Source organism: Streptomyces sp. NPDC014676 (assembly GCF_043084105.1).
Lineage (GTDB): Bacteria > Actinomycetota > Actinomycetes > Streptomycetales > Streptomycetaceae > Streptomyces.
Window position 1 is genome coordinate 178038 of record NZ_JBIBZI010000001.1, and the last position, 56080, is coordinate 234117.

Annotated in this window: 49 protein-coding genes and 4 tRNA genes (2 of these 53 only partly in view); 20 read left to right on the plus strand and 33 right to left on the minus strand. The window is 70.9% G+C overall.

Translation table 11 applies throughout. The features are described 5' to 3' along the window. On the plus strand, positions 1–94 hold the 3' portion of the coding sequence (locus tag ACF1DX_RS00845) for a class F sortase (RefSeq protein ID WP_391789112.1). The gene continues 512 nt to the left of window position 1, outside the view; the window shows 94 of its 606 coding nt (coding positions 513–606); its start codon lies off the left edge, out of view; the stop codon is at positions 92–94. A gap of 161 nt (positions 95–255) precedes the next feature. On the opposite strand, the gene ACF1DX_RS00850 is transcribed toward ACF1DX_RS00845, so the two are convergent. Further along, the gene (locus ACF1DX_RS00850) at positions 256–693 is read right to left on the minus strand and encodes a MarR family winged helix-turn-helix transcriptional regulator (protein WP_391789113.1); all 438 of its coding nucleotides are present in this window, start codon (positions 691–693) and stop codon (positions 256–258) included. A gap of 69 nt (positions 694–762) precedes the next feature. Between ACF1DX_RS00850 and ACF1DX_RS00855 the strand changes: the two genes are divergently transcribed. Together ACF1DX_RS00855 and ACF1DX_RS00860 are read left to right on the plus strand one after the other, a co-directional pair. Continuing rightward, positions 763–1710, plus strand: coding sequence for an NAD-dependent epimerase/dehydratase family protein (locus ACF1DX_RS00855; protein WP_391789114.1), 948 nt, complete (start codon positions 763–765; stop codon positions 1708–1710). 224 nt (positions 1711–1934) lie between these two features. Then, complete coding sequence (locus ACF1DX_RS00860; protein WP_391789115.1) at positions 1935–2960, plus strand: glycoside hydrolase family 6 protein; 1026 nt, start codon at positions 1935–1937, stop codon at positions 2958–2960. 90 nt (positions 2961–3050) lie between these two features. Here ACF1DX_RS00860 and ACF1DX_RS00865 read toward each other — a convergent pair whose 3' ends face one another. The 3 genes from ACF1DX_RS00865 to ACF1DX_RS00875 all read right to left on the minus strand — a co-directional run bounded on the left by ACF1DX_RS00865 (position 3051) and on the right by ACF1DX_RS00875 (position 7533). Then, on the minus strand, positions 3051–4991 hold the full coding sequence (locus tag ACF1DX_RS00865) for a galactose oxidase-like domain-containing protein (RefSeq protein WP_391789116.1): 1941 nt from the start codon (positions 4989–4991) through the stop codon (positions 3051–3053). Continuing rightward, complete coding sequence (locus ACF1DX_RS00870; RefSeq protein ID WP_391789117.1) at positions 4988–6991, minus strand: glycosyltransferase family 2 protein; 2004 nt, start codon at positions 6989–6991, stop codon at positions 4988–4990. The genes ACF1DX_RS00865 and ACF1DX_RS00870 overlap by 4 nt, the downstream gene beginning before the upstream one ends. 468 nt (positions 6992–7459) lie before the next feature. Then, positions 7460–7533, minus strand: a tRNA-Lys gene (locus tag ACF1DX_RS00875). A 192-nt stretch (positions 7534–7725) separates the two neighbouring features. On the opposite strand from ACF1DX_RS00875, the gene ACF1DX_RS00880 reads away from it, so the two are divergent. The 3 genes from ACF1DX_RS00880 to ACF1DX_RS00890 all read left to right on the plus strand — a co-directional run bounded on the left by ACF1DX_RS00880 (position 7726) and on the right by ACF1DX_RS00890 (position 11015). After that, positions 7726–9033 carry a peptidoglycan-binding protein gene (locus ACF1DX_RS00880; RefSeq protein WP_391789118.1) on the plus strand — a complete coding sequence of 436 codons (1308 nt, stop codon included), beginning with the start codon at positions 7726–7728 and terminating at the stop codon, positions 9031–9033. A 66-nt stretch (positions 9034–9099) separates the two neighbouring features. Then, positions 9100–10284 (plus strand): SPFH domain-containing protein, encoded by a 1185-nt coding sequence (locus tag ACF1DX_RS00885; RefSeq protein WP_391789119.1) that lies wholly within the window; start codon positions 9100–9102, stop codon positions 10282–10284. Between the two features lie 125 nt (positions 10285–10409). After that, positions 10410–11015, plus strand: coding sequence for a lytic polysaccharide monooxygenase (locus tag ACF1DX_RS00890; RefSeq protein WP_391789120.1), 606 nt, complete (start codon positions 10410–10412; stop codon positions 11013–11015). Between the two features lie 50 nt (positions 11016–11065). Here ACF1DX_RS00890 and ACF1DX_RS00895 read toward each other — a convergent pair. The 6 genes from ACF1DX_RS00895 to ehuB all read right to left on the minus strand — a co-directional run bounded on the left by ACF1DX_RS00895 (position 11066) and on the right by ehuB (position 15224). After that, a tRNA-Lys gene (locus tag ACF1DX_RS00895) sits at positions 11066–11139 on the minus strand. A gap of 90 nt (positions 11140–11229) precedes the next feature. Then, positions 11230–11988 carry an IclR family transcriptional regulator gene (locus ACF1DX_RS00900; protein ID WP_391789121.1) on the minus strand — a complete coding sequence of 253 codons (759 nt, stop codon included), beginning with the start codon at positions 11986–11988 and terminating at the stop codon, positions 11230–11232. A 195-nt stretch (positions 11989–12183) separates the two neighbouring features. After that, positions 12184–12975 carry an ectoine/hydroxyectoine ABC transporter ATP-binding protein EhuA gene (gene ehuA / locus ACF1DX_RS00905; RefSeq protein WP_391789122.1) on the minus strand — a complete coding sequence of 264 codons (792 nt, stop codon included), beginning with the start codon at positions 12973–12975 and terminating at the stop codon, positions 12184–12186. Further along, on the minus strand, positions 12965–13615 hold the full coding sequence (gene ehuD, locus ACF1DX_RS00910) for an ectoine/hydroxyectoine ABC transporter permease subunit EhuD (protein WP_391789123.1): 651 nt from the start codon (positions 13613–13615) through the stop codon (positions 12965–12967). Before ehuD ends, ehuA begins: the two co-directional genes overlap by 11 nt. Beyond that, on the minus strand, positions 13612–14313 hold the full coding sequence (gene ehuC / locus ACF1DX_RS00915; RefSeq protein ID WP_391789124.1) for an ectoine/hydroxyectoine ABC transporter permease subunit EhuC: 702 nt from the start codon (positions 14311–14313) through the stop codon (positions 13612–13614). The genes ehuD and ehuC overlap by 4 nt, the downstream gene beginning before the upstream one ends. Beyond that, the gene (ehuB, locus tag ACF1DX_RS00920) at positions 14310–15224 is read right to left on the minus strand and encodes an ectoine/hydroxyectoine ABC transporter substrate-binding protein EhuB (RefSeq protein WP_391789125.1); all 915 of its coding nucleotides are present in this window, start codon (positions 15222–15224) and stop codon (positions 14310–14312) included. The genes ehuC and ehuB overlap by 4 nt, the downstream gene beginning before the upstream one ends. A 465-nt stretch (positions 15225–15689) precedes the next feature. Between ehuB and ACF1DX_RS00925 the strand changes: the two genes are divergently transcribed. From ACF1DX_RS00925 to ACF1DX_RS00935, 3 genes are all read left to right on the plus strand, one after another. After that, on the plus strand, positions 15690–16421 hold the full coding sequence (locus ACF1DX_RS00925) for a decarboxylase (RefSeq protein ID WP_391789126.1): 732 nt from the start codon (positions 15690–15692) through the stop codon (positions 16419–16421). A gap of 100 nt (positions 16422–16521) precedes the next feature. Then, the gene (locus ACF1DX_RS00930) at positions 16522–17316 is read left to right on the plus strand and encodes a hypothetical protein (RefSeq protein ID WP_391789127.1); all 795 of its coding nucleotides are present in this window, start codon (positions 16522–16524) and stop codon (positions 17314–17316) included. Between the two features lie 347 nt (positions 17317–17663). Next, positions 17664–18764 carry an LLM class flavin-dependent oxidoreductase gene (locus tag ACF1DX_RS00935; protein WP_391789128.1) on the plus strand — a complete coding sequence of 367 codons (1101 nt, stop codon included), beginning with the start codon at positions 17664–17666 and terminating at the stop codon, positions 18762–18764. On the opposite strand, the gene ACF1DX_RS00940 is transcribed toward ACF1DX_RS00935, so the two are convergent. Then, on the minus strand, positions 18740–20599 hold the full coding sequence (locus ACF1DX_RS00940; RefSeq protein ID WP_391789129.1) for a putative bifunctional diguanylate cyclase/phosphodiesterase: 1860 nt from the start codon (positions 20597–20599) through the stop codon (positions 18740–18742). The two genes, ACF1DX_RS00935 and ACF1DX_RS00940, sit on opposite strands and share 25 nt — an antisense overlap. Before the next feature lie 485 nt (positions 20600–21084). On the opposite strand from ACF1DX_RS00940, the gene ACF1DX_RS00945 reads away from it, so the two are divergent. Next, positions 21085–22302, plus strand: coding sequence for a M6 family metalloprotease domain-containing protein (locus ACF1DX_RS00945; RefSeq protein WP_391789130.1), 1218 nt, complete (start codon positions 21085–21087; stop codon positions 22300–22302). Between the two features lie 46 nt (positions 22303–22348). On the opposite strand, the gene ACF1DX_RS00950 is transcribed toward ACF1DX_RS00945, so the two are convergent. The 4 genes from ACF1DX_RS00950 to ACF1DX_RS00965 all read right to left on the minus strand — a co-directional run bounded on the left by ACF1DX_RS00950 (position 22349) and on the right by ACF1DX_RS00965 (position 24227). Then, positions 22349–22422: transfer RNA gene (locus tag ACF1DX_RS00950), tRNA-Lys, on the minus strand. Beyond that, on the minus strand, positions 22413–22988 hold the full coding sequence (locus tag ACF1DX_RS00955) for a bifunctional DNA primase/polymerase (RefSeq protein WP_391789131.1): 576 nt from the start codon (positions 22986–22988) through the stop codon (positions 22413–22415). The genes ACF1DX_RS00950 and ACF1DX_RS00955 overlap by 10 nt, the downstream gene beginning before the upstream one ends. Before the next feature lie 175 nt (positions 22989–23163). Beyond that, complete coding sequence (locus tag ACF1DX_RS00960; RefSeq protein WP_391789132.1) at positions 23164–23535, minus strand: hypothetical protein; 372 nt, start codon at positions 23533–23535, stop codon at positions 23164–23166. 266 nt (positions 23536–23801) lie between these two features. After that, positions 23802–24227, minus strand: coding sequence for a hypothetical protein (locus ACF1DX_RS00965; RefSeq protein ID WP_391789133.1), 426 nt, complete (start codon positions 24225–24227; stop codon positions 23802–23804). A gap of 769 nt (positions 24228–24996) precedes the next feature. Here ACF1DX_RS00965 and ACF1DX_RS00970 point away from each other — a divergent pair. Beyond that, complete coding sequence (locus ACF1DX_RS00970) at positions 24997–25512, plus strand: hypothetical protein (protein WP_391789134.1); 516 nt, start codon at positions 24997–24999, stop codon at positions 25510–25512. 12 nt (positions 25513–25524) lie between these two features. After that, the gene (locus ACF1DX_RS00975; RefSeq protein ID WP_391789135.1) at positions 25525–26541 is read left to right on the plus strand and encodes a hypothetical protein; all 1017 of its coding nucleotides are present in this window, start codon (positions 25525–25527) and stop codon (positions 26539–26541) included. Between the two features lie 158 nt (positions 26542–26699). On the opposite strand, the gene ACF1DX_RS00980 is transcribed toward ACF1DX_RS00975, so the two are convergent. The 7 genes from ACF1DX_RS00980 to ACF1DX_RS01010 all read right to left on the minus strand — a co-directional run bounded on the left by ACF1DX_RS00980 (position 26700) and on the right by ACF1DX_RS01010 (position 35699). Continuing rightward, positions 26700–27389, minus strand: a complete 690-nt coding sequence (locus ACF1DX_RS00980) for a hypothetical protein (protein WP_391789136.1) — start codon at positions 27387–27389, stop codon at positions 26700–26702. After that, entirely contained in the window at positions 27386–27811 is a 426-nt protein-coding gene (locus ACF1DX_RS00985; RefSeq protein ID WP_391789137.1) for a hypothetical protein, read from the minus strand. The genes ACF1DX_RS00980 and ACF1DX_RS00985 overlap by 4 nt, the downstream gene beginning before the upstream one ends. A 7-nt stretch (positions 27812–27818) precedes the next feature. Next, on the minus strand, positions 27819–30194 hold the full coding sequence (locus ACF1DX_RS00990) for a glycoside hydrolase domain-containing protein (RefSeq protein WP_391789138.1): 2376 nt from the start codon (positions 30192–30194) through the stop codon (positions 27819–27821). A gap of 493 nt (positions 30195–30687) precedes the next feature. Continuing rightward, complete coding sequence (locus ACF1DX_RS00995) at positions 30688–32055, minus strand: AAA family ATPase (protein ID WP_391789139.1); 1368 nt, start codon at positions 32053–32055, stop codon at positions 30688–30690. Continuing rightward, entirely contained in the window at positions 32052–33656 is a 1605-nt protein-coding gene (locus ACF1DX_RS01000) for a hypothetical protein (RefSeq protein WP_391789140.1), read from the minus strand. The genes ACF1DX_RS00995 and ACF1DX_RS01000 overlap by 4 nt, the downstream gene beginning before the upstream one ends. Beyond that, on the minus strand, positions 33647–34789 hold the full coding sequence (locus tag ACF1DX_RS01005) for a hypothetical protein (protein WP_391789711.1): 1143 nt from the start codon (positions 34787–34789) through the stop codon (positions 33647–33649). The genes ACF1DX_RS01000 and ACF1DX_RS01005 overlap by 10 nt, the downstream gene beginning before the upstream one ends. Next, positions 34740–35699: a phosphatase PAP2 family protein gene (locus tag ACF1DX_RS01010; protein ID WP_391789141.1), complete on the minus strand. Its 960-nt coding sequence runs from the start codon at positions 35697–35699 to the stop codon at positions 34740–34742. The genes ACF1DX_RS01005 and ACF1DX_RS01010 overlap by 50 nt, the downstream gene beginning before the upstream one ends. A 188-nt stretch (positions 35700–35887) precedes the next feature. Between ACF1DX_RS01010 and ACF1DX_RS01015 the strand changes: the two genes are divergently transcribed. Beyond that, positions 35888–36487 carry a histidine phosphatase family protein gene (locus tag ACF1DX_RS01015; protein ID WP_391789142.1) on the plus strand — a complete coding sequence of 200 codons (600 nt, stop codon included), beginning with the start codon at positions 35888–35890 and terminating at the stop codon, positions 36485–36487. A 201-nt stretch (positions 36488–36688) separates the two neighbouring features. On the opposite strand, the gene ACF1DX_RS01020 is transcribed toward ACF1DX_RS01015, so the two are convergent. Beyond that, entirely contained in the window at positions 36689–38137 is a 1449-nt protein-coding gene (locus tag ACF1DX_RS01020) for a hypothetical protein (RefSeq protein WP_391789143.1), read from the minus strand. A gap of 256 nt (positions 38138–38393) precedes the next feature. On the opposite strand from ACF1DX_RS01020, the gene ACF1DX_RS01025 reads away from it, so the two are divergent. Both ACF1DX_RS01025 and ACF1DX_RS01030 read left to right on the plus strand, forming a co-directional pair. Next, the gene (locus ACF1DX_RS01025) at positions 38394–38807 is read left to right on the plus strand and encodes a hypothetical protein (protein ID WP_391789144.1); all 414 of its coding nucleotides are present in this window, start codon (positions 38394–38396) and stop codon (positions 38805–38807) included. 126 nt (positions 38808–38933) lie between these two features. Next, the gene (locus ACF1DX_RS01030; RefSeq protein WP_391789145.1) at positions 38934–39803 is read left to right on the plus strand and encodes a spermidine synthase; all 870 of its coding nucleotides are present in this window, start codon (positions 38934–38936) and stop codon (positions 39801–39803) included. 146 nt (positions 39804–39949) lie between these two features. Here ACF1DX_RS01030 and ACF1DX_RS01035 read toward each other — a convergent pair whose 3' ends face one another. Further along, on the minus strand, positions 39950–40507 hold the full coding sequence (locus tag ACF1DX_RS01035; RefSeq protein WP_391789146.1) for a hypothetical protein: 558 nt from the start codon (positions 40505–40507) through the stop codon (positions 39950–39952). 110 nt (positions 40508–40617) lie between these two features. Between ACF1DX_RS01035 and ACF1DX_RS01040 the strand changes: the two genes are divergently transcribed. The 3 genes from ACF1DX_RS01040 to ACF1DX_RS01050 all read left to right on the plus strand — a co-directional run bounded on the left by ACF1DX_RS01040 (position 40618) and on the right by ACF1DX_RS01050 (position 44317). After that, on the plus strand, positions 40618–41346 hold the full coding sequence (locus tag ACF1DX_RS01040; RefSeq protein ID WP_391789147.1) for a response regulator transcription factor: 729 nt from the start codon (positions 40618–40620) through the stop codon (positions 41344–41346). Beyond that, the gene (locus ACF1DX_RS01045; protein WP_391789148.1) at positions 41343–42755 is read left to right on the plus strand and encodes a sensor histidine kinase; all 1413 of its coding nucleotides are present in this window, start codon (positions 41343–41345) and stop codon (positions 42753–42755) included. The genes ACF1DX_RS01040 and ACF1DX_RS01045 overlap by 4 nt, the downstream gene beginning before the upstream one ends. 107 nt (positions 42756–42862) lie before the next feature. Then, the gene (locus ACF1DX_RS01050) at positions 42863–44317 is read left to right on the plus strand and encodes a cellulose binding domain-containing protein (protein WP_391789149.1); all 1455 of its coding nucleotides are present in this window, start codon (positions 42863–42865) and stop codon (positions 44315–44317) included. Between the two features lie 76 nt (positions 44318–44393). On the opposite strand, the gene ACF1DX_RS01055 is transcribed toward ACF1DX_RS01050, so the two are convergent. The 4 genes from ACF1DX_RS01055 to ACF1DX_RS01070 all read right to left on the minus strand — a co-directional run bounded on the left by ACF1DX_RS01055 (position 44394) and on the right by ACF1DX_RS01070 (position 49245). After that, positions 44394–45833, minus strand: coding sequence for a GH1 family beta-glucosidase (locus ACF1DX_RS01055; RefSeq protein ID WP_391789150.1), 1440 nt, complete (start codon positions 45831–45833; stop codon positions 44394–44396). A gap of 113 nt (positions 45834–45946) precedes the next feature. Beyond that, positions 45947–46852, minus strand: coding sequence for a carbohydrate ABC transporter permease (locus ACF1DX_RS01060; RefSeq protein ID WP_391789151.1), 906 nt, complete (start codon positions 46850–46852; stop codon positions 45947–45949). Between the two features lie 12 nt (positions 46853–46864). Then, positions 46865–47881: a carbohydrate ABC transporter permease gene (locus ACF1DX_RS01065; RefSeq protein ID WP_391789712.1), complete on the minus strand. Its 1017-nt coding sequence runs from the start codon at positions 47879–47881 to the stop codon at positions 46865–46867. A 5-nt stretch (positions 47882–47886) separates the two neighbouring features. Continuing rightward, on the minus strand, positions 47887–49245 hold the full coding sequence (locus tag ACF1DX_RS01070) for an ABC transporter substrate-binding protein (RefSeq protein ID WP_391789152.1): 1359 nt from the start codon (positions 49243–49245) through the stop codon (positions 47887–47889). A gap of 344 nt (positions 49246–49589) precedes the next feature. Here ACF1DX_RS01070 and ACF1DX_RS01075 point away from each other — a divergent pair, with 344 nt between their 5' ends. Further along, the gene (locus ACF1DX_RS01075; protein ID WP_391789153.1) at positions 49590–50645 is read left to right on the plus strand and encodes a LacI family DNA-binding transcriptional regulator; all 1056 of its coding nucleotides are present in this window, start codon (positions 49590–49592) and stop codon (positions 50643–50645) included. A 4-nt stretch (positions 50646–50649) separates the two neighbouring features. Here the strand turns inward: ACF1DX_RS01075 and ACF1DX_RS01080 are convergent, their stop codons facing one another. The 4 genes from ACF1DX_RS01080 to ACF1DX_RS01095 all read right to left on the minus strand — a co-directional run bounded on the left by ACF1DX_RS01080 (position 50650) and on the right by ACF1DX_RS01095 (position 53839). Further along, positions 50650–51480 carry a DUF6461 domain-containing protein gene (locus ACF1DX_RS01080; RefSeq protein ID WP_391789154.1) on the minus strand — a complete coding sequence of 277 codons (831 nt, stop codon included), beginning with the start codon at positions 51478–51480 and terminating at the stop codon, positions 50650–50652. Between the two features lie 134 nt (positions 51481–51614). Beyond that, a tRNA-His gene (locus ACF1DX_RS01085) sits at positions 51615–51687 on the minus strand. Between the two features lie 118 nt (positions 51688–51805). Beyond that, positions 51806–52408, minus strand: coding sequence for an oligoribonuclease (orn, locus tag ACF1DX_RS01090; RefSeq protein ID WP_391789155.1), 603 nt, complete (start codon positions 52406–52408; stop codon positions 51806–51808). Positions 52409–52612: 204 nt separating this feature from the next. Beyond that, positions 52613–53839 (minus strand): helix-turn-helix domain-containing protein, encoded by a 1227-nt coding sequence (locus ACF1DX_RS01095; RefSeq protein ID WP_391789156.1) that lies wholly within the window; start codon positions 53837–53839, stop codon positions 52613–52615. A gap of 776 nt (positions 53840–54615) precedes the next feature. On the opposite strand from ACF1DX_RS01095, the gene ACF1DX_RS01100 reads away from it, so the two are divergent. Continuing rightward, positions 54616–55143, plus strand: coding sequence for a universal stress protein (locus ACF1DX_RS01100; protein WP_391789157.1), 528 nt, complete (start codon positions 54616–54618; stop codon positions 55141–55143). 237 nt (positions 55144–55380) lie between these two features. On the opposite strand, the gene glmS is transcribed toward ACF1DX_RS01100, so the two are convergent. Next, a protein-coding gene (gene glmS, locus ACF1DX_RS01105; RefSeq protein WP_391789158.1) for a glutamine--fructose-6-phosphate transaminase (isomerizing) crosses the window boundary here: on the minus strand, positions 55381–56080 show its 3' portion. The gene runs 1118 nt beyond the window's last position; the window shows 700 of its 1818 coding nt (coding positions 1119–1818); its start codon lies beyond the right edge, outside the window; it ends in the stop codon at positions 55381–55383.

The following is a 56080-nucleotide window of genomic DNA, read 5'->3' on the forward strand; positions in this document are numbered from 1 at the left end:
GGCCGAACTCCGGCTGGTCGCCCGCGCCGACGGCACCCGCACGGCCGGTGTGCTCGTCTCGGCGTACCTGACCGGAACGACGACGGCACCCTGAGCCCCGTACGCACCCGCCTCCACCGCGCTCCTTTGCCGGCGGTGGAGAGGAACACCCGCGCCGGTCCCGCTTCCCTGCCGCGACCAGGCTTCCTCGAAGTGACCTGAGCGGCGGTGAGCGGCCGCCGGGACCCCTGTCGTACGCGACCCGCGAAGCCCGGCTCAGGCCTCCAGCAGGGCCCGCAACGTGCGGCGGAACCGCCCGGCCTCGTCCGGGCCGACCGCCGCGAGGAAAGCGCTCTCGGTCTCCTCGTACGCCTTCCGCGCGGCGTCGTAGGTGCGCACCCCCTCCTCGGTGAGCTCGACCACGTTCCTGCGCCGGTCCGCCGGATCCGGCCGGCGCGTGACGACGCCCTTGCGTTCGAGCACGTCGAGCAGCGCCACCATCGTGGTGCGGTCGATGCCGAGCGTCTGCGCCACCTGTAGCTGCGACGTCGGTTCGCGGTGGGCCAGCACGCGCAACGCCCCGAAGTCCTTGCTGTCGATCCCCAGCGGTTCGAGCGCCGCGTCCGTCAGCGCCGTGAACTTCGAGGTGGCGTGCTTGAGGAGATACCCCAGGACGTCGTGCGGGTCGGCGGAGGTGCTCGCTTCGGTGGACATGCGGCCATCTTACGCTTAGGCTGATCGTCAGTAACGCTGACAATCAGCTCCACATCGAAAGGTGTCGTCATGATCCTTGTCACCGGAGGGGCCGGCTTCATCGGCACCCACACCGTCCGCGCGCTCACCGAAGCGGGTGAGGAGTGCGTCCTCCTCCAGCGCCGCGGCCCGCAGGTGCCGCCCTCTCTCGCGGACCTGCCCGTGCACGTCGTCCAGGGCGACGTCGCCGACCTCGACACCCTGCTCGCCGTCGGGCGGAAGTACCCGATCACCGGGATCGTGCACCTCGCCGTCGCCCTGCCCTGGCCGGTGACGGGCGACGACCCGATCGGCGCGGCCGGACGGGCACTCGACGCGTTCCTCAACATCGGCCGCGCCGCACAGGCCTGGGGGGTGCGCCGCGTCGTGACCGCGAGCACCATCGGCGTCTACGGCGGCACCGCGTCCGCGGGCGCGCTCACCGAGGACATGCCTCTCTCCCTGGCGTACTCCCACGTCATCCCGACGTTCAAGAAGATCACCGAACTGCTCGCCGGCCACCTGTCGGACGTGACCGGCGTGAGCGTCGTCAACGCGCGCATCTCCGGCACCTGGGGGCCGGGCGGACACCTGCCCGACCCGTTCTTCGCCGCCCCGTCGCTCGCACACGCCGCGGCGCGGCTGACCGAGCCCGACCTGACGGGGCTCATGGCACCGCCGCACGCCGAGGACGCGCTCGACCTGCTCTACGTCAAGGACACCGGTCGCGCGCTCGCCCTCCTGCAACTCGCCGACGAGCTGCGCCACTCGACGTACAACGTCGCCTCCGGCCGGGCCACCAGCAACGCCGACGTCGTCACCGCGCTCGAGTCCGTCGAGCCCGGCTTCCGGTGGGAGCTGCCCTCGGGCACGGCGCGGCCCGTGAGCTGGCTCGACATCACACGGCTGCGCGAGGACACCGGATTCGAGCCCCGGTACGACACCGCCGCCGCTGCCGCCGACTACCTCGCCTGGCTCCGTGCCGGAAACGAGCGGTGACACCCGGGCGGCCGGGCCCAAGGGGTGGACGACGCCACGTTCCCGCCCGGTGATCACCGCAGGTGACGCCTGCCGACGGGTCGCGCCGCACCGCCGGGCGCGCCCGTGCCACCGGGCTGTAACAGCCTGCGGACAAGCTCCGGTTCGGCCTCGTGGGTGTCGCGGGACGTATGTCAGGATTGGGGCTCGGAGCACATGGAACAAGTGCACCCAAGGGGGGCTTGATGTACGGCAGCAGGGGGGTCGGGGCGTTCACCGGGGGGCGGGCGTCCGCGGTGGTGCTGGGGGCGGCGCTACTGATGACCGGGTGTTCGTCCTCGGACGACAAGGGGGGTGCGGACGCCGGCGCGGGGATCACCCAGCAGCCGAAGGAGTACGCCCCGTTCTGGGTCAACCCGGACGGTACCGCCGCACGGCAGGTCGCCCGACTGGCCGAGGACGGCAAGAAGGCGGAGGCCGACCGGATCCGCAAGATCGCCCAGCAGCCCGTCGCCGAGTGGATCAACCCGGAGAACCCCGAGGAACAGGCCCGCGGCTTCACCGAGGGCGCGGAGAAGGCGGGCCGCACCGCGCTGCTGGTCCTCTACAACATCCCGCACCGCGACTGCGGCCAGTACTCGCAGGGCGGCGCCGCCGACGGCGACGCCTACCGCGACTTCGTCGACAGCGTCGCCAAGGGCATCGGGGACCGTCCGGCGACCGTGATCCTCGAACCCGACGCGGTACTGCACCTGGTGGACGGCTGCACCCCGGACGAGTTCCACGAGGAGCGCTACGACCTCCTCAAGGGCGCCGTCGCCAAGCTGAAGGGCCTGAAGAACACCAAGGTCTACCTGGACGCGGGCAACGCCGGCTGGGGCGAACCCGACCAGATCCACGAGCCGCTCAAGTGGGCCGGAATCGACCGGGCCGACGGCTTCTCGGTGAACGTCTCCAACTACTACTCCACCGAGGAGTCCATCGCCTACGGCAAGCGGCTCTCCGCCAAGATCGGCGGCAAGCACTTCGTCATCGACACCAGCCGCAACGGCAACGGCCCCTACACCGAGGGCGCCGCGGACGAACGCTGGTGCAACCCGCCCGGCCGCGCCCTCGGCGAGACCCCGACGACGAAGACGGCCGACCCCCTGGTCGACGCCTACCTGTGGGTGAAGCGGCCGGGGGAGTCGGACGGCGAGTGCAAGGGCGGCCCGAAGGCCGGCGAGTGGTGGCCCGAGTACGCCCTGAAACTGGCCGAAGGGGCCGAGTGACGGCGGGTTCCCCGTGCCCGAGGGGCACGGGGAACCCTGCGGCCGGCCACGACGGGCCCGCGGACGAAGCGACGGCCGGGCCGCGCGGCGCTACGGCACGCGCACCCACTGCGCCTTGCTGGGCACACCCGCCCCGTCGTTGACGAACAGCATGTACCACCCCGACTGGACCAGGTTCTTGTTCTCGGGCACCGAAACGGTGATCTTGTCGCCGTCCGCCTTGAAGTCCAGTGCGATGGACCGCTGGTCCACGTCCGTGACGTGCGTGGACGCGCTCGGCCGGATCAGCCGCACGCTCTTGACCGACGCCGCGTCCGCGGAGGTGAACGTGCCGGACCCGCCGCGCTCGATGGTCTTCGGCCCGCCCGACAGATCGGGCTGCTCGTCGTCCCCGTACAGGTACGGCGGCGTGTAGATCTCGATGCGCTGCTCGAACTCGCCCGGCTTGGTGTTGGCCTTGTCGGCGTAGAGCGAGTCGGAGCCGAAGACCATCACGCGGCCGTCGGGCAGCAGGATCGAGCCCGAGTGGTAGTTGCGGCCCACCAGCGGGTCGGCGACCCGCTGGAACGTGTTCTTCTCCGTGTCGTAGATCCGCGCTTCGAGGATGTTGGAGTCGCCGCGGCCCCGGTAGTCCTCCGAGCCGCCGGTGACCAGCACCTCGTCGTTCGGCAGGACCGACGCCTGCGGATAGCGGGTGCCCTTGTCCAGTGACGGTCCGTCGACGAACTCCGGGTCGTCGGCCTTGAGGTCGACGATGCGGGTCTTCTCGCTGGAGAGCTGGGACTCGCCGACCCCGCCGCCGCCGATCACCATGTACTTCTCGTCCTGCGCGGGCGGCAGCAGCACCGTGCCGGACGTCTCCATCATGTCCGGGTCGCTCAGTCCGGGGATCTTCTCGAACTTGTTGGTCTCCACGTCCCAGACGCCCGGGTCGCGGCCCACGTCGTCCGGTCCGTAGCCGGCGTTCGAACCCGAGTAGAAGACCTTGCCGTTCTGCATCAGGAACAGTGCCGGGTAGGTCGGGAACTGGCGGACCTTGTCGGTGTAGGTCCACTCCTTGGTCTCGGGGTCGTAGATCTCGTTCTTGCCCGGGACGAGCTGGCCGATGTCGTCGAGGCCGGAGACGCTGAGGATCTTCCCGTCGCTCAGGGTGGTGAGCGTCGGGTACCAGCGGGCCTCCTTCATCGGGTCGACCTTGATGTACTTCTCGGCGACCGGGTCGAACTCGAAGGCGTCCCGGATGCCCTGGAAGTCCTTCTTGTCCAGGGCGAGTTTCTCGGCGATGCCGTACGTGTTGCGCGCGTCGGCGCCGGTCAGGCCCTGCACCTTGTAGTTGTCCTGGGTGCCGGTCTCGTACTTGGCGCCTTCCTTCTGCGCCTCGACGTAGATGCGGCCGACGCCCGGGGTGTTGCCCAGGAACGCGCCGGTGGCCGGGTCGAACTTCTTCTCGGCGCGCGGGACGAGCACCGGGTCCTTCGAGACGAAGGTCTTGCCGTTCTCCTTGCCGGTGAACTTCGTGCCGGCGGGCAGGGTGATCGGCTTGTCCGGGTTCTCGTTGTGGACGAGCATCAGGCCGCCGGCCTTCTTCACGTCACCCTTGAGCTTCTCGTACCGCTTGGTGCCGCCCGCGATCAGCAGGTTGCCGTTGGCGAGCTGGGTGTGGCCGGTGCAGAACAGGTCGGTGGGCGTCGGCACCTTCTTGATGGTCCCCTTGACGGGGTCCCAGATCCGGGTGTCGTACTTCTTCGCGTCGAAGTTGTCCTGGTTGTTGCCCGAACCGGCGACGAGCAGCACCTTGCCGGTGCGCAGCAGCGCCGCGTGGATGGTGTTCTGCCGGTACTCCTCGGGGAACTCGACGATCTCCCACTTGCCGTTCGCGGCCTTGTACTCGGGCTGGTCGATCTTGTACTGGTGGTATTTCTCGGTGCTGAAGCGGTACAGCCACGGCCCGTTCATCCCGGCCAGCGCCAGCACCACCGCCGTGCCTATCGCGATCCGACGGGCCCGACGGCGGCCTGCACGGTCCTTCATTCCTTACGTCCCCCAAGTCCACCAAGGGCGATCTGCATGGTCTGGTCGTTCTCGGGGGCCGCGCCCCCGGTGCCCGCGGCGGGCCCGCCGTGCGAGGCGGCCCACTGGGGCCGGTCCTGCGGGGCGTGCTGCTGCTGGGGCATCTGCGGCGGCGGGGGTTCCTGTCCGGTGTCCCGCTGCCCGCCCCCGGCGTGGGCGCCGGGCTTCTTCCGGTCCTGCCGCATGCCGTGCCGCCAGGCGAACATCGGCGCGGCGGTGATCAGCAGGGCGAAGGTCGCCCAGATCACCATCGCCGGGTGCGAGTGCCCGTAGACGAAGCCCGCGGCGATGGAACCGGCGAAGATCAGGATGAAGTACCAGTGGTACCGGAAGGTGCCGAACCAGGTGTCCGGGCTGGCCGAGTCACCCTTGGGGGTGACCACGAACTTGCTCTTCTTGCGCAGGACGGAGTCGATCAGCGCCTTCGCGTACAGCGGCGCCGACAGCGCGGACATCACCATGCCGGCCACACCGCCGGAGCCCTCCGGCTCGTGCGGCGAGACGTTGTGCCGGCGGTTCCAGACGTAGAGGCCGATCTGCAGGGCGGAGGCGTTGCCGTAGAGCATCAGCCAGACCGTGGGGTCGATGTTCACACCCGAGGCGCCCAGGCCCAGGAACAGCGCACAGCTGATCGCCGCCAGGATCCAGTTCAGGGCCGACATCGGATAGAAGATGATCATCATCGTGTAGTTGAAGAGCTTGCTCGGCGGGAGCGAGTAGAAGCCCTTCCAGTACTGCCCGATGATCGTCTCGTACGTGCCGCGCGACCAGCGCATCTGCTGGGTGAAGAAGTCGGTCCAGGCGTTGGGGCCCTCACCGACCGCGAGCACGTCCGGGGTGTAGACCGAGCGCCACTTCCTCCCCGTCGCCGGGTTCTTGTGGCGGTGCATCTCGAAGCCGGTCGCCATGTCCTCGGTGATCGAGTCGTACAGACCGCCGATCTGCTTGAGCGCCTTGATGCGCACGGCGTTGGAGGTGCCCACGAACATCGGCGAGCCGTAGCGGTTGCCGGCGCGCTGGATCAGCGCGTGGAAGAGGAACTGCTGGGACTCGGCGGCCTTGGTGACGAAGTTGTCGTAGTTGCCGTACACCTGCGGGCCGATGACGAAGCCGACGTCCGGGTCGCGGAAGAAGCCGAGCATCCGCTCCAGGTAGTTCGGCAGCGGCACGTGGTCGGTGTCGACCGAGGCGAAGTAGTCGTAGTCGTCGCCGTGCGCGTCCAGCCAGGCGTTGTAGTTGCCGTGCTTGGTCTTCGCGCGGTGCGCGCCCTTGGGCTGGTTCCACTTCGCGACGCCCTTGCGGGAGAAGTGGTGCACGCCCAGGCGCGCGCAGACCTCCTTCACCTCCGGGTCGTCGCCCTCGTCGAGCAGCCAGACGTGCATCAGGCCCCGGTGGCGGATCTTCACGGCCGCCTCCAGGGTCTTCGTCACCATCTCCAGCGGCTCCTTGCCGGGCACGAAGGAGGTGAGGAAGGCGACCCGGGTGCCGGTCTCGGGCACCACCGGGATCGGGTCGCGGGCGACCAGCGTGGCGTGCGCGTTCGACAGCACGTTCATGCAGCGGAAGAACTCGATCAGACCGATCGAGACGAGCATGACGATGTCGAGGGCGGGCAGCCACTCGAACTCCACGTAGTCCCGCTCGGTCCAGTGCGAGGGCTGGAGCAGCCAGAACAGCAGCACCAGCGACAGCACCGGGGCGGCGGCCAGCATCAGCGCGATCCGGATGCGGTGCGGCTCCTGCGAGATCAGCGAGCGGTACTGCACCTTGTACGGTCTGTTCGGATCGGGCTGGGTGAGGGGGCCCGAGAGCCGGCTGTAGTGCTCGTAGTCGTATCTCGGCAGCGTCTTCTTGATCCGGCGGAACGCGCCCGTGTTCCAGTTCCGGTGGCCGGGCACCCTGAGCTGGGTGGTCTGGGACGGGTCGTCGTCCCTCTGGGCGCCCGTCGGCGTCGACGTCATGAGTCATCCCCCCAACACACGGCGGTCGCCGCGTGCTTTCGTCGCTTCCTTACGTGCGGTCCGGTCCCCCTCGACCGTCACAGACGTATCAGTGGCAGACCGCTGTCACCACGTCACCCACACCTTATAGACACGGCACAGCGCTGTTCCGGTTGCATGATGCCCCCCTCGGCACCGCTTCATGAAGCGGGATCCCTCACCCCGCATCACCAGCAACCGGTTTCTTGCCCCTCAATCACCGCGAACCCGCGGTAACTTGAAGAACCCAGGTTCTACGGTGCCCATCATGATCGCAAGATGCGAAACATGGTGTTCACCGGTCATACGGGATCATTGTGAACGGTGAGGGAGCGCCGTGGGGCCGATGGTGCATACGTGCGCCGAGTGGGTTGCGTTCAACGGCCGCGAGGGTATATCCGGCCAAAAACCGACGGGCCCCTCGTCTGCACGAGGAGCCCGTCGGGTCGGTGCGCCGCCAGGGACTCGAACCCCGGACCCGCTGATTAAGAGTCAGCTGCTCTAACCAACTGAGCTAGCGGCGCGCGCTGACGGCATAACTCTACAGGACCCCGGCGGGTGCTCCCGACCGCCGGCCGTCCGGCCGCCTCCGGCGGGGTCCGTCCGGCCGGCCGTACATCATTCGGACCGTCAGCATGCGCGTGCGGAGGACAGTTGCGAAACTGGCCGTCGTGCACGGACGTGACGAAATCGACCGGAAGTGTGAGGGGAATCGCATGGAGTCTCCGGTATTCGAGGAAATCGATCCGGCGGACGACTGCGACTGCCCCGGCTGCGGGCACTGGCGACGCGTTCTGCCGCATTCCCGGACCGGCCGCTTTCCCGGCCATCCGGCGGCGGCGCACCGGACCGCTCTCGTCGTGGCCGTCGCGGCGTCGGCCGCGGTGGCCGCGCCCGCGGTCGCCGCCCCCCAGGCCCAGCGGTCCGCCGGTCCGGACGTTCCCGCAGGTGACGAGCCGGGCACCCCGCAGGGGAGGCGGGCCCCGCTGCACGGTCCCGGCGGTCAGGCGGCCCGGCCCGCGAGCCCCGCACACCCCGCGCGGGTGTCCGCGATCACCCGCGCGGACATCGTCGAGCGGGCCCGGAACTGGGTCACCCGGAAGGTCCCGTACGGTGTGAACTCCTACTCGTCCGACGGTTACCGGCAGGACTGTTCGGGTTATGTCTCGATGGCCTGGCGGCTTCCCGGGAACGAATGGACCGGCAGCCTCGGGAAATACGCCGAGAGAATCACCAAGGACGAACTCCGGCCGGGCGACATCCTGCTGTTCCACAATGCGGCCGACCCGTACGGCGGATCACATGTGGTCCTTTTCGGCGGCTGGACGAACATCACCCGATCCCAGTACGTCGCCTATGAACAGACAGCGCCGCACACCCGCCGGAAGACCATCCCGTACGCCTACTGGAACAACTCCGCGCGTTATGTCCCGTACCGCTACAAGGGAGTGACCGACGGCGCGGCGGGGGTGGGGGCGTCCCTCCCGGCGGGCCGGATCCCGTTCCCCGGAGCGGCGTATTTCGGCCCCGGCGCGGAGAACGCGTACGTCGCCGAGCTCGGCCGGATGCTCGTCGCCCGCGGTGCCGGGCGCTTCTACTCCGCTCCCTCCGGACCGCGCTGGACGGACGCGGACCGCAGGGCGACCCGGGCGTTCCAGGAGGCCCAGGGGTGGCGGGGCGCGGCGGCGGACGGGCTGCCGGGGCCGCTGACCTGGGAGCTGCTGGTGACCGGCGCGGGCCGGGACGTACCAAACGGAGGTTCCGCTTCCGGCTCGCACGGGGTGCCGGGCTATCCGGGCCGGGCGTCGTTCCGGCCGGGCGCCGTCAACGACCACGTCACGCGGCTCGGGAGGCAACTGGTGAGGAAGGGGTTCGGCCGGTACTACACGAAGGGACCGGGCCCGCGCTGGGGCGAGGCCGACCGACGCAATGTGGAGGCCTTCCAGCGGGCGCAGGGCTGGCGGGGCGGGGCGGCGGACGGCTTTCCGGGCCCGGAGACCTGGCGGCGGCTCTTCCTCTCATGACGTCCCTTCACGGCATCCCTGGAAGTGACCGATGTGACGCATCTGGCGCGGAGGCTGGCGGCACGCATGACCACGACGACATCCCCGATCCCCGAGAACATCCCCGAGCCCGGGGGACCGGCGGACGCCGGTCCCCCGGACAGTCCTCCGGACGGCTCGGCGGCCGTCCGGCCGGTCCGGCTGATCCGTACCGAGTCCACCACCGAGATCCCCGTCCACCTGTTGTTCCGCGACGCCCCCGAGCCGGCGCCGGTGCGGCTGCGTCCGGCGGTCGTCGCCCGCCGGGCGGACGCGGACGGGAAGGCTCCGCGGAGTCAGGGCCAGGGCGCGGGCCCGGGACGGCGGGCCCGGCCGGCCGTCCCGCGGGTCGACCCCGAGCTGGTGGAGCGGCCCGCGCGGGTGCTGCCCGGCCTCGTGGGTGTGCTCGCCGGGGTGTGCGGGGCGGCCGGCTGTGCGGTCACCTCGTGGTGGGCGGGAGTGCTGCCGCCGCTGGTGGCCCAGGCGCTCGGACCGGCGGCGCACGCCGGCGCGGCGGGGCTGGGCCCCGCGCAGTGGGCGGCGTACGCGGGGGCCGGGGCGCTCGGCCTGTTCGGGTTCGGCGGGCTGGCCCGCGGGCGGACCGGGCGGGCCTGGGTGCTCGACCTGTTCGGCCGCTACCGGGGGACCGTCCGGCGGACCGGGCTGATGTGGATCAACCCGCTGCTGCTGCGCCGCCGGGTCGACGTGCGGCTGCGGCACTGGCGCGGTGAGCCGCTGCGGGCGGCCGACCGCAGCGGGGTCGCGCTGCGGGTGGCCCTCCTGGTGGTGTGGCGGGTGCGGGACACCGCGCGGGCGACGCTGGGCGTCGAGGACCACGAGGCGTACCTGCGCGCCTGCGTCGAGGCGGCGCTGGTGCGGGTGCCGGTGGCGGCGCCGGGCGCGGGCCAGGGGGCGGTGGAGGCGGCGCAGGACGCGCTGACCCGGCTGGTGGCGGCGGACACCGCACCGGTGGGGCTGGAGGTGTTCGCGGTGCGGCCGGTCCGGGTGGAGTACGCGCCCGAGGTGGCCGCCGCGATGCACCGGCGCCGGATCGCCGCGCTGGACGCCCAGCACCGGGCGAGCGTGCTCGGCTCGGTCGTGGACTCGGTGGAGGACACGGTGACCCGGCTGACCATGCGGGGGCTGGTGGAGCTGGACGACTACGAACGCAAGGTGCTGGTGAAGGACCTGACGGTGGCGTTCTGCGCGGGACGGGGGGAGGCGGGGCCGTGAACGGCGGGGGAACGGACCCTGCGATTGGTATGGACATGTTCAATCCGCGCCCATAATCTCAGACTTGGTCTAGACCTACCTGCACGGCTCACGGAAACTCCCCCACGTTCACCAGGAGCAGCAGCATGCGCACAAGGACCAAGACGTACGCAGCCGCGGTGGGGCTGGCCACGACCGGAGCACTCCTGCTCTCCTCCGGTGGTGCCAGCGGACACGGCTACACCGACCTGCCGGTCAGCCGGCAGAAGCTCTGCCAGAACGGCTCGGTGGCCAACTGCGGATCCATCCAGTGGGAGCCGCAGAGCGTCGAGGGCCCGAAGGGCTTCCCCGCCTCGGGCCCCGCCGACGGGCAGCTCTGTTCCGCGGGCAACACGCGGTTCGCCCAGCTCGACAGCCCGAAGACCCCCTCGGGCGGCGCCTGGCCCACGACCCGGGTGTCCGGCGGCCAGAACTACACCTTCCGGTGGCAGTTCACGGCGATGCACGCCACCACCGACTTCACGTACTACGTCACCAAGCCGGGCTGGAACCAGAACCACAACCTGTCCCGGTCCGACCTCAACCTCACGCCGTTCCTCACCGTGCCCTACAACGGCCAGCGTCCGCCGCAGACCCTCTCGCACAGCGGCCGGCTGCCGTCCGGGCTCAGCGGACACCACGTGATCCTCGCGGTGTGGACGGTCCACGACACGGGCAACGCGTTCTACGCCTGCTCGGACGTCACGTTCTGATCCCCGGGCACGCCAAAGGGCCTCTCGCTCCCACGAGAGGCCCTTCTCGGTGCGCCGCCAGGGACTCGAACCCCGGACCCGCTGATTAAGAGTCAGCTGCTCTAACCAACTGAGCTAGCGGCGCATGACTCCCGCCGTCCGCTTTCGCGGGCGGCGACGAGAAAAATACTACCTGGTCCCCGAGGGTGCTCCGGACCACCGCCGCCCGGGCGCGCTAGATCGTCAGCGACAGCAGCACCGGCGCCGCGTTCCGGTTGAGGGTCTCGGCGGCCTGGCGCAGGCGGTGGGCGTGCGCGAGGGGCAGGGACAGCGACAGGCAGCCCACCGAGGAGCCGGCCGTGATCGGGACGGCCGCGCAGACCGTGCCGACCGCGTACTCCTGGAGGTCGAGGACGGGCACGGTGGGCGGCTGCGCCGCCAGCCGGGAGAGCAGCAGCGTGTCACTGGTGATGGTGCGCGAGGTGAGCCGGGCCATCCGGTGCCGGGCGAGGTGGTCGCGCCGGGCGTCGTGGTCGAGCTGGGTGAGCAGGCTCTTGCCCATCGCGGTGGCGTGCGCGGAGTGACGGAAGTCCACCCACTCGTTGACCTTCGGGGTGGTGGGGCCGTCGGCGTACTGGGTGACCTTGACCTCGCCGTCGACGTACCGGCTGAGGTAGACGGCGGCGCCCACCCGGTCGCGGAGCCGGTCCAGGGTGCGCTGGAGCTTCTCGCGCAGCGCCTCCTCGTGTCCCTCGGCGGCGCCCAGGCGGGCGAAGGCCGCTCCGGTGACGTACCCGCCGTCGGCGATCTGCTCGACGTAGGCCTCTCGGCGCAGCATCCGCAGGAGCGTGGTCAGCCGCTCCGTGCCGAGGCCGGTCTCGCGGGCGATGTCGGTGTCGGTGACTCCTGTGGTGTGCCGCGCCACCGTCTCCAGGACACGCAGCGCGTCCTGGACCGAGTGGTACGACGCGGTCGGCTCGTGCCTCAGCGCCACGGTTTCCCCCTGCGCTCGCGTATGGGGCCGCAATCCGGTCAGCGAATCCCCTCCACGATAGCCGCCGAACGGCCTCGGGGAAGCGGGTGTTGACAAGATCGCGGCCCCCTCATCTGCGGCGCCGGCCCCCTGGCACATGCCAGGGGGATGACCCAGGGCGCGGACCTCGGGTATTGCCCCGCTCACGGCCCGTGATCACAGCACCGCGCTGAGGAATTCCCGTGTCCGGCCGTGCTCCGGCTCGCTGAAGATCTTCTCCGGCGCGCCCGCCTCGATGATCCGGCCCTGGTCGAACATCAGCACCTGGTCGGAGATGTCCCGGGCGAAGTTCATCTCGTGGGTCACGCAGAGCATGGTGATGTCGGTGGAGCGGGCGATGTCCCGCAGCACGTCCAGGACGCCCGCGACCAGCTCCGGGTCGAGTGCCGAGGTCACCTCGTCCAGCAGCAGCACCTGCGGCCGCATCGCCAGCGCCCGCGCGATCGCCACCCGCTGCTGCTGGCCGCCGGACAGTTGGGCGGGGTGCTTGTCGAGGTGGTCGGTCAGCCCGACCATCTCCAGCAGCTCCCGCGCCCGCTCCTCGGCCGCGTCCTTGGACATGCCGAGCACGGTGACCGGGGCCTCGGTGATGTTCCGCAGCACCGTCATGTTCGGGAACAGGTTGAACTGCTGGAACACCATCCCGATCTTCTTGCGGACCTCGCGGACCTGCTTCTCCGGCGCCGGGAAGAGCCGCTCCCCGTCGACGGTGATCGTGCCCTCGTCGGGCTTCAGCAGCGTCATCAGCAGCCGCAGGATCGTGGTCTTGCCCGAACCGGACGGACCGATCAGCGTGACGTGCTTGCCGGCGTCCACGGAGAAGTCCAGGTGGTCCAGGACCGTGTGGTCCCCGAACCGCTTGGTGACCCGCTCCAGCCGGATCAGCTCACCGCTGCCCACCGTGCTCTCGGGCTTCTTGCCGAACGGGGTGTGGGTGTCAGTGGACAAGGCGTCGCTCCAGGGCTCGCAGGGCAAGGGAGGCCAGGTAGGAGATGACGACGAAGGCGAAGCCGATCACCGTCAGGGGCTCGGTGAACTGGAAGTTCTGCTGCGAGAACAGCCGCGCCTCACCGAGCATCTCCAGCACGGTGATGGCCATCAGCAGCGGCGTGTCCTTCAGCATCGAGATGACGTAGTTGCCGAGCGCGGGCACCACCCGGCGCACGGCCTGCGGCAGGATCACCGCGGTCCACGTCCGGCGCAGCGGCAGGTTCAGCGCCGTCGCCGCCTCCCACTGGCCCACCGGCACGGCCTCGATACCCGCCCGGTAGACCTGCATCGTGTACGTCGAGTAGTGCAGCCCGATGGCGAAGACACCGGTGGTCAGCGCCGAGAAGGTCATGCCCCACTCGGGCAGCACGTAGAACAGGAAGAAGAGCTGCACCAGCAGCGGGGTGTTGCGGACGAACTCCGTCACCGCACCGACCGGCCAGGTCACCCAGCGCGTCGGCACCCGCGTCAGCAGCGCCCACACCAGGCCCAGCGCGAACGAGATCAGCGAACCCAGGACCAGGATCTGCAGGGTGACCAGCAGACCGTCCCAGAAGTGCGGCATGAAGTCGGAGACCGCGCTCCAGTCCCACGTCACGAGACACCACTTCCCTCGGGCACGCGCACGGCGGCGGTCGTCTTCCGCGGCGTCCTGCCGGCCCCCGCCTTCAGCTTCTTCTCCAGACCGCGCATCAGACGGGTCAGCAGGAAGGCGATCGCGAAGTAGATCAGCAGGACGTACGTGTAGATCTCCGCGCTCTCCTGCAGCGCCAGCCGCACCAGGTTGGCGCTGAACGCCAGGTCGCCCATGCCCATGATCGACACCAGGGCGGTGCCCTTGAGAAGCTCGATCAACAGGTTGGAGAAGGGCGGGATCATCTCCGGCACCGCCTGCGGCAGCAGGATCAGCCTCATCCGCTGCCAGGGCGTGAAGCTGAGCGCGATACCGCCCTCACGCTGGGCCGGGTCGACCGCGGCGAGGGCGCCGCGCACGATCTCCGAGCCGTACGCCCCGTAGGTCAGGCCGAGTGCCAGCGTGCCCGCCCACAGCGGTACGAGCTGCCAGCCGAAGGCCGGGGGCAGCACGAAGAACACCCAGAAGATCACCACAAGGGCCGAGGTCCCGCGGAACACCTCGGTGTAGAAGCCGGCGAGGAAGCGGACGATCCACAGCCGGTGGGTGCGCGCGACTCCCACGACGAAGGAGACCGCCGTCGCCAGCAGCGCGCTGAGCACGAGCAGTTGGACGGTGACCCAGACACCGTCGAGCACGCGTTCCCAGAGTCCCGATGTCATCCGCCGCAGAGCTCCTTCGCGGTCATGTCCGTCATCTCGTCCTCGGTGAAACCGAAGGGCTTGAGGATCCGGAGGAGCTCGCCGCTGTCCTTCAGCTTGCGCAGTTCGGCGTTGAAGGCGTCCCGCAGGCCGGTCTCGTTCGGCCGGAAGGCGAAACCGCCGCCGTCGACGTGCGGCTTCCCGCCGACGATCGGCTTGAAGGGCTCCGTCACCTCGGCCTTGGCCGACTTCTTCACCACTTCGCGGGTGGTGAGGGCGGTCCCGGCGAAGACGTCGGCGCGTCCGGCCTCGACGGCGTTCAGGCCGGCGACCTGATCGGGGACGATCAGGATGTCGCTCTCCTCGTACCCGGCCTCGACGGCGTACGCGATCTCCGCGTACCCGGTGCCGGTGGCGAACTTCGCCTTCTTCTCGACGACGTCCCGGTAGTCGCGCAGGCCCATCGGGTTGCCCTTGCGCACGATGAACGAGTCGAGCATCTGGTAGTCGGGGTCGGAGAAGATGACCTGCTGACAGCGGTCGGGGTTGATGTACATCCCGGCGGCCACGACGTCGAACTGCTGCGAGTTCAGCCCGGGTATGAGCGAGCCGAACTCGGTGGGCACCGGCTGCACCCGGTCCACGCCGAGCCGTTGGAAGACGACCTTGGCCAGCTCCGGCGCCTCACCGGTCAGATCGCCGTTCCTGTCGATGTAACCGAACGGGATCTCGCCGGCGATGCCCAGCCGGACGACGCCCGCCGCCTTGAGCCGGTCGAGCAGGTCACCACCGCCCGTGGCCGCCGCCGTGGGCACGCGGGAGCAGCCCGCGGCCCCCAGCGCGCCGAGCGCCGCGACCCCCGCGAGCAGCGACCGGCGTGAGGGCCCGGAGGCATCCCGGAATCGTCTCAGTGGTTGTAGTGGTGGAGCCATGGCGGCGCGGCTACCCGAAGCGATGCGAGTTATTCCGGCCGGTTTCGGCCCCGCTCGGCGGCCGGACGGTCTTGACCGGCGCGGGACGATGGGGGACGCGGCAGTCAGGTTCCCCGGGATCTCCCTGGTCGGGCGCGGGACCGGCCGCACGGCCCACCCTCCGGCGACCGGGCGCCGCTCACCCGCGGAGCCGTCCGGAAATCCCTTACGCCCCCCGCGGCCCGCGAGCCCCTCCGGGAAGAATCCGGGCGCCGGCCGGTCACGGGAGCCCGGGCCGGCCCGCGACGCCGTCCCACGGCTCGAAGCCGGACCGCGCACACCACTCATCTCGGCCAACCAGGTGGCCATGAGGGGCGGCGTTGCGCCGATGGGGTACCCGGACGGTGGGACCGCGTCGGCGCGCTCCGGGACCGTACCGCCGGATGTGCCGGACGTGCCGGAAGAGAAGCAGCAGGAAGGCTGGACATGACCGCACTGGGATTCCTCTACCCGGGCCACTCCGCAGAGGACGACTATCCGCGTATCGAGCAGTTGCTGGGCAGCGACATCCGGGTGGACCTGGTGCACACCGACATCGGTGAGGACGCGCACCGGGTGGACGCGCTGCGGGAGATGGGCTCGCCCGAGCGGCTGGCGGCGGGCCTGCAGCAGTTGCGTCTCTCGGGCGCCGAGGCGGTGGTGTGGGCCTGCACCAGCGGCGGTTTCGTGCACGGCTGGGAGGGCGCCCACGAGCAGGTGCGGGGCCTCGCCCTGGCGGCGGGGATGCCGGCGTCGTCGACGTCGTTCGCCTTCACGCACGCGACGCGGGAGGTCGGGGCGCGGCGGGTCGCCGTCGGCGCGACCTACCCGGACGACGTGGCCGTGCTCTTCGCGGACTTCCTGCGGGCCGGCGGCGTGGAGGTGACCGGGGTGCGAAGCTCCGGGAGCGTCACGGCGGCGGAGGTCGGCACCTGGGGCGAGGAGGAGCTGTTCGCGCTGGCCCGCGCGGCCGACACCCCGGACGCGGACGCGCTGCTGCTGCCGGACACGGCCCTGCACACGGTGGCGCACATCCCCGCCCTGGAGAAGGAGCTGGGCAAGCCGGTCCTGACCGCCAACCAGGTCACGGTCTGGGAGGCCCTGAGGCTGGCGGACCGCAGGGTGAACGCCCCGGAACTGGGCGCGCTGTTCACCCGGGAGCCGATCGTCCAGGTCTGAGGGCGCTTCGGTACAACCTTGATCGACTCGCGGCGGTCCCACTCCCGTGAGCCCTGTGTCGCGTCTGGGCGCGGGGTGCCGGAACCAGGGAGTGAACACCATGAGAGCCACCGTCGTCCGCCGTACCGTCCTGACCGTTTCCGCGGCCGCCCTCGCCCTTCTGGCCACCGCGTGTGGCGGCGGTGACGAGAAGGGCGGGGGCGAGGCGGCGAAGAGCGACGCCGCGTCGAGCGCTCCGGCGGCCAAGGCGCTGACCGCCGCCGAATTGGAGAAGCTCGTGATCGCCTCGGCCGACCTCAAGGACCACAAGGTCGTCGAGCCGGGCAAGGACGACGTCTCCGACCCCGGCACCCTCTCGGTCGAGCGGGCCGAGTGCGAGCCCGTCGCCCAGGCGCTGTCGTCCGTGCCGCTGGGCAAGCCGGCGGCGGGTGCCCAGCGGCTCGTCACCCAGGAGTCCGAGGCGGCGAAGAAGGGCATGCCGGACCTCGCGGAGCTGACGGAGAAGGAGGCCGAGGAGGCGATGCTCGACTCCCTCGACATCACCAAGACGATGACCTCCCTCCGGTCCTACGACGCCGACGGTGCGGAACAGGCCCTCTCCGCGCTGCGGGAGGCCGGCAAGAAGTGCGCCGGGGGCTTCAGCATGTCGGTCGACGGTGAGAAGCAGCAGGTCACCAAGATCACCGAGGAGAAGCTCGCGGCCGGCGAGGACGCGGTCGCCTGGACGGTGGGCACCAAGCTGGACGACACCTCCGCCGAGACGAAGGTCGTCGTCTTCCGTCAGGGCACCACGCTCGCCGCGTTCTCGTCCTTCAACATCGCGGCGATCACCCGGGGCGAGGCGTTCGAGCAGCCGACCGCCGTCATCGAGGCGCAGGAGGCCAAGCTCGGCTGATCCGGGCCCCGCCGCGGACCGGGGTGGCGCTTCCGTCCCGGCCCGCGGGGGCGGCGCCGTGCGGCGGACACGGAAGAACCCCGGTCCCGCTTCCGCGGGCCGGGGTTCTGTTCGAGCGCCGGGCAGGCCTTGCACCTGCATCTCCCCACAGGAAGTGGGGCGTCTTTCCTTGGACCACCAACGCGTGTCCACTGTCGGGGGCGACCCCCTCAGCGAGCAAGATGATCGTATCGCATGATCGTCGGGCGCGCACCTCGCCGGGTGCCGGGAAAGGGGAGGGAATAACCGGGGACCGTCTCCTGTTACGTCGCGCAGCGAACGTCACACCCCACAGGAGGCACCCCACCATGGCCGCAGACGCCGCAGAGGAGATCCGGGGCACCGCCCACGGCACCGCACCCGTCCCGCTCTCCGTGCTGGACCTGGTGACCGTCGGCGCGGGCCGGACCGCCACCGACGCGCTGCGGACCAGCGTGGACATCGCCCGCCTCGCCGAGTCCCGCGGCTTCCACCGCTACTGGGTCGCCGAGCACCACTCCATGCCCGGGGTGGCCTCCTCCTCGCCCGCCGTGATCCTGGCGCACCTCGCCGCGCACACCGAGCGCATCCGCCTGGGCTCCGGCGGGGTGATGCTGCCCAACCACGCGCCGCTGGTCATCGCCGAGCAGTTCGGCACGCTCGAAGCCATGGCGCCGGGGCGGATCGACCTCGGCCTCGGCCGCGCTCCCGGCACCGACGGCGCCACCGCGGCCGCCCTGCGCCGCTCCGACCGGCTGAACGAGGGCGCCGACGACTTCCCCCAGCAGCTCGCCGAGCTCACCCGCTTCCTCGACGACGACTTCCCCGACGGCCACCCCTACCGCCGCATCCACGCCGTCCCCGGCCCGGTGCAGGCGACGTCACCCGGCGGCGTGCAGTCCCCGCACCGCCCGCCGATCTGGCTGCTCGGCTCCTCCGGCTTCAGCGCCCGGCTGGCCGGCATGCTCGGCCTGCCCTTCGCCTTCGCCCACCACTTCTCGGCCCAGAACACCGTCCCCGCGCTGGACCTGTACCGCGAGACCTTCCGCCCGAGCGAGGTCCTCGACGCGCCGTACGCCCTCATCGGCGTCTCCGCGCTCGCCACGGACGACGAGAAGGAGGCCCGCCGCCAGGTGCTGGCCGCCGCGCTCAACATGGTCCGGCTGCGCACCGGCCGCCCCGGCCTCGTCCCCACCCCCGAGGAGGCGGAGGCGTACGACTTCAGCCCGATGGAGCGCGAGTTCGTCGACTCCTGGAACGCCAACGTCGTCCACGGCACCCCCGACGAGGTCCGCACCGGCCTGGACGACCTGCAGAAGCGCACCGGCGCCGACGAGCTGATGATCACCGCCAACGCCCACGGCGGCGACGTACGCCTGCGCTCCTACGAACTGATCGCCGATGCCTACGGATTGCCCACGCCCGCCTGAACCCCGGGCGTGCCCAGCAGCTCGGAGATACGGTCCGGCGACACCGGACGGGAGTACAGCCAGCCCTGACCGGTGTCGCATCCGATCCGGCGCAGCCGCGTCGCCTGCGCCGACGTCTCCACGCACTCCGCGGTGACCGTCAGGCCGAGCCGGTGGGCGAGCTGCACCATCGCCTCGACGATGACCTCGTCCGCCGGGTTCGGCGGGGCGGCGGCGCGCTCCTCGTACTGGAAGCCCCGGACGAAGGAGCCGTCCAGCTTCAGCACCGACACCGGCAGCCGGCTGAGGTAGGCCAGGTTCGAGTAGCCGGTGCCGAAGTCGTCGATGGCGATGCGCACGCCCATGTCGCTGAGCGCCTTCAGGGCCTGGATCGGCCGACCGGACGACCCCATCACCGCCGACTCGGTCAGCTCCAGTTGCAGCAGCTCCGGCGCGAGGCCCGTCTCCTCCAGGGTGTCGGCGACGTCCGCCACCAGGTCGGAGTCCCACACCTGGCGGACCGCCACGTTCACGCTGACGAAGATCGGCGGCTCGTCCGGGTGCTCCACCTGCCAGTCGCGGGCCTGCCGGCAGGCGGTGCGCAGCACCCAGCGGCCCAGCGGCACGATCGAGCCGTCCTCCTCCGCCAGTGAGATGAACCGATTCGGCGTCAGCGTGCCGAACCGCGGATGGTTCCAGCGGATCAGCGCCTCCACGCCGTGCACCCGGTCGTCCTCCATGCCCACCAGCGGCTGGTACTCCAGCGCGAACTCCCCCCGGTCGATGGCGGGGCGCAGCGTGGAGGCGAGGGCCTGGCGGGTCACGCGGGAGGCGTTGCGCTCCGGGTCGAAGAGCGTCCAGCGGGCCTTGCCGTCGGCCTTCGCCCAGTACAGCGTGGTGTCGGCGGCCTGCATCAGCGCGGTGGGCGTGGTCCCGGCGGCATGCCGCTCGACCACCCCGATCGACGCCGACACCGACAGCCTGCGCCCGGAGAGGTCGAAGGGCGCCTGGATCGCGTCGAGCAGCGACTCGGCGAGGTCGGCGAGCTGCTCGGTGCCGGTGGAGTCCTCCACCAGCAGCGCGAACTCGTCCCCGCCGAGCCGGGCGACCAGCGGCGTGCCGGTCCTGGCCGCGTCCTTCGCGCAGTGCCTGAGCCGCTCGGCGACGGCGGCAAGGAGCTGGTCGCCGACGCGGTGGCCCAGGGTGTCGTTGATCGCCTTGAACCCGTCCAGGTCGAGGTAGCACAGCCCGATCCGGCCGGTGCCGCCCTCCTCGTACGACTCCGCCTCCAGCGCGGCCGTCAGCCGTTCGAAGAACAGGGTGCGGTTGGGCAGCCGGGTCACCGGGTCGTGCATCCGCAGGTGCCGCAACTGCGCCTGGAGCTCGTGGTGGTCGCCGATGTCGGCGACCGACAGCAGTACGCCCCCGTCGTCGGCGGGCAGCGGGGCGACCGTCACCCGCACCCACAGCGCGTGCCCCTCCGGGTGCTTCAGCCGGCGGGTGCAGCGCAGCCGGGAGCGCTGTCCGCGCAGCAGCTCCCGGTAGGCGTGCCAGGTGCGGGCGTCGGAGGCCAGGTCCACCAGATCGGCGGCGACGGCACCGGGCAGGGTCTCCGGATCGCGGCCCAGCAGGGTGGCGAGGGCCGCGTTGGCGCCGGTCACCATGCCCTCACGGTCGACGACGGCCATGGCGAGCGGCGCGGCCGTGAAGACGGAGCGGTACGACGGGGACGGTGGGGGCGACGGGGACGGTGGGGGCGGGGACTCCGTACGCGGAGACGTGGTGATCTCACTCTCCGTGACCGTCGGCCGGTTGAGTTCCGCCGCGGGCGCCGGCCCTTCGGACGTTCCGCTCACCGCTCGCTCCCGCAGTGCACTCGATCGCTGTCCGTGCAGAAAGTCTCAGAGTCTCAGGAAAGTGTGCCGATCATAAGGGCCCACGCCGGGGCCTTCCAGTCACTGTCCGGTCTCCAGGGCGGATCCGCATCCCTGACCGACCGTTTTCGCCCACCGGCGGACGGCTTCTGCGACCCTCCGACCGATTGTGACGTTCCGTGAGTGCGCGGGGTGCCGGTCCCGCCCGGTCCCGCCCGGACACCCGCGTTTCTCACTCGTCCGGTGCAGCCGAACAGGGCGTAGTACGACAAATATGCACAGTCTGGGTGCGGTGTCCCGTGAACCGTCTCCCGGAGGTCCCCGTGCCGCGTCAGCTCACCCCGAGAGGACTCGGCCGTGAGGCTCTCCGGCGGAGGCCGGCACGACTGAGCCGATCGGGTGTACCGGGTCTACCGAGTACGTCGGGGGGCACGGGCGTACGGCCCCGGCTGCGCAGCACCGCCGCGATGTGCACCACCATGTCGGCGCTCGCGGCGACCTCGCTGGTGAACGTCCCCTCCGTCGCCGAGCCCTTCTCCGCGGCACCCTGCGCCCTCACCCGCACCACCGCCCACCACTCCGAGGGCCTGGACACCTGGAACACCGCCTACCCCCGCCCCGCCCGGCGCCTGGACGCGGTGATGGTCTTCCTCTCCTTCCCCGACTCCCACCCCCTGACCACGCCCGCCGAACTCGTCGCCGACCACTTCCCCGCCACCAGCCACTTCTTCGAGCGGGCCTCCTACGGCAGGTTCACCCTGCGCCCGCACCCCCTGCGGCAGTGGTTCCGCATGCCCCGCCCCTCCACGGAGTACGCCATACAGCGCGACTGGACCGTCACCGACCGGGCCGCCTACCTGCGGGACGCGCTCGCCGTGACCGACCGGCACGTCGACTTCTCGCGCTACGACATCGTGTACTTCGTCGCCGACCCGGACGCGCCGGGCGTGGACTCCGACGCCACGAAGGTCGTCAACCTGGACACCCCGCTGCGCGCCGACGACACCGACATCCGCCGGGTCGTCACCGTGTTCGAGAACCACCCCCCGGACCGGCTCGTCCTCGCCCATGAGACCGGCCACGTCTTCGACCTGCCCGACCTCTACCACCGGCCCGTGGACGGCAAGGGCGACTGGGACACCCACGTCGGCGACTGGGACCTCATGGGCAGCCAGTTCGCCCTCGCCCCCGACCTCTTCGGCTGGCACAAGTGGAAGCTGGGCTGGCTGGAGTCCCGGCAGGTGCGGTGCGTGCAGGACGCGGGGCCGGTACGGCTGACGCTGGAGCCGCTCGGGGCGGGACCGGGGACGCCGGTGACGAGCGCCGCCGGGGCGCCCTCCTTCGGCCTCGGCCGGGGCACCAAGCTCGCGGTGGTGCGCACCGGCTCCGACAGCGCGCTCGCCTTCGAGGCCCGGGGGCCGGTCGGCAACGACATGAGGGCCTGCCGGCAGGGGGTGCTGGTGTACAGGGTGAGCAGCGGCACCCGGTCCGGACGCGGCCCCATCGAGGTCGTCGACGCCCACCCGCACACCGAGGCGTGCTGGGAGGACTCGGTCTACCCGCCGCTCGCCGACGCCCCGGTGGCCCTCGGCGAGAGCTTCACGGTGCCGGGGACGACCGTACGGGTGGAGGTGGAGGGACGTACGCCGTCGGGGGCGTGGACGGTGAGGATCACCACACGGTAGACGCGACGAAGGCCCCTCGCTTCCGCGAGAGGCCTTCACCGTGTCGTGCGCCGCCAGGGACTCGAACCCCGGACCCGCTGATTAAGAGTCAGCTGCTCTAACCAACTGAGCTAGCGGCGCCTGCTGACGTCGTAGACATTAGCATCCTGGTCGGCGGGAGGAAAAATCGAAATTCGCACGGCCTCGCGGGCCGCCCGCACGGCCGCCCACAGCAGCACCTCCGGGCCCGGCAGCCAGGGGTGACGGGTGTCCGGGGCGACGAGCCAGCGGGAGCCGGAACGGGGGGTGGGCGCGGGGACGGTCACCGCGTCGCCGGTGCCGTGGCACAGCAGCGGCGGAACACCGTCCGTGCGTGAGCCGTGGGCGCCCCACTCCTCCCACTCCATGAGGGCCGGGAGCCGCTGGGCCGTGCCGGGCGCGGCGAACAGCAGCATCCGCCCCCGGAACTCCGCGACCGGCCCCGACCCCGGACCCTCGTCCCACATCCGGTCCAGCATCCGCCGCCCGAAGATCGTGGGCACGCTCACCACGTCGAAGACCGCACCGCAGGGCAGCACGACCGGCGCCTCCGGCCGCTCCCCCCAGTGCGAGAGCGTGCTGCGCGGATACGTACCCGCCGAGGCGAGCCAGGCGGCACCGTCGGGGGTGACGCCGCTGACGTCGGAGGCATTCCGTGTGCTGCTCATGACGGACAGGTCTACCCTGAGTGAGGGAAAGCTTCCGCAGGGTTGCGGGAATCGGGGACGCGGGGGCGGGGGAGGGGGTATCTTGCCCGCCCGGCATATGCGTATGCGCGACTGCACCGTCTGCACAAGGCCGTACGAGCCATAGGAGCCATACGGACTGGGCGGGCCGTACGCGCTATACGGGATCGGCGTGCCCGGAGCCGCCGCCCTCGCCGCCCCGCATCAGGTCCCGGCCGAACTCGACCATCTTCTTCGCGTAGTCCTCGGTCCACTCGGCGCGCTCGGCGATGTCCGCCGGCGTCAGCCGGTCGAAGCGGCGGGGGTCGGCGAGCTGGGCCGCCGCCACCGCCTGGAACTCCGTCGCCCGGTCCGCCGCGGCACGGAACGCGAGCGTCAGCTCCGTCGACCGCTCCAGCAGCTCACGCGGATCCTCGATCGACTCCAGGTCGAAGAAGTGCTCGGGGTCGGAGGCCGCCTCCGCGGGCTCGAACAGCAGGGGCGCGGGGCGTAGCCGCGGCTGGTCCCGGCGCGGCGTGTGCTCCGCCATGACTTCTCCTTCGTACGTCGTGATCGCCCCCTCGATGTCGGGCGGGCCACCGTCCATTGTCCCGCGTCCCCGCAAGAGGGCCTGAGGGCCACGTCCCCGGGCACCGCGTGAATGGCTTCCCAGCCGTCCGGGCCGTATGCATGGGCTTGCTGTTCCCCGCTGGGGACCCCAAGAGCGGCGCGGCAGCCGTGAACGCCGCTACGGCAGCAAGGGGACGGCGGCACCGGTGATTCCTCTGATCAGGGTGCGGCGCGAGAAATCGGTGTTCATGAGATCACTCCAGAAGTCTTTCCGGCTCGCTTGCGCAGGTGTACGGAGGTGCCGGCCGAGACGAGGGCGGCACCCGCCGGCAGGCACACGAAGACGGTGACCGACGTCGAGACGTACTCCACGGTCGACCCGTCGGAGTACACGCAGGCGTTTCGAAGAGGCCAGTACGAATGCTCGATGGCCGCCAGGTCGGCGCCGGCGTCGTTCCGGTTCGTGCACAGTTCGGGGAAAGGCCCGCCCATGGTGACGGAGAACCAGCCGTAGCAGTACACCGCCACCGCCGAGGAGGCCAGGATCAGGGCGACGAGCGCGTAGACCCCGGGCACGGGCAGCGGCGGGTGGTTCAGCAGGATGAGGACCACCACGACGCCCACCGCCGCGGTGACCAGACTCGCAGCCGGCAACGCGCCCATCAGGAACATATGAGGCCCACCTCTTCCCTGCCTTCTGCGCGGCAGCGCGAACGTCGACGCGACATCGGGCCTGCACAGCGTCTTGCGGCAGAAGTACCAGGGGGCGATGTGTGTTGTCCGAGCGGCTCCATCCGCCGTAGGACGTGAGCAGGTCTCCGCCCCGGCTCGCCAGTCCGGCGCGGTTCGCCTTTCCCGTCCCGGCGTTGCCCTTCGGGAGGAAAAATCGAAATCCGCACGGCCGCGGGGCCGTAACCGCGGCTGCTCGGCCTCGCGGTCGGCCGCGAGGACGGTCCGGGGAGTGGCACGTGACACTCCTTGGTGAACCGTCACCAAGAACCACATATCCATCGGCAAACGTAATGATCATCACGTGAGCTAAGTGGATCTTGTGGCGTCATGGTCCGTTTGCTGCCCGTTGACCTGTCGCTCTGCTGTGAGTTTGGTTACCGGAGGCAATGGTGTGGGCGGGGTATGGCGAGGATGTGGAGCCGAAGTCAAGGCGTGGTCAAGCCTGTTGGGGGCTGTTGGGCGTGGTGTCGGCCTCGCCTCGAAGTGCGGCGGATTCTGACGCCGATGGCATGACGGAGGCCGAAGCGGTGGCACGCCTCGGGCTTTCGTGAAGCGGGCCGTCCGGTAGGCGGTCGGGGGGTCGGAAAGTTCCTCCGGTCAGGACCGGCTGTCACGCGTCGGAGCCCCACCCTTGTCCCGTACATGATTGCCGGGGAGGCCGCGCGGTGTGGAGATCTCCTCATGCGGACGAACTATCGATGGAGATGTGATGAAGAGCATCCGCTTGACGAAAAGGGCCGCTGCCCTCGCTGCGTCCTTCGCGGCCGTGGCGGCCGTGATGACGACCGCCCAGCCGGCGAACGCGGCGGAGTACACCGTCACGGACAACTGTGACGTTCCGTGGATCACCTGCTCGTACGGTGACCTGTGGCTGTTCTACAACTCCAAGGACATCGCCATCCAGGACGGCTACATCAAGTCGGCGTACGCGACGTTCTACAGCAACGTGTCCGACCACTGGGGAACGAGCCAGTACCAGGGCTCGTCGCTGACGACCTACCGGTACGTCTTCGGCAGCGGCGGCAACGGCAACGGCCAGTACATGAAGAACAACGCGGCGTCCGTGCAGAACTGCGCCCGGGACGACAACTACCGCGTGTACTACAACTCCGGTTACGGCGGCACCTCCCAGTACTTCGCGAAGAACGGCCCCTACGGGGACTGCAACATCACCGACCTGATCTCCGCGCTGAAGAACAACAACGCGTCCTCCCACTTCGCTTAAGAAGGAACCCCCGTGAAGCGCATCAAGCGGACCGCCACCACCGTAGCCCTGGCCGCTTCGGCTCTCCTGGTCAGTGCCTGCTCCTCCGGCACCACTGGGGGGACCGCGGAGAACGTGGCCGACGACAGACCGGTCGTGAACAAGGAGAACTGGCCCAAGAAGGTTCCCACCAGTGGTCTGACCAAGGACCTGACCCTTCCGCTGGAGGCGTACATGGCCTCCTACGAGGACCAGGTCACCGTCGAGCAGGCCGCCAACGACCTCCAGCAGTCCTGCATGAAGGACTACGGCATCGACCTGACGCTGCCGCGGGCCGGCGCCAACCCGCCTCCCAGTGACAACGACGCCAACATCGAACGCCGCTACGGCCTCACCGACCGGGCCCAGGCCGAGAAGTACGGCTACGAGCTCCCCCCGGCGCTGCAGGAGCACACCGAGCAGCCCATGCGCGAGCTGTCCGGTGTCGAGGTCGAGGTCCTGACCGGCCACACCAAGCCCGAGCAGGCCGAGGCCCCTCAAGGGGCCAGGGCGGCGGGGCCGCTCGCCGCCCCCGGCCAGAGCGTGAAGCCGGCGCGGGCGGAGTACAACGGGAAGAAGCTGAGGACGGGCGGCTGCATCGGCTGGTCCAAGGAACAACTCGGCGTGCAGGAAACCGACCCGCTCACCGTGGCGGAGCTCGCCGGGGACAGCCTGATGGAATCGATGAAGGACGACAAGGTCGTCAAGGCCGTCGCCGCGTGGTCGTCGTGCATGGACGGCAAGGGACACCCGGGTCTCGCCGATCCGTACAAGGCGATGGACCAGGGTGTCACGATCGACGGGAAGCCGTCACAGGAGTCCATCGCCCTGGCGGTCGACGACATCGACTGCAAGGAGCGGACGGACCTGGTGAAGATCTGGTTCGGGGTGGAGACCGCGATCCAGAACAAGCAGATCACCGACAACAAGAGCCGGCTGACCGGCATCAAGGAGCAGCACGGCAAGGAAATCGCCGCCGCGCGCAAGCAGATGGCGGCTTCCGCACGGTAAAGGCCGACGTCGTGTGTGCCCGGACCGCGCACGGTCCGGGCACCACGACGTCAGCCGGCGGCGTGTGTGCCCGCCTCCGGGGCACGGACGGCGCCGCCGGAAGCCCTTCCGGAGTTCCGGTGACGCGTCGCGCGGGGCGGCCTGGGCCCTCCGCGGTGTCAGGCCGCCTGTAGACCGGCGAGCTTCTTCGCGGCCTTGACGCGCTCGGGGGCCTCGATGATCTGGGTTCCGGCCCCCTTGCCGGGGGTGACGCTCCACTGCCTGAGGGTCTGTGCGACCTGGGCGAGCTTCGCCGAACCCGGCGGGACGTCGATGAAGAAGACCGACTCCTTGGGCGACTTCGTGTCGCCGCCCCACCTGACGACACCCTGGAGCTCGGCGAGGATGTCCCGGATCGCCGTGACCTGATGGGGGAAGAAGTTGCCCTTGACCCCGAGCGGGTAGTTGTCCGGGTACAGCGCCAGCGCGGTACCCGACAGGTGGTTGGACTCGAAGTCCGCCTCCACCCGCCGGTCGTCGCTGTACCCGATGACCTGCCCGCGGCTCGCTTCGAGCCGGGTGACGTCGTAATGGAAGCGCTGCGCCACATAGGTCAGGACGGTCCCCACGTCACCTTCTCGCAGGACGACCCGGAGGTCCGTTCCCGGTATGTCGTAGGGGGCGGTGCCCGACGAGCGCGCGGTGAGGACGTCCCAGCCGTTCGCCGATCTGGGCCCCTTCCACGAGGCGTCGGCGGCCTGGGCGGTGCCGGGAGCGAGGAGGACCTCCCCCGTGGTGAGCAGTGTGGCTCCGGCGGCGGCACCGGTGATTCCTCTGATCAGGGTGCGGCGCGAGAAATCGGTGTTCATGAGATCACTCCAGAAGTTTTTCTGACTCGCTTGCGCAGGTGTACGGAGGTGCCGGCCGAGACGAGGGCGGCACCCGCCAGCAGGCACACGAAGACGGTGACCGACGTCGAGACGTACTCCACGGTCGACCCGTCGGAGTACACGCAGGCGTTTCGAAGAGGCCAGTACGAATGCTCGATGGCCGCCAGGTCGGCGCCGGCGTCGTTCCGGTTCGTGCACAGTTCGGGGAAAGGCCCGCCCATGGTGACGGAGAACCAGCCGTAGCAGTACACCGCCACCGCCGAGGAGGCCAGGATCAGGGCGACGAGCGCGTAGACCCCGGGCACGGGCAGCGGCGGGTGGTTCAGCAGGATGAGGACCACCACGACGCCCACCGCCGCGGTGACCAGACTCGCAGCCAGCAACGCGCCCATCAGGAACATGTGAAACCTACTTCTTCTCTGCTTCCTGCGCGTCGAGGAACTTCGCCCGGCGCGCCACCTGCTGGTCGATGAGTTTCTGCAGCGTCTCGGAGAAACCCGCGTAGAACTCGCTCATCACGGAGTCGGACTCGTTCCACGGTTCCTTGCCCACCGGGCAGTTCCTCTGGATGAGGAGCGCACGGGTGGAGGACAGCAGCGTGTCGTCCATCTGGTCCTCCAGGAACGCCTTCGCCGTCTCCCGGACGTTGCTCGTGACGCCGCCGAACCGGTAGAGCTTGAAGTCGCTGAAACGCGTCAGGTGGCCCGTTCCGATCAGGATCCTCCTCAGCTCCTGGACGATGTTCGTGTTGCCGTTCTTCAGGCGCTCGGCGATCAGGAACCCGTCGATGTCCTCGATGAGGTCGCCCAGCGCGAACGTCGACGCGACATCGGGCCTGCACAGCGTCTTGCGGCAGAAGTCCAGGGGCGACGCGTTGTCCGAGCGGCTCCATTCACCGTAGAACGTGAGCAGGTCCCCGCCCCAGCTCGCCAGGTCGGCGCGGTTCGCCTTGCCCGCCCCGGCGTTGCCCTTGAGGAAGTAACCACTGGCGCTCGCCGCGAGGTGGTCCGGATTGATGAGGGCGCCCATGGACGGGTCGGTGTACGTGTGCTTCTTCGGCTCGTCGAGCCCCCGGTCGGTGGCGTAGCCGATGAAGGCGTCGTCGACCTCGCCGAACAGCGCCCTCCACCGGGGGTCGGTGTACTTGTCCCAGCGCATGAACTGCAGCGAGAGCTCGTTCGGATCACCCTTGCCGTAGGAGACCGCGGCGTCGTACAGCCTCTCCACGTAGGCGATGAACTCGTCGACCGACGAACTGTCCGGATCGTTGACCGATGACTGCCCGGAGTCGGCGCCGGGGCGGTGCGCCACCGCGTCCAGGCCGAAGCTGTCCGAACCGTTGGGGAAGGTGTACTCCTTGATCTGGTTGAACGCCCAGTTCTGCGGCAACGGGAAGCCGAGGTTCCCGGAGAAGCCGTAGGACATGCCGGAGACGTACGCGTAAGGGACGTAGGTGGCCGCGGAGACGCTGGCGCACACGTTCCGCGAGCCGTAGACACCGGCGATGTACTTGCTGCTGTTGCTCTTGAGCGCGTCGTTCACCCCGGCGAAGTAATCGATGATCAGGTCCATGTCCGCCGAGGTGGCGTCGTAGTCCACGGCGAAGTAGATGACCGTGCCCCTGTTGAACCCGTACCCGGCGGCGCGGCCGTGGGCCAGGCTGCCGTGCAGGTAGCCGTTGCTGTACGTGAAGTCCGCGAGACTGCGCGCGTCGTACTGCCAGATGGGGATGACGTTCATGCCGGCGGAGAAGATGGCGTCCAGCTCGCCGGGCTGGATCTCCTTGTTCAGCGTGCTCCCGGGCGGCTCGTCCAGGTAGCGGCCGATGGCGCGGTACCCCTCCCGGTAGAGGGCTTCCGCCCGCTGGGGGGTGATGGTGAACCGGGTGTCACAGGAGGTGACCTTCCGGTCGGGGTTCCCGTAGGAGACGAGCAGTTGCGCCCAGGTGTCGAAGTCGGCCTGGCCGGTCACCTTGAGCGCGGAGAAACTCTGGAACTTCCTGACCCAGTCCGTGAGGTCCGCGTCGAACTGGTTGCCGAAGGTGGCGATGTCACCACTCGCGTTGGACGGGCCGTTCGCCACGCACGCGCCGGTGAAGAGCTGCACCCACGTGCCGCTGTCGCCCTCGGAGAGGGTGTGGGCCTTCAGGCCAGCCACGGTGCCGGGGCCGAAGACGCCGTTGGCCTGGTCCTCGGGGATGCCGGACTCGTACTGGATGGCCTTCATCAGAGCCTGCTGGACGTCCCGGGAGAAGAAGCCGTCGCACGGGCCGATGTAGAAGGTCGACTTCTCGAAGTAGCGGCCGTTGAGCCACTGCTGCATGAAGCGGATCTGTTCCAGTCCGCCGGACAGGAATATGTAGGCGTCCATGGTCAGCAGGGCCTTGAACACCTTCGGGCGCACCGTGCCGTTGAGATAGGTCGCGGAAAGGCCCATGTCCCGCATCATCGTGTTGATGCCCGTCTGGGTGGCCTGGGACATCTCCCCGTCGATGGCGCCCGCGCTGTAGCCCTTGCAGTACATCCCGCACTGGATGATCTTGACGATGTTCTTGTTGGACTCACCGACCTTGATGGCGCCCTTGGACTGCAGTCTCGACAATGTCGTCGGGCCGAACGCGTTGGACAGCGCCGTGATGCCGAGTTCGTGCTGCAGCGCACGGGTCAGGGCATACATGGTGTTCCAGCCGGTTTTACCGTCCTCCGTGACCGGGTTGTAGCCGGAAACGTTCTTGTAGGTGGCGTTGACCCACTTCTGGGCCTGGAGCACCATTTCGTCAGCCATTACGGCAAGCGACCTTTCGCTCGTGAAGAAGGCGGAGTGTTCTTCCGGGTGGGGCCGACGCCTCCCCGAGCTCAAGGAAGGGGCCGGAGGCTCACAGGGAGGAGATGGGAAGGGGACAGTGATGACCGACCGGGCGCGAGGCCAGGTTCATGGAAACCCCTTCCGGTCGGCCGGACGTGAAACGCGCTCACAGTTTCACTTGGAATGATCTTCCCTTCAAGGGATCCCCACAGCCGGGTTCCATGAAGTTCAAGAGTTGGCCGAAAAGTGGAACCCGGCGTCGGGAATGTGCTCTATCTGCCGGGAATTCCAGATGTCTCACCGGAAACAAAACCGATGGGGCATCTGTCGGATTGTCGGCGAAAATCCCCGTCAGTCGGGATCGATCATCAAGGGACTTCAACCGTTCGGGGATCCGCGCCCGTACGTGTTGAAGTCCTCCTGCCTGTGACAGCGGACGACGCCTTCTCGTCGCCGGGGACGACGCGTCTGCTCAAGCGGACGCGGACGGCGAGGGCCGCCAGGCCACCCGGTGTTCCGACAGGTGTGCCAGGACCGCGTGGTTCGCCTCCCAGCCGTCCGGGAACTTCACCAGCGTGCCCAACTGGACCGGTTCCGTGGACGGGTAGTCGTCCAACAGGTCGGTCACCCCCTCGCGGCAGACCACGACGCAGGCGTGGCGGTGGCGGGAGGCCAGGACGCACAGGCGGCCCGTCTCCAGGTGGAAGGCGGTGGCGTCGGGGCGGCCGGAAAGGGGGTGGAGGACCACCGTGACGTCGTACTCGCGGCCCTGGAGACGGTTGGCCGTGTCCACGGTGACGTCCGGCACGCCGAGTTCCGCGAGGGCAGCCCGTACCGCCGCCGCCTGGTCGCGGTGGGCGGTGCCCACGGCGATGCGGCCGGCGGTGAGGGGGGTGGGGTCCGGGGAGCGTTCGGAGGTTGCCGCTCCGCCCCGGTCCAGGAGGCGGCGGACCACCAGCGCGACCGCGCGCACCGCCTCCGGGTCCGTGCGCGGAGTGTGACGGGCGGGGAGTTCCAGCAGGCCCCAGCCGGATTCCGCCGCCTCGTCGATCACCCGGTCCGGGGCCGAACCGTCCGACGGGACACCGAAGGAGAGACGGCGGTCCCCGTGGTCCGTGCCGCTGCGGAACGGGGTGTACGGGTAGAAAGCGTCCGAGACCAGGGGGGCCGCCGACGCCGGGAGGCGCCAGGAGACCGGGAGGCGGTGCTGCGGCAGATCGGGGTTGTGGGCGAGGAGGGTCGTGACCGCTGACGCCGAAGGGTCGTACGACAGGCCCGCCCACTGCTCGCCGCCCACGATGGAGAACGGGTCCAACTGGCCCGGGTCGCCGACGAACAGCGCCCGCTCGAACAGTCCCGCCACGGCGAGCAGCGCGTCCGAGCGCATCTGGTACGCCTCGTCGACGATCGCGTGCTCCCACGGTTCGACGCCCTTGACGTGCGCCCACTTCGCCGCCGTGGAGATCACCACGGGCAGACCGGCGAGATCGGCCGCCTTCGCCGACGTGCGGACGTGGTCCAGCGCGTCGAGCGCCTTGTCGTAGGGGTCCGTGTCGCTGCTGTGCAGCCGGCCCACCGGCAGTTCCGGGTTCTTCTCGGCGAGGCGGAGGACCAGGTCGTCGACCTGGGCGTTGGTCTGCGCCACGACCATCAGGGGGCGGCCCGCCTCCGCCAGTTCCAGCGCCGCGCGCACCACCAGGGTGGACTTGCCGGCGCCGGGCGGGGAGTCGACGACCACGCCGCGCGCGGTGCCGCGCAGGGTGTCGCGGAGGATCGCGTCGGTGGCGCGGCCGGCCGCCGCGCCGGGGTCGAACACGGCCTGCTGGGCGGGGGCGGTCACAGCACGTCCTCCTCGGTCACCGGGTCGGCGGGCTCCGGTACGGCCGCCTCCTCACCGGGGGGTCCGCCATGGGTCCACGGCGTCTCCTCCGGGTCGGGCAACTTCGCGCCGCCGCGCGGTTCGTGCTCGAACAGCGTGAAGCACACGCGGTCGCCCTTCTCCGGGACCGAGCCCTCCTCCGGCTCCTTGCCCCGGCCCATCTTGTCCATGACGCGGAGAACCACCAGGCCGCCCTCCGGGCCGTCCTCGTAACCGACGAACTCCGCCGTCTGCGGTTTCCCGCCCAGCGAGCGGTACACCCGCACCCGCTCCCCGAGGTGCGGGCGGTCGTCCGTGCGGACGGTGACCAGCGGGCGGGGGCTCGGACGCCTGCTCTCGCTGTACGCCATCACCACGTCGACCACCTCGCCCGCGAACGCCTCCCCGGACAGCCGCCGGGCCGCCATCGCCAGCGGGTCGTCGAGCGCCTCCTGCGCATCGAGGCGGGCCTGCTCCCGCTCGCGCGTGGCGAGCTTGTTCGCCGCGGTGACCGCGTCGTCGCGGCGCGGCTGCGGTGGCTCACCGGCCGCCACCCGGTCCCGGTGGCCGGTGAACGACCAGCGGTCGCGCGTCCAGCGTTCCTCGACGCGCGCCCCCTCCGGGAGCTCCGCCAGCAGGTCGAGGCCCCGCCACACCGCGTCCCACGTGGGGCGCGTACGGCTCTCCACCAGCGCGCGGATCTCCCGCTCGGCGGCGGTCAGCGCGCCGAGGCGGTCGTCGGCCTCCAGGCCGTCCTCCGCCGCCGCGAGCGCCGTACGGGCCCGGTCGTAACGCTCGATGGCCGGGGCGAGCAGCTTGTTGTCGAACGCCGGGTCGGTCGCCGGGCCCGCGGGCGGGCACAGCAGCTGGCCGGCCGCGTCCCGCGCGAGTTCCGCCTCCTGCGCGGCCTCCGCCCCCGAGCGTCCCTCGGGCGGGTCGATCCAGGCGAGCAGCGCCCCCAGGTGCTGGTCCTCCAGGGAGGACTGCCCGGTCGCCCAGTGCCGGGCCAGTACGTCGCTCATGGCCAGCAGCAGCGAGGAACCGGGCACCCGGGCCCGCTCCCCGAAGTGCGTCAGCCACCGCCCGAGCAACGGCACCCGGGGCGGCGCCGGGAACGGGGCCTCCGGATCCTGCTCCGCCGTGCGCCGGAACCGCATGGACCGGCCCAGGAGCCGTACGAGGTCGATGCCGGCCCGGGACGGCACGATCAGCTGGGGCGCGTCCGCGCACAGCTCCACCTCGACCTTGACCCGCTTGCCGGTCTCCGGGTCGGTCTCGGCGCGCTCGGCGGCCTCCACGACGTCCGCGAAACCGTCGACGTACGGCAGCACCACGTCGGCCAGCTCGGCCAGGAACGCGAAACGGAGGTCACGGTCGCGCGGCTGCGGTACGACGAGCAGCCGGGGCGCGTCCCGGTCGGTGCCCACCAGCGCGCCGAGCGGGGCGCCCGCCTCACCGGCGGTGATGAGCGGCACGAACACCAGGGGGCGCGCGGAGAGGTGCCGGTGCCGGACGGTGGCGGCGGGCTGGGCGCGGCCGGTGCTGACGGCCTCCAGACGGGCGAGGGTGGCGATCAGGGACAAGGAGCCACCTCCAGCGGGGCCGCCGCCTCCAGTGCCTCCGCGCGCAGGGCCGCAGCCCTGCGCAGGGCCGCCACCGCGGGGTCGTCGGGGTCACCGGCCTCTCCGCGGGCCGCCGCCAGCACCTCCCCGACCGTCGTCAGACCACCCAGCTCCGCCCGTACCGGACGGCCCAGGCGGGTCACCGCGTCCTGCGCGCGGGAACGGTCCCGGCAGTGGAAGGCCAGCTCGCACGCGGACAGGCACTCCGGCGCGTAGGTCGCCGGGACCGCCTCCACGGCCTCGGCCAGCCGCTCGGCGGGCAGCTCCGGCGAGAAGCACGTGCCCTCGGGGAGCGTGTCGGCGATCTCCTCGATCCTGGTCAGCCGCTCCAGCTGACGGGCGGTCACCGCGCGCTGCCTGCGCACGTCCACGGCGGACGCGGTCGGCAGGTTGGAGAAGTCCTTCGGGCACACCAGCAGGATCCGGTGGCGTACGCGCGGGGCCGGATCCAGCCGCGCGGCCAGCCGCTCCAGGGCCAGCACGTACACCGCCGCCTGGCGCGCCGCCGCGCCGACCTTCGCCGGGTCCGCGGCACCGTCCAGCATCGGGAAGGACTTGATCTCCACGACCGTCCAACTGCCGTCCGGGTGCACCACCACCGCGTCCGGCTCCAGGAAGGCGGGGGAGCCCGCGACGTCGAGCGCGAGCATCGGGTGGTCGAGCAGCGTCCACGTGCCGGGCGCCTCGCCGGCCTCGCGCAGCGCCAGCTCCGTACGGGCCGTGCGGCCCCGCGGGCCCTGGGCGGTCAGATCGGGCACGCGCGCGCCGGCGGGCGGTTCGGCCGCGCGGTCCAGCTTCTCGTGGGCGAGGCGCAGCAGTTCCGTACCGCCGTCCGCCTTGACCTTCGCCTCGAACGCGTTGCCCCGTACGAACGCGAACTGGGACTGGCCGAAGACCGACGGTGAGCCCAACGCGTCGGCCAGCACCGCCTTGTTCACCCCGGCGCCGTCGAGGATCGCGCGCCGTCTGCAGCCCGGGTTGGCGGCGAGGGCGGCCAGGGCGCGCGCGTCCAGCGCCTTGGCCGGGACCTCCGGGCCGCGCAGCTCAGCGAGCCGGTGCCGGAGCTCCTTCTCCCGCGTCCGAGGGGGAGGCACCCGGTTCGGTTCCTGTTCCGTACCGTGGCTCGGGGTGCCGCTGCCGTGGAATTTGCTCACCCGCGGAAGTGTGGCATCCGGCACTGACATTCGGGGAACCCGTGGCGGAGGAGTCCGCGGGGGCGGCTGTGACGCGGGGCAGGAGACGGGCCTTCACCCGGTCCGCGTACCGCGTCACGACCGGGGCGAGCAGCAGGCCGGCGCCCATGACGGCGGCGCCCGCGGCCGCGTCGAGGAAGTAGTGGTTCGCGGTGCCCATCACCACGATCGTGGTCACCAGCGGATAGACGACGGCGGCCGTCCTCGTCAGGCGCGTGCGCCCGTACCGCCAGAGGATCACTCCGCACCACAGCGCCCAGCCCACGTGCAGGCTCGGCATCGCCGCGTACTGGTTCGTCATCCCGCCGAGCCCGCGCGGGGCGCTCGCCTCGCCGCCCCACCAGCCGTACGAGCTGTAGTGCGCCATCGTGTCGACGAAGCCGTGGCCCGCGTCGAGCAGCCGGGGCGGGCAGGTGGGCAGCAGGGTGAAGCCGATCAGACCGATGAAGGTGGACGTCATCAGCCAGGTGCGGGCGGCACGGAAGTGCACCGCGCGGGAGCGGAACAGCCAGATCAGGATCGCCGGGGTCACCAGGTAGTGCAGCGACGCGTACCAGAAGTCGGCGGGTATGCCGAGCCACGGCTCACGGGTGAAGAGACGGTTCAGCGGATGCTCGGCGTTGAGATACAGCGCCTTCTCGATGCGCAGGATCGCCAGGCCGTGGTCGACGGCGTCGGAGACGTCGCCGCGGACGAGCAGCCGGCCCGCCGAGTAGCAGGCGTACACCAGGAGGATGAGCGGCAGTTCCGTCCACCAGCGCAGCCGGGTCGCCGGGGCAGCCTCGGTGCCTGCTGTCTCGGTGTACGGCATCCGATCGCTCCCCCTTTGTTCTCGCGCGGTGCTCCGTTCAGCGGCCAGCCACTCTACGGTGTGCGCGCGTCCCCCGTGACACGTCCTCGGCCCTGAGAGACGCACGGATCGCCCCCCGGGTTGCCCGTGTCCAGGGTGCGCGATGATGGGAGGGTCCCGCCTGCGAATTTTCACCCGGAAGGTCTCCCATGGCACCGCGCATCCTGCTGGCCCGGCACGGACAGACCGAGTGGTCGCTGTCCGGCAAGCACACCGGCAGGACCGATGTGCCGCTCATGGAGGAGGGCCGGCGGGGCGCCGAGCTGCTCGGCGAGCGTCTGCGCCGGGCGCCGTACGACGGGCTGCCCGGTGTCGAGGTGCGCACCAGTCCGCTGGTCCGCGCGCGGGAGACGTGCGAGCTGGCCGGGTTCGGTGAGCGCGCGGAGAACTGGGACACGCTCATGGAGTGGGACTACGGGGCGTACGAGGGGATGACGCCGGCGGAGATACAGGCGGTGCGGCCCGGGTGGCTGATCTGGCGGGACGGGGTCCCGGAGGGGGAGACCCTGGCCGAGGTGACGGCTCGCGCGGACGAGGTGGTGGCCTGGGCCCGGTCCGCCGACCGTGACGTGCTGGTCTTCGCGCACGGGCACATGCTGCGTTCGATCGGTGCGCGCTGGCTCGGTCTGCCGATCGGTTTCGCGGCGCGTATCCGGCTGAACCCGACCTCCCTGTCGGTGCTGGGCTGGGCGTACGGGGAGCCGGCCGTGGAGTCCTGGAACGAGACGGGGCATCTGGCGGCTGCGTGACGGCTGCCTGACGGCCGGCTGCGGGGCCCGGTGCTCTACAGGGGGCCCTGTGCGAGGCCTGGGCGGGGGCGGGTCGCGCTGCCCGGCGCTTACGGGGTGCCGCCGCGCCCACCCGTGCCGCCCCAGCGGCACGATTGCCCGCAGCTGCCGGGGGTGGGGTGTCGCCCCGGCGGCAGGACTGGCCGGGGGGCGTCGGATCGTTCACACCGCGCGGGGGAACGATTCGTGGCGGTCCAGGAAGGCCGATACGCCCGATGCCCGGCGGTGGGGGAGCAGTACGCGGGACGTGCCCGCCAGCATGGTGCGGACCCGGGACGACTGGACCTCGGTCAGCAGGTCCAGGACCTGCATCCCGGCCTCCGCCGCCTCGTCCGGGCGGCCCCCGCGGGCCAGGTCGTCCGCCAGCTCCGCCGTGTACAACGCGATGTTGCGGGTGAAGTGCGGGTCCTGGAGTTCCGCCGCCCGCCGTGCGTGCCGGGCCGCGCGCGGCCAGTCGCCCAGCGTCGACCAGCACTGCGCCTCCAGGCCCTCCAGTTCGGCCTCCCCGTAGAAGCTCATCCACTCCGGGTCCGCCTCCGACGGCCCGCGCTCGAAGTAGGCCCCCGCCCGGGCCAGCGCCTGCTCGCAGCCCGTACGGTCGGCGAGCCCCGCCCAGCCGCCCGCCTCCCGCAGCGCCAGCAGCGACATCAGCCGCGGGGAGCCGAGCGGGCGCGCGGCCCGCTGCGCGGCCTGCGCCGCCCGTACCGCCTCCCGGGGCCGGCCCGCGTCCCGCGCGAGGAACGCCGTATTGCAGAAGGCGTGTGCCTCCACACCCGGATCCCCGGTCACCCGCGCGGTCGCCAGCGCCTCCGCGTAGTGCGAGCGCGCGTCGTCGAAGCGGCCCGAGTCGTGCGCCAGCCAGCCCACCGAGATGGCCAGCTCCCCGGCGCCCGAGTACAGCCGGTCCGCCGTCCGCTGCCGGGTCGTCCCCGCGTCCAGCAGCGCGTAGGCGGCGCGCAGGGGTGCCGCCGCGCGGCGGTACAGCCCGTCCGCCCCGTGCCGGTCGTCCAGCAGCCGGATGCGGCGGACGGCCTCCTCCAGGGCACCCGCGTCGCTCGCCCCCGCGCGGCGCACGGCGCGCTGTGGCGCCGAGGCGTCGGGGGCGAACCCGTACGGGCCCAGCGAGGCGGAGGCCACGGTGGCGCCCCCGCCGGTCATGAATGCGCGACGCAGCACGTCGCTCTCCTCGTGGTCGTGCGTGTCGTACGTGTCGTACCGGTCCTGCGTCTCATACGGCTCGTACGCCCCGCTGTTCTCAGTCGTGGCGTTCGCCGGGTTCTCGGTGGGGGCCGGGGGCGTACCCCCGGCGGTCCGCGCTCCGCGCCCGCGCACCGACGAGCGGGGCGCGAAGCCCAGGTCGGTCAGCGTGCGGCCGGGGAACATGTGCAGGAACACCCGTTCATAGGCGTAGTTGGGACAGCGGATCTCGCCCGCCTCCACCCGGTGCACGTACCGCGCGTCACAGCTCACCCGCTCGCCGATCTCGCGGGCGGCCCGCCGGACCACCGCGGCGAACTCGGCCGGCGAGCGCGGTCCGCGCAGTTGCCGGAAGACGAGGTTCGGCCGCGGGGGCCGAGGGGGCTGGGACGAGGGCACCGTTGACGACGCCATGGCCGGGTCCTCTCTGCGAACCGTCGAACCATGCCGGAATCGGGGTGATTTGTGCGTGTGCTGCCCTGTTTCCGGCGGGCTAGAACGTACCTGTTGTGACGGAGTCACTACGCGAAGTTTGGCAACAATCCGGATATGTCATCCGCGATCTGCCATGAACTGCCATCCTTTGCGGCGGACTTTCGTCGTAGCCGTTGACGTGGCGGCTCGTTGGGCCCTGTGTACCGGGGGCCCTATGCGTGCGGTGGAGGCCGGGATGACGACCAGTCGGAGCAGGGATTCTTCAGAGCTGACGGGGCCGGCAGAGCTGCCTGAGCCGCCGAGTGCGGACTGTGACGTGGTCACGGTTCCGGCGCGGCAGGGTCTGGAGGCGGTCGACATCCTGCGGCGGGCGGTGGGGGACGCGGTGGGGCCGGTGCTGCATGACGGCGGGTGCGACACGCTGGGGTTTCTGGTGCCTCCGGGGACGGCGGCCGCGTGGGACGTGCCGGGCAGTGTCTGTACGGAGACCGACGGGTGCGGTCTGACGCTGCCGCCGGAGCCCTCGGGGGCGGGGACGGACTGGCTGCTTCCTCCGGGGGAGGTGGAACCGGCGACGGATCCCGAGGCGTTGCGGGAGGCGCTGGACGAGGCCCAGCGGATGATCGAGGCCGCGGACGGGGGTGCGTGAGGTCCGGGTCCGGGGAGGGTTTCCGCCCCCGCCGCCCTCACCCGTCCCGCCCCGGGGACGCTGCCCCCGGACCCCCGCTCCTCAAGCGCCGGAGGGGCTGGGAACGGGGCCTGGGACAATGGGGGAATGGGAAGGGCCAGGAACAGCGGGCGTAAACAGACAGCCGTCGAGGGTCTCGTCGAGCAGGTCGACGGCGGGGTCGCCCGGCTCGTTCCGGACCGGGACCGGGTGCGGGGCTGGACGCTGTTGATCGACGGGGCGCCGCAGTCGCACGTCGACCTCGATGACCCGGCGCATCTGTCCTTCGAGTACCAGCGCCGGTTCGGCCATGTCGTCGATCTCGCCGCCCCGCCCGGCAAGCCCCTGCAGGCCGTGCACCTCGGCGGTGGCGCCTTCACCCTCGCCCGGTACGTCGCCGCCACCCGGCCCCGCTCCACCCAGCAGGTCGTCGAACGGGACGCGGCGCTGGTGCGACTGGTCCGGCGGGAACTGCCGCTGGACCCGAAGGCCCGCGTCCGGGTGCGTTCGGTGGACGCCCGTGAAGGGCTCGCCAAGGTGCCGGACGGCTGGGCCGGGCTCGTCGTCGCCGACGTCTTCAGCGGGGCCCGCACCCCCGCCCACCTCACCTCGGCCGAGTTCCTCGACGACGTCCGCAGGGCCCTCGCCCCCGGCGGGGTCTACGCCGCCAACCTCGCCGACGGGCCGCCCCTCGCACATCTGCGCGGCCAGATCGCCACCGCCGCCGCCCGGTTCGCCGAACTCGCGCTGATCGCCGACCCCGCGGTGCTGCGCGGCAAACGCTTCGGCAACGCCGTCCTGGTCGCCTCCGACGCGCCCCTGCCGATCGCCGAGCTGACCCGCCGGGCCGCCTCCGACCCGCACCCGGCCCGCGTCCAGCACGGCAGGGACCTCATCGACTTCACCGGCGGGGCCACCCCCGTGACGGACCGGTCGGCGGTCGCCTCACCGGCGCCACCCGCGTCCGTGTTCGGGTGACCGGGCCGGCCGGTGCGTACGGGCCCCGGGCCGGTCGTGCCCTCGGTGTCGCGTGCGCCTGAGGCCCGGTGACGGGACAGGTCCGTACGGAGACAGGTGCGTACGGGGCAGGGACCACCCCTCCGCGTCACCCGTGACGGAACCCCTCAGTACGTACCGATCTCCACCCGCGGCGGCCCGTCGTGCCAGGTGCAGAAGACCGACACCCGGTCCGCGCCCGAGGTGAACTCCACCCGGATCCACGACTCCGTCTTCCACACCTGCATCGACCAGCCGGCCCCCGGTGTCGCCGACACCAGCGACGCGGAGGTCTCGCCGAGGTCGAACACCGCCCGGCCGCCCTTGGTGTCATAGCCCTTCACCTGGCCGGAGGCGGCCGGAGCGGCGGAGGAGGGAGAGGGGGAGGGCGGGGGCGTGTCGGTCCGGGACGGCTTCGGATCCGGTGCGGGGGACGACGCCCCGTCGGGCTTCGCCGACGGCTTCCGCGTCTCCGCGGGCTCCTTCGAACGCCGCTTCGCCTCCGCCGGCCGCCGCGTCGAGGACGACACCGCCTGCGACTTCTCCCCGGCCGCCGCGATGGGCAGGGCGCGGGGCGGGTCGTAGGCGGTGCCCTCCATCACCGTGCTGACACCCCACCACGACAGCGTGACCGCCGCGCCCGTGGCGAGCAGCCAGGCCAGTACATGTACGAGTCCTCTGCGCATCGTCGGGCCATACTGCCTCATCCACCTCAGGAGTGTCGCGGCCGCGGAGGTTCCCGGAGTTGTCCACAGGCCCGCACCCGGTCCGCCCGGCATGGCGTACGGTGCGGCGCATGGCAAGTGTTCTCGTGGTCGAGGACGACCAGTTCGTCCGCTCGGCGCTCATCCGGCAGCTCACCGACGCCTCGCACACCGTGCGCAGCGTGGGCACGGCGCTGGAGGCGCTGCGTGAGGTCGCCCACCACCGTTTCGACGTGGTCGTCCTGGACCTCGGACTGCCCGATCTCGACGGCTCCGAGGCCCTGAAGATGCTGCGCGGCATCACCGACGTACCGGTGATCATCGCGACCGCACGGGACGACGAGACCGAGATCGTCCGGCTGCTCAACGCCGGCGCGGACGACTATCTGACCAAGCCCTTCTCGGTGGAGCACCTCTCGGCCCGGATGGCGGCCGTGCTGCGCCGGGCCCGGGCCGGCGGAGGGGAGGCGGCACCCTCCCCGGTCATCCGGGTCGGCGGCCTGACCGTCGACCCGCTGCGCCGCCAGGCCGAACTGGACGGCATACGGCTCGACCTGACCCGGCGCGAGTTCGACCTGCTCGCCTTCCTCGCCGGACGGCCCGGCGTGGTCGTCCCCCGCAAGGAGCTGCTCGCCGAGGTGTGGCAGCAGTCCTACGGCGACGACCAGACCATCGACGTCCATCTGTCCTGGCTGCGCCGGAAGCTGGGGGAGACCGCCGCCCGTCCCCGCTATCTGCACACCCTGCGGGGCGTCGGCGTGAAGCTGGAACCCCCGGCCGCGCAGGCGCCGCACACACCCGGAGCGGAGCCGCCGCGATGAGATGGGCCCTGGTGAAGGTGTCGCTGGCGGTGACCGTGATGGTCGTGGTCGCCTTCGCGGTGCCGCTCGGTCTGGTCATCCGGGAGATGGCCCGTGACCGTGCCTTCTCCAACGCCGAGCGGGAGGCGGCGGCCGTCGCCCCCGCGCTGTCCATCACCACCGACCGCGACCAGCTCGAACGCGTCGTCGCCTCCGTCGGTTCCGACGCCGCGATGGCCGTGCACATCCCGGCCGGCGACGGCAGCGAGGCCCACGACATGGGGCAGCGGCGGGCCACCGAGGAGGACATCGCGACCGTGCGGGAACTGGGACGTGTCTCCACCTCCCCCGTCACCGGCGGTTCGGCCCTGCTCCAGCCGGTCGCGCTGAGCAGCGGCGAGATCGCCGTCGTCGAGGTGTTCGTGCCCGAGTCCGAGGTCACCAACGGCGTCGACACGGCCTGGGCGGTGCTCGCCGGGGTCGGGGTCGCGCTGATCCTCGGCTCGGTCGCGGTCGCCGACCGGCTGGGCGTACGGATGGTGCGGCCCGCGCAGCGGCTGGTGGAGGGGGCGCACGAACTGGGGGAGGGCAAGCTGGGAGCCCGGGTGCCCGAGGACGGGCCGACCGAACTGCGGCTGGCGGCGGTGGCGTTCAACTCCATGGCCGACCAGGTCGTCCAACTGCTCGCCAACGAGCGGGAACTGGCCGCCGACCTGTCCCACCGGCTGCGTACGCCGCTGACCGTGCTGCGGCTCAACGCCGCCTCCCTCGGCGACGGTCCGGCCGCCGAGCAGACCCGGGCGGCGGTCGAGCAGCTGGAGCGGGAGGTGGACACCATCATCCGCACCGCCCGCGACGCCAAGCCGCAGACGGCCGCCGCCGGACCCGGCGCCGGCTGCGACGCGGCCGAAGTGGTGCGGGAGAGGATGGCGTTCTGGTCGGCGCTCGCCGAGGACGAGGGCCGCAAATGGCGGGTGGCCGGCGCCGACCGGCCGGTGCGGATACCCGTGGCCCGCGCCGACCTGGCCGCCGCCCTCGACGCGCTGCTCGGCAATGTCTTCCGGCACACCGCCGAGGGCACCGCGTTCGCGGTCGACGTGCACAACGGCGAGGACGCGGTGATCGTGCTGGTCTCCGACGCGGGCCCCGGCATACCCGACCCCGAGGCGGCGATGGCCCGCGGCCGGGGCTCCGGCAGCGACGGCTCGACCGGGCTCGGCCTGGACATCGTGCGCCGGCTCGCGGAGTCGACCGGCGGGGACGTACGGATCGGCTCGTCGGTGCTCGGCGGGACCGAGGTGCGGATCTGGATCCAGCTCGACGGACGCGAGCGCGAGCCCCGGCGGCGCGGGCACCGGGGGACCGTGCGCCGCCGTCGCGGACCGGGCAGGCTGGTCGCCTCCTTTAACCGCCCCCGATCCCTTCCTTAAGCGCACCCTAAGATCATCGACGGCCTCCCGGATCAGGAACTTTGTCCGAATCCGGCTCGCTAGCGTGCTGCCGCACACCCCCGAACGGCAACGAAGGCAGGCACGCGATGAGCACGCACCGGCGCAGGATCAGCGGCAGGAACAAGGCGATCGGCGCGGTGACCGCCGCGGCCGTGGCCGGCGGCGGGGCGTTCCTGTTCACCAGCACCGCCCAGGCGGCCGGTGTCGGCGCGGCGTACACCAGGACCAGCGAGTGGTCGACCGGGTACACCGCCCAGTACGTGGTGACCAACAACAGCGGCGAGCGGAACCAGGACTGGAAGCTGGAGTTCGACCTGCCCGCCGGCACCGAGCTCGGCTCGCTGTGGAACGCCGAATCCAGTGTGAGCGGCCGGCACGTCACCGTGCGGTCCGCCACGTGGGACACCGACGGACTGGCCGCCGGCGAGTCCGTCACCGTCGGCTTCGTCGCCAAGGGCACCGGCGATCCGACCGGCTGCCTGGTCGACGGCGCGAAGTGCGGCACGGACAGCGCCCCCACGCCCGAGCCCAGCGGCCGTCCCACCGACGCCCCCACCCCCACCACCCAGCCGACCCCCACCGAGGAGCCCACACGGACCGAGGAGCCGACCGCCGAGCCGACCCGGAGCACCGGCACCGGCACCGGCACCGACGCGGGCTTCGCGCCCTACGTCGACACCTCCCTCTTCCCCGCCTTCGACCTGGCCGCGAGCGCCGAGGCGACCGGCGTGAAGAACTACAACCTCGCCTTCATCACGGACGGCGGCGGCTGCACCCCCAAGTGGGGCGGCGTCAGTGACCTCGGCGGCAACGCGGTCGCCGGCCAGATCGGCGCGCTGCGCGCCCAGGGCGGCGACGTCCGGGTCTCCTTCGGCGGCGCGTCCGGCTCCGAACTCGGCACCACCTGCACGTCGGCGGACGCGCTGGCCGCCGCCTACACCAAGGTCGTCGACACCTACAAACTCACCAAGGTCGACTTCGACGTCGAGGGCGGCGCCCTGCCCAACACGGCGGCCAACACCCGCCGCGCCCAGGCGATCGCCAAGCTCCAGAAGGCCCACCCGGGCCTGGACGTCTCCTTCACCCTCCCGGTGATGCCGGAGGGCCTCACCCAGGACGGTGTGAACCTGCTCGCCGACGCCAAGAAGAACGGCGTACGGATCGACGCCGTCAACATCATGGCGATGGACTACGGACCGGCGTACAGCGGTGACATGGGCACCTACGCCGAGCAGGCCGCCACCGCCACCCAGGCCCAGATCAAGGGTGTTCTCGGGCTGAGCGACGCCGACGCCTGGAAGACGGTCGCCGTCACCCCGATGATCGGCGTCAACGACGTCGTCACCGAGGTCTTCAAGGTCGACGACGCCACCCAGTTGGTGAACTTCGCGAAGTCCAAGGGCCTCGGCTGGCTGTCCATGTGGTCCGGCACCCGTGACCAGCAGTGCGCCGGCGGCACCAAGCCGGCCGCCGACCCCACCTGCAGCTCGATCCTCCAGGACAAGTTCGCCTTCTCGAAGGCGTTCGCCGCCTACGAGTAGGCGGAGCGGGAAAGCGGGGCGCGGCACTCCCCCAGGGTGCCGCGCCCCGCCCTCGTTCTTCCGGAACCGGGTCCGGTCAGATGCCCTCCGGCTCCGGAAGCGCTCCGGTCTTCGCGGCCCGCGCGTACCACAGGGCGCTGGACTTCGGGGTCCGCTGCTGGGTCACGTAGTCGACGTACACCGCGCCGAAGCGCTTGTCGTAGCCGTACGCCCACTCGAAGTTGTCCATCAGGGACCACAGGTAGTAGCCGCGCACGTCCGCGCCGTCGGCGATGGCCCGGCGCACCGCCGAGAGGTGGCCGTGCAGGTAGGCGACGCGCTCCGGGTCGTGCACCTTGCCGTCGGCGTCCGGCTTGTCGTCGAAGGCCGCGCCGTTCTCGGTGATGTAGATCGGCAGTCCGGGCGCCTCACGGTGGTAGCGCATGATCAGCTCGTACAGGCCCGTCGGGTCGACGGACCAGCCCATCTCGGTCTGCTCGCCCGGCGACTGGTGGAAGGCGACGTCGTCCGCGGCGGGCCACGGCGAGTGCTCGCTCGCCCCGTGACCGTCGGCCCGCGGGCCCTTGGCGTCCGGGTCGGCCGCCGAGACCAGGGTGGGCGTGTAGTAGTTGAGGCCGAGCGCGTCCAGCGGCTGGTGGATCAGGTCCAGGTCGCCGTCCTCGATGTACGACCAGTCGGTGAGCGACGAGGTCGCCTCCAGCAGCGTCTCCGGGTAGGCGCCGTGCAGGATCGGGCCGTGGAAGATGCCGCCGGACAAGTCGTCGATCTTGCGCGCCGCCGCCACGTCCGCCGGGTCGCCCGGCGAGAGCGGCCGGACCACCGAGGTGTTGAGGCTGAGCGCGACGGTGTTGCGGGCCGGCATCACCGAACGCAGCGCCTTGGCGCCCAGGCCGTGCGCCAGGTTCAGGTGGTGGGCGGCCTTCAGCGCGGCCGCCGGGTCGGTGCGGCCGGGGGCGTGCACACCGGAGGCGTAGCCCAGGAAGGCGCTGCACCAGGGCTCGTTGAGCGTGATCCAGTTCTCCACGCGGTCGCCGAGCGCCTCGCCCATGATCTGCGCGTACTCGGCGAAGCGGTAGGCGGTGTCGCGCTCCGGCCAGCCGCCCGCGTCCTCCAGCTCCTGCGGCAGGTCCCAGTGGTAGAGGGTGACGGCCGGCTTGATGCCCTTCGCCAGCAGCTCGTCGACCAGCTTGCGGTAGAAATCCAGACCGCGCTGCACGGCCGGGCCGCGGCCGGTCGGCTGCACCCGCGACCAGGAGACGGAGAACCGGTAGGCGTTCAGGTTCAGGTCCGCCATCATCGCCACGTCGTCGCGGTAGCGGTGGTAGTGGTCGTTGGCGACGTCACCGGTCTCGCCGCCGGCCGTCTTGCCCGGCGTATGGCTGAAGGTGTCCCAGATGGAAGGCGTGCGCCCGTCCTCCCGCACCGCCCCCTCGATCTGGTACGCGGAGGTCGCGGCGCCCCAGAGGAAGGCGGGAGGAAAGGTCACCGGGGTCGCCGGCGTTGCGGAGTCAGACATGGAAGCGCTCCCATAGGAGGTCGTGGAAGACCGACGAGTACGGAAAGAGGAGGGAGGAGAGGGGCCGAGGCGGCGGTGACCCGGCCCCCAGGGGTACGGACGTGCAGCGGGTGTCAGCCCTTGACGGCGCCCTGCATGATGCCGCCCACGATCTGCTTGCCGAAGATCGTGAAGACCAGCAGCAGGGGCAGCGTACCCAGCAGCGCACCCGCCATGATCAGGGACTGGTCCGGGGTGTACCCGCGGCCGAGGCCCGCGACCGCCACCTGCACGGTCGGGCTGCCGGTCTGGGTCAGCACCAGGAACGGCCACAGGAAGTCGTTCCAGGTCTGCACGAACATCAGCATGCCCAGCACGGCCATCGCCGGCCGCGCGGCCGGGAACACCACGTGCCATATCACGCGCCAGCTGCTCGCGCCGTCCACCCGGGCGGCCTCGATGACCTCGTCCGGCAGCGCCTGGAGCAGGTACTGCCGCATGAAGAACACGCCGAACGCGCTCACCAGCGACGGGAAGATGACCGCCTGGAGCTGGTCGGACCAGTCGAGCTTGGCGACCATCATGTACAGCGGGATGATGCTGAGCTGCGGCGGCACCATCATCGTGCCGATCACGATCAGCATCAGCGCGTTGCGGCCCTTGAACCGCAGCTTGGCGAAGGCGAACCCGGCGATCGTCGACAGCACGACGATGGTCACCGCCGAGATGCCCGCCACGATCGTGGTGTTGAGGAAGGCCTCACCGAGGTTGGCGTCCTTCCAGGCGATCTCCAGGTTCTTGAACAGGTTGGAACCGAACCAGAGCGGCGGCGGGTTCTGTGCCAGCCGCTGGTTGTCCCGGGAGGCGGCGATCGCGGTCCACACCAGCGGGAACAGCGACACGATCGTGAACACGATCAGGATCGCGTACGCGATCGGACCGCCGTGCAGCGTTCCGCCGGCCCGCGCCGACTTCGGCAGGCGCGGGCGCCTGGACTCCTTGGCGGTCGTGGTCTCGGGGGGCGTCACAGTCGTCGTCACGGCCACAACTCCTTAACTGCTGGCGCGCAGCCGGCGCGAGATGAGCTGGTTGATGATGCCGATGACGATCAGGATCGCGAACATCGTCCAGGCGATCGCCGAGGCACGGCCCAGGTGCTGGTTGACCCAGCCCTGCTCGTACAGGTACAGGCCGAGCGTCTGGAACTGGTGCTCCGCGCCGCCGGACGCGCCCTTGTTGGCGTCGAACAGCAGCGGCTCGCCGAAGACCTGGCTGGCACCGATGGTGGAGACCACCACGGTGAACAGGATCGTCGGACGCAGCGAGGGCAGCGTCACGTGGATGAACTGCTTCCAGCGGCTGGCGCCGTCCAGTGCCGCCGACTCGTACAGGTCCTGCGGGATCGCCTGCATCGCGGCCAGGTAGATCAGCGCGTTGTAGCCGGTCCAGCGCCAGATGATGATCGCCGAGACGGCGAACTGGGAGGGCCACTTGTCGCCCTGCCAGTCGACCGGGTCGATCCCGACGAGGTCGAGACCCCAGTTGATCATGCCGTAGTCGTAACCGAAGAGCAGCACGAACACCAGGGAGGCGGAGGCGATCGAGGTGGCGTACGGCGCGAGCATCGCGACCCGGTAGAAGGTCGAGGCCCGCAGCTTGTAGTTGAGGATGTGGGCGATGCCCATCGCGATCAGCAGCTGCGGAACGGTCGCGATGATGCCGATGGTCAGGGTGTTCTGCGCCGCGTTCCAGAAGAACTCGTCGTCGAAGATCCGGGTGTAGTTCTTCAGCCCGACCCAGCTCATGTCGGTCGGGGCGGTCAGCTCCACCTGGTGCAGCGAGGCCCAGCCCGTGTAGATCAGCGGGAACAGGCCGAAGGCGATGAAGAGCAGGAAGAACGGCGAGACGAACGCGTACGGGCTCCAGCGCATGTCGCGCTGCCAGCGCCGGGACAGCTTGGCCCGGCGTCGCTGCTCCTTGTCCATGGGCGCGGAGTCCTTGGACGGACGGCCCGGGGCCGCGCCCCCCTCCTTGGAGGGGAGCGCGGCGGTGTCGTGGCGGGTGGCCATTTCGGTCACTGGTCCAGGTTGTTGTCGATGGTCTTGGTGGCCGTCTCCCAGGCGTCCTTGGCGGACTTGCCCTTGGTCACCAGGATGACGCCGTTGTCCGTCAGACCCTGCTGGATGATCTGGTCCTTCGGGCCGATGACCTGGGTCGGGATCTGCTTGGCGGCCGCGGAGAAGATCTCACCGATCGGGGAGTCACCGGTCATCTCGTTCTTCGCGCCGGTCACCTCGGGGCTGTCGTACGCGCCCGGGGTGCTCGGGAAGCTGCCCTGCACCTTGAACAGCTTCGCCTGCTGCTCGGGCGCGGTCAGCCAGGTCACCAGCTTCTGCGCCTCCTCGACGTTCTTGCCGCTCTTCGGCACGCCCAGGAAGGAACCGCCCCAGTTGCCGGACTTCGGCGCGACGGCCACGTCCCACTTGCCGGCGTCCTCCGGCTTCGCCTTGCCCTTGATGGTGCCGAGCATCCACGGCGGGCAGGCGACGGTGGCGAACTTGCTGTTGGCGATCGTCGTGTCCCAGGCCGGCTGGAACTGCGTCTGCGACTGGACCAGGCCCTTCTCGGCGGCCTCGGCGGTCAGGTCGAAGGCGTTCTTGACGGCCGGGTTGGTCTTGTAGATGACCTCGCCGGAGGAGTCGTAGAACTTCTCCTCCTCACTGCTGAGGACGGCGTTGAGCAGGCCGCCGGGGGAGTCCATGAAGAAGGTGTCCTTGCCGGCCTTCTTCTGGTACTTCTCACCGGTCTCGACGAACTTGTTCCAGTCACCGGCCCACAGCTTGCCGACCTCCTCGCGGTCGGTCGGCAGGCCGGCCTTCTCGAAGAGGTCCTTGCGGTAACAGATGGCCATCGGGCCGATGTCGGTGCCGAGACCGACGGTCTGGCCGTCCTTGGTGGTGGCCTGCGCCCACTTCCAGTCGAGCCAGTTGGCCTTGTCCACGCCCTCGACCTTGGACATGTCCACGAACTTGTCCGCCTGGGTGCCGACGATCTCGGCGATGTTGGCGATCTCGATGGCCTGGACGTCCATCAGACCGCTGTTGGTGGTGAGGTGGTTCAGCAGAGCGGGGTAGTAGTTCTCGTTCCGCTCGACGACCGTCTGCTCGATCTTGATGTCCGGGTTCAGCTTCTCGTACTCGGCGTAGAGACCGGCTTCCTTGAAGCCCATGGTGCCGAACAGGCCCATCGTGATCTTGGTCTTGCCCTCGCTGTCGGACGAGGATCCGTCGCCGTCGCTACCGCCGTCGTCGGCACAGCCGGCCAGCAGCCCGGTGCCCAGCGACACCACGGCCGCGATGGCCAGCGCCTTACGGGCGATGGGCTTCCCCCCGCCCGACCGCTGACGGGAGAGGGGGAGGGTACGTGCTCGCATTGCGTCCTCCTGTTGCCCTGACGTGCCGACCCCCCGGCCAACGGCATTGTTGGGCCCGTATCTTGACTCGCTGCGGCTCGGGCGGGGAACGTGCGGGTTGTGTATGTGTCAGGTACTGTGGGAGCGCTCCCACAAGTGATGTGTTGAAGAGTCGCGGGTCCGGGCGGGGGTGTCAAGGGAACAGACGACGCAAAGTGCCTTCAGTTATCTGCCTGTTAACTTGACGCCGGAGATCCACCCCCGGAAGTCCGCAGTCCGCACACCGCCCTCCCGGCGGCGGCCACCGTCACCGACGGGGCTGTTAGATTCCAGGCCAGCGTGACATACGACGGAAGGCGGGGCCGATGGCAAGCCACGGAGCGCGGAGCCGGAGCGGCGGCCGTCCCACCCTCGAAGAGGTGGCCGCGCGCGCCGGTGTGGGCCGCGGCACGGTCTCCCGGGTGATCAACGGCTCGCCCCGGGTGAGCGACGCCACACGCGCCGCCGTGGAGGCCGCGGTCGCCGAGCTCGGTTACGTCCCGAACACGGCCGCCCGCGCCCTGGCCGCCAACCGCACGGACGCCATAGCCCTCGTCGTACCCGAGCCGGAGACCCGGTTCTTCGCCGAGCCGTACTTCTCCGACATGCTCCGGGGCGTCGGCGCGGCGCTCTCCGACACCCAGATGCAGCTGCTGCTGATCTTCGCGGGCAGCGACCGGGAGCGGCAGCGGCTCGCCGAGTACCTCGCCGCCCACCGGGTGGACGGTGTGCTGCTGGTCTCGGTGCACGCCGACGACCCGCTGCCCGACATGCTGTCCCAGCTGGAGATCCCGGCCGTGATCAGCGGCCCCCGCTCGGCCGCGGAGACGCTCGCCTCCGTGGACTCCGACAACTACGGCGGCGCCCGCCAGGCCGTCGAGCACCTCCTCGGCCGGGGCCGGCGCACCATCGCCCACATCACCGGCCGCCTCGACGTGTACGGCGCCCAGCGGCGCGTCGACGGCTACCGCGACGCCCTGCGCGAGGCGGGCCACGAGGTGGACGAGCTGCTGATCGAACCGGGCGACTTCTCCGAGGACGGCGGCCGGCACGCGATGGCGGCCCTGCTGGAGCGCCGCCCCGACCTGGACGCCGTCTTCGCCGCCTCGGACGTCACCGCGGCCGGCGCCCGGCACGCCCTGCGCGACGCGGGCCGCCGCATCCCCGACGACGTGGCCCTGGTCGGCTACGACGACTCCGCCATCGCCCGCCACATGGACCCGCCGCTGACCAGCGTGCGCCAGCCGATAGAGGAGATGGGCCGCGCGATGATCGACCTCCTCCTCGCCGAGGTCGCCGACCGCCGCCCGTCGGTGTCCCGGGAACTGGAGCGGCGCCAGATGGTGCTGGCGACGGAACTGGTGGGCCGCGCCTCGTCGTGACGCCTCAGTGCTCCGTGCCGTCGGGGTCCGGGGCCTTCAGGACCGCCTCGGCGTGCAACGTGGGGGCGGCGACGTGGTGCCATGTTCTGCGCTCCCACCACCGGGGGTCGGTGGCCTGCTCGTACTCTCTGCGCAGACCGGCCGGGACCAGGCCCAGGCGCCGGTCCGGCAGCGGTCTGCCGTTGGCCCCGGCCCATGCGCTGATCTCCTCGAAGTCGTCCGCCGGTGAACCCTCGACCGCGTACACGGGAAGGCGGTCCTCGGTGAGCACGGTGCGGGGGAGGGAGAGGCCGAGGCGCTTCTCGAAGACGGCCAGGCCGCGGCGCCTGCGTTCGTCGTAGTCGTAGTCGCCGGTGTCCTGGTACGTGTCTCCGTCGGGGTGCAGGATTCCGGCGGCCACCAGGTCCGGCAGGAACAGGTCGCACTCCTCGCCCCAGCGGATCCGCTCCTCGCACAGCCCGTACCCGCAGACGGTGCGGCCGTCGCGCGCGTACAGGACGGTGGTGGGCGGGTGCTCCGAGTTGTAGTGGTAGTGGACGGCCTCCACGCCGTCGCGCGAGACCTCCTCCAGCCGGTCGAGGTAGCAGCCGTAGAGGACGGCGAACGTCCAGCCCGCGTGCTCGCCGACGCGGACCACGGCGCTGTCCGGTCCGTCGTAGGAGTCGACCTCGAGGCCGGCGATCTCGTCGTCGGTCATCGGCCCGGCGGCCGCTCCGCGCCGCGCCCCCATGCGGACCGCCAGTTCCTCGGCGTCGATGCCGCGCGCGAAGTGCACGTCGAACATCCACCCGGAACTCGTCACCGTGCCGGCCATCCACTGCACACCGTCGCTCACGTGCCCTCCCCTGCGGCGCGACGGGCAGACCCCCTGCCCGTCCGGCGACGACCCTAGGACGGCCCACTGACATCCCGGTGGTGGAAACGAGTACAGCCGGTGACCTCGTACGAGGTCACCGGCTGACTGGTGAGGGTGAGTGACGGGACTCGAACCCGCGGCATCCTGGACCACAACCAGGTGCTCTACCAGCTGAGCTACACCCACCATGGCCTTGTCGGTCGAGGTCAGTGACTTCTCCGACCGGCCGAGAAAAAGTGTACAGGGTCCGAAGGGGTGCTCGCGCACGCTTTCCGCGGCGGCCCCCGACGACCCCCCGATCCGCCTACTGAGCAGGCAGGACGTGCTTCGCGGCGATCTTCTTCGCGGTGTCCGAGTCGGGCCCCGGCTGCGGTACGAAGACGGCCTCGCGGTAGTAGCGCAGCTCCGCGATGGACTCGCGGATGTCGGCGAGGGCGCGGTGGTTGCCGTTCTTCTCGGGGCTGTTGAAGTACGCCCTCGGGTACCAGCGGCGGGCCAGCTCCTTGATGCTGGACACGTCCACGATGCGGTAGTGGAGGTAGTCCTCCAGGGCCGGCATGTCCCGCAGCAGGAAACCGCGGTCGGTGCCGACGGAGTTGCCGCACAGGGGGGCCTTGCCGGGCTCCTTGACGTGCTCCCGCACATAGTCGAGGACCCGCCGCTCGGCGTCCTCGAGCGTCGTGCCGCCCTCCAGCTCGGCGAGCAGTCCGGACGCGGTGTGCATCTCCCGCACCACCTCCGGCATCGTCTCCAGGGCCCGCTCCGGCGGGCGGATGACGATGTCCACCCCCTCGCCGAGCACGTTCAACTCGGAGTCGGTGACGAGGGCGGCCACTTCGATGAGCGCGTCGTCCGACAGCGAGAGGCCGGTCATCTCGCAGTCGATCCACACCATGCGATCGTTCATGTGTCTAACCTTACGGGGCGTCGTGCCTCCGGCGACGTGCCGGTGTTCGTGTGAACGTCACAGGGGCTGCCGCCCCCGGACCCCCGCTTCGGCCCTGGACGGGCCTCGTCCTCACTCGCCGGACGGGCCGGACATGCCGGCGGACATGACGAACGGGCCGGAAGCCGGTGCCTCCGGCCCGTTCGCCGTCCTACGACGGTCGGCTCACGGCGCGCTGCGCTGGCCCGGGAGGGCCGAGGCCGTCAGGGACGGGCCCAGGGCACTGGCCGCCGCCGTGCGGCGGGACTGGTGCGGGAGTGGGTTGTCCGGGTGCAGGGCGGGCGGTGCCTGGGGCCCCGCGTGGCCCGGCTGGCCCGGTGGGAGGGCTCCCACGGCGCTCGGGGTGCCCTCGCTGTCCTGGTTCCGGTCGGCCTGCGGGCGCCGCGCGCGGTACGCGGCACGGTAGGCGGCCGGGGACGAACCCAGCTGGCGCCGGAAGTGGCCGCGCAGCGCGACCGGCGAGCGGAACCCGCAGCGGCCCGCGACCTCGTCCACCGAGTAGTCCGACGTCTCCAGCAGGCGCTGCGCCTGGAGTACCCGCTGCGTGATCAGCCACTGCAGCGGCGCGCTGCCGGTCAGCGAGCGGAACCGGCGGTCGAACGTACGACGGCTCATGTACGCGCGTGCCGCCAGCGTCTCCACGTCGAACTGTTCGTGGAGGTGCTCCAGCGCCCAGGCGACGACCTCGGCGAGCGGGTCGGCGCCGATCTCCTCCGGTAAAGACCTGTCCAGGTAGCGTTCCTGGCCTCCGCTGCGGCGCGGCGGCACCACCAGGCGGCGGGCCAGCGCGCCGGCCGCCTCGTTGCCGTGGTCCGTGCGCACGATGTGCAGGCACAGGTCGATTCCGGCCGCGGTGCCCGCGGACGTCAGCACGTCGCCGTCGTCCACGAAGAGTTCCCGTGGATCGACGTGCACCGACGGATAGCGTTTCGCCAGCGTCGGCGCGTACATCCAGTGTGTGGTCGCGGGACGGCCGTCCAGCAGGCCCGCCGCCGCGAGGACGAAGGCGCCGGTGCACAGCCCGACGATGCGGGCGCCCTCCTCGTGGGCCCGGCGCAGTGCGTCCAGGGCCTCCTCCGGCGGTGGCGAGGTGATCGAACGCCAGGCCGGCACCACGACGGTGCCCGCCCGGGATATCGCCTCCAGGCCATGTGGCGCGGTGAGTTCCAGGCCCCCTGTGGTCCGCAGCGGGCCCTCTTCGCCGCCGCAGACGAGCAGGCGGTAGCGCGGTACGCCGGCGTCCTGGCGGTCAACCCCGAACACCGACAGCGGTATGGAACTCTCGAAGATGGGGCCGCCGCTGAACAGCAGCACCGCGACGATCTCCTTGCGGCGGCGGCCGGAGAGTTTCCGGACCGCCGTTTCCGGCGTGGCGGTGGAGTCGTGGCTCATACTGCTAAGCCCCCCTCGGTGGTCGCGGCTCCTCGGTTGTGTCGCTCCTGCACGTTTCCCCTCGGTCCTGCACGAGTCCCCCGCCGTAAGACATCAAGATCGAATCTACTGCGTCCCGTCGCGCGCCGGTGGCCGGTTCGCCACCCGGCGCATTGTCGACTTGGCAACTTGGCGTGAAGCATTCGATCACGAAGCGTTGCACTCGTGGGCCGTGCGGGGAAGTGCGCCTTGTCGCAGTGGCCAATCCACGTAGGGTGCGCGGGGCCGGCCGACCCCTTTTCGTGCAGGTCGAACGGGGGTTGGGGGGTGGTTGCGGTGGGGGATGCGTACCGGCCGGAAGTTGGCTGAAAAGATACGGTTGGGGGCGCGGAAACCGGTCAGTTGACCGGTGTATCCCCGCCACCGTCCGTGCCGGCCCCGCAAAGGTTCCGGATCCTCCCGGGCCGCGGCCGGCACGGAGTACTTCCGCGGCATGGCTCACGGGGCTCGACGCCCGGCCCGGGGGCCGGGGGGTGTCGGTCACCGTGGGTCCGCGACGGTTCACTCCCCCCGGCAAGTGAACCCTGTGCAAATCACCTGTACAGCACAGCAACCATTGCGTGACGGGCGGACCCTCGTGCATGCTCCGGGGAACCCGCCTGCCGGTACGTGCGGGATCTGGGCTCAGGAGGCGTGCCGCCGTACCCTTGGGGGTATGGGGTTGGGAAGATAATTCCCGGACACAGCTCCGCCGCACACTGTCGTCCCCCACAAAGGATCACAACCCCGAGACAGCCATGGCCGGTCACGAATTCTTCGAACCCGCGGACCGCAAGCGGCCGGTCGCCGATCCCACGGCGGCCGAACCCCTGGCGGCGGAGGAGCCACGCCATCCCTGCGACCCCGCGTTCCGGCACGGTGTGGTCGTCGGCTTCGACGGCTCCACCTCCAGCGAACGGGCCCTCGCCTATGCCATCGGCATGACCCGGCGCCTCGGCTCGGGCCTGATCATCGTCCACGTCGCCAACCGGCTGCCCACGACCGTGTGGGCGGGCTGCGAGCCGCCGGTCTTCGTGGACGTCCCGGACCATCGCACGGAGGTGCTCGGACTCGAGCTGGCCTGTGCGGACTATCTGGCCGAAGTGCCGTGGATCCTCGTCGAGCGTGGTGGGGACATCTGCCATGAGCTCGAGGAGGTGGGGCGGGAGTATGCCGCCGATGCGATCGTCGTGGGTTCCACCCACGGGCTCGTGGGGCGGGTTTTCGGGTCCGTCGCCGGGAGGCTGGCCAAGCGGGCGAAGCGGCCGGTTGTCGTCATCCCGTAAGTCGTTCACGGGCCCCGTGTGTTGGTTGGCAACACGCGGGGCCCGTGCCCGTATGCCGGCCTGTGCGGGCGCGTGGGGGCCGGTCGCGCCCGCGCGGCGGAGCCGCAGATTGATGCAGCCCCGCGCCCCTTGAGAGCAGGGTGCTGCTCGACCGTTACCGGCTTCGCCAGGTTGCGCGGCTGGTCGCGCCCGTGCGGCGGGGCCGTATATCGATACAGCCCCGCTCCCCTGGGTGCCCTACTCGACCGTTACCGACTTCGCCAGGTTGCGCGGCTTGTCGATGTCCCTGCCGAGGGCCAAGGCCGTGTGGTAGGCGAGGAGTTGGAGGGGGATGCCCATGAGGATGGGGTCGAGTTCGTCCTCGTTCTTGGGGACGAGGATCGTGTGGTCGGCCTTCTCCTGCTCCTGGTGGGCGACGGCCACGATCTGGCCGCTGCGGGCCTTGATCTCCTCCATGGCCGCGCGGTTCTTCTCCAGCAGGTCGTCGTCCGGGACGATCGCGACCGTGGGGAGGGCCGGCTCGATCAGGGCCAGCGGGCCGTGCTTCAGCTCGGAGGCCGGGTACGCCTCGGCGTGGATGTAGGAGACCTCCTTGAGCTTCAGGGAGGCCTCACGGGCCACCGGGTAGCCCCGGACACGGCCGATGAAGAGCATCGAGCGGGCCTCGGCGTACCGCAGGGCCAGCTTCTTGATCTCCTCCTCCTGCTTCATGATCTCGGCGATCTGGCCCGGGAGCCTGCGCAGGCCCTCGATGATCCGCTTGCCGTCGCGCACCGACAGGTCACGGGTGCGGCCCAGGTGCAGGGCGAGCAGCGCGAAGGCGACCGTGGTGTTGGTGAAGCACTTGGTGGACACCACGCACACCTCGGGCCCGGCGTGCACGTAGACGCCGCCGTCCGCCTCGCGGGCGATCGCGGAACCGACGACGTTGACCACG

Bases quoted from the DNA above. Each gene is read 5' to 3' on its own strand.
- ACF1DX_RS01095 (WP_391789156.1), bottom strand. From the start codon at position 53,839: ATGAGCCACGACTCCACCGCCACGCCGGAAACGGCGGTCCGGAAACTC.
- ACF1DX_RS00935 (WP_391789128.1), top strand. From the start codon at position 17,664: ATGGCCGCAGACGCCGCAGAGGAGATCCGGGGCACCGCCCACGGCACC.
- ACF1DX_RS01010 (WP_391789141.1), bottom strand. From the start codon at position 35,699: ATGCCGTACACCGAGACAGCAGGCACCGAGGCTGCCCCGGCGACCCGG.
- ACF1DX_RS00855 (WP_391789114.1), top strand. From the start codon at position 763: ATGATCCTTGTCACCGGAGGGGCCGGCTTCATCGGCACCCACACCGTC.
- ACF1DX_RS00990 (WP_391789138.1), bottom strand. From the start codon at position 30,194: ATGGCTGACGAAATGGTGCTCCAGGCCCAGAAGTGGGTCAACGCCACC.
- ACF1DX_RS01025 (WP_391789144.1), top strand. From the start codon at position 38,394: ATGACGACCAGTCGGAGCAGGGATTCTTCAGAGCTGACGGGGCCGGCA.
- ACF1DX_RS01070 (WP_391789152.1), bottom strand. From the start codon at position 49,245: ATGCGAGCACGTACCCTCCCCCTCTCCCGTCAGCGGTCGGGCGGGGGG.
- ACF1DX_RS00965 (WP_391789133.1), bottom strand. From the start codon at position 24,227: ATGTTCCTGATGGGCGCGTTGCCGGCTGCGAGTCTGGTCACCGCGGCG.
- ACF1DX_RS01045 (WP_391789148.1), top strand. From the start codon at position 41,343: ATGAGATGGGCCCTGGTGAAGGTGTCGCTGGCGGTGACCGTGATGGTC.
- ACF1DX_RS00955 (WP_391789131.1), bottom strand. From the start codon at position 22,988: ATGAGCAGCACACGGAATGCCTCCGACGTCAGCGGCGTCACCCCCGAC.
- ACF1DX_RS01055 (WP_391789150.1), bottom strand. From the start codon at position 45,833: ATGTCTGACTCCGCAACGCCGGCGACCCCGGTGACCTTTCCTCCCGCC.
- ACF1DX_RS00890 (WP_391789120.1), top strand. From the start codon at position 10,410: ATGCGCACAAGGACCAAGACGTACGCAGCCGCGGTGGGGCTGGCCACG.
- ACF1DX_RS01065 (WP_391789712.1), bottom strand. From the start codon at position 47,881: ATGGCCACCCGCCACGACACCGCCGCGCTCCCCTCCAAGGAGGGGGGC.
- ACF1DX_RS01020 (WP_391789143.1), bottom strand. From the start codon at position 38,137: ATGGCGTCGTCAACGGTGCCCTCGTCCCAGCCCCCTCGGCCCCCGCGG.
- ACF1DX_RS00870 (WP_391789117.1), bottom strand. From the start codon at position 6,991: ATGACGTCGACGCCGACGGGCGCCCAGAGGGACGACGACCCGTCCCAG.
- ACF1DX_RS01040 (WP_391789147.1), top strand. From the start codon at position 40,618: ATGGCAAGTGTTCTCGTGGTCGAGGACGACCAGTTCGTCCGCTCGGCG.
- ACF1DX_RS01100 (WP_391789157.1), top strand. From the start codon at position 54,616: ATGGCCGGTCACGAATTCTTCGAACCCGCGGACCGCAAGCGGCCGGTC.
- ACF1DX_RS01030 (WP_391789145.1), top strand. From the start codon at position 38,934: ATGGGAAGGGCCAGGAACAGCGGGCGTAAACAGACAGCCGTCGAGGGT.
- ACF1DX_RS00930 (WP_391789127.1), top strand. From the start codon at position 16,522: ATGAGAGCCACCGTCGTCCGCCGTACCGTCCTGACCGTTTCCGCGGCC.
- ACF1DX_RS00985 (WP_391789137.1), bottom strand. From the start codon at position 27,811: ATGTTCCTGATGGGCGCGTTGCTGGCTGCGAGTCTGGTCACCGCGGCG.
- ACF1DX_RS00850 (WP_391789113.1), bottom strand. From the start codon at position 693: ATGTCCACCGAAGCGAGCACCTCCGCCGACCCGCACGACGTCCTGGGG.
- ACF1DX_RS00880 (WP_391789118.1), top strand. From the start codon at position 7,726: ATGGAGTCTCCGGTATTCGAGGAAATCGATCCGGCGGACGACTGCGAC.
- ACF1DX_RS01075 (WP_391789153.1), top strand. From the start codon at position 49,590: ATGGCAAGCCACGGAGCGCGGAGCCGGAGCGGCGGCCGTCCCACCCTC.
- ACF1DX_RS00970 (WP_391789134.1), top strand. From the start codon at position 24,997: ATGAAGAGCATCCGCTTGACGAAAAGGGCCGCTGCCCTCGCTGCGTCC.
- orn (WP_391789155.1), bottom strand. From the start codon at position 52,408: ATGAACGATCGCATGGTGTGGATCGACTGCGAGATGACCGGCCTCTCG.
- ACF1DX_RS01050 (WP_391789149.1), top strand. From the start codon at position 42,863: ATGAGCACGCACCGGCGCAGGATCAGCGGCAGGAACAAGGCGATCGGC.
- ACF1DX_RS00980 (WP_391789136.1), bottom strand. From the start codon at position 27,389: ATGAACACCGATTTCTCGCGCCGCACCCTGATCAGAGGAATCACCGGT.
- ACF1DX_RS00885 (WP_391789119.1), top strand. From the start codon at position 9,100: ATGACCACGACGACATCCCCGATCCCCGAGAACATCCCCGAGCCCGGG.
- ACF1DX_RS00960 (WP_391789132.1), bottom strand. From the start codon at position 23,535: ATGGCGGAGCACACGCCGCGCCGGGACCAGCCGCGGCTACGCCCCGCG.
- ACF1DX_RS00945 (WP_391789130.1), top strand. From the start codon at position 21,085: ATGTGCACCACCATGTCGGCGCTCGCGGCGACCTCGCTGGTGAACGTC.
- ehuC (WP_391789124.1), bottom strand. From the start codon at position 14,313: ATGACATCGGGACTCTGGGAACGCGTGCTCGACGGTGTCTGGGTCACC.
- ACF1DX_RS01015 (WP_391789142.1), top strand. From the start codon at position 35,888: ATGGCACCGCGCATCCTGCTGGCCCGGCACGGACAGACCGAGTGGTCG.
- ACF1DX_RS01035 (WP_391789146.1), bottom strand. From the start codon at position 40,507: ATGCGCAGAGGACTCGTACATGTACTGGCCTGGCTGCTCGCCACGGGC.
- ehuB (WP_391789125.1), bottom strand. From the start codon at position 15,224: ATGGCTCCACCACTACAACCACTGAGACGATTCCGGGATGCCTCCGGG.
- ACF1DX_RS00925 (WP_391789126.1), top strand. From the start codon at position 15,690: ATGACCGCACTGGGATTCCTCTACCCGGGCCACTCCGCAGAGGACGAC.
- ACF1DX_RS00860 (WP_391789115.1), top strand. From the start codon at position 1,935: ATGTACGGCAGCAGGGGGGTCGGGGCGTTCACCGGGGGGCGGGCGTCC.
- ACF1DX_RS00865 (WP_391789116.1), bottom strand. From the start codon at position 4,991: ATGAAGGACCGTGCAGGCCGCCGTCGGGCCCGTCGGATCGCGATAGGC.